This window comes from Natronomonas sp. EA1, assembly GCF_051195035.1.
GTDB lineage: Archaea > Halobacteriota > Halobacteria > Halobacteriales > Haloarculaceae > JBNTJV01.
The window spans coordinates 1-51752 of sequence record NZ_JBNTJV010000004.1; the positions used below are offsets into that span (position 1 = coordinate 1).

At 67.7% G+C, this 51752-nt stretch carries 70 protein-coding genes and 2 tRNA genes (1 of these 72 running past the window's edge); 43 read left to right on the plus strand and 29 right to left on the minus strand.

Annotated features, from left to right (window positions below; translation table 11 throughout):
- Window positions 1-497, plus strand: a 497-nt coding sequence (locus ACQUQR_RS13320) for an RNA-guided endonuclease InsQ/TnpB family protein (protein WP_435196990.1), incomplete at its 5' end; no start/stop codon positions are given.
- Here the strand turns inward: ACQUQR_RS13320 and purQ are convergent.
- Both purQ and purS read right to left on the minus strand, forming a co-directional pair.
- Window positions 480-1169, minus strand: coding sequence for a phosphoribosylformylglycinamidine synthase I (gene purQ / locus ACQUQR_RS13325; RefSeq protein WP_435196991.1), 690 nt, complete (start codon window positions 1167-1169; stop codon window positions 480-482). The two genes, ACQUQR_RS13320 and purQ, sit on opposite strands and share 18 nt — an antisense overlap.
- Complete coding sequence (gene purS, locus ACQUQR_RS13330) at window positions 1166-1414, minus strand: phosphoribosylformylglycinamidine synthase subunit PurS (RefSeq protein ID WP_435196992.1); 249 nt, start codon at window positions 1412-1414, stop codon at window positions 1166-1168. Before purS ends, purQ begins: the two co-directional genes overlap by 4 nt.
- Before the next feature lie 163 nt (window positions 1415-1577).
- Here purS and ACQUQR_RS13335 point away from each other — a divergent pair, with 163 nt between their 5' ends.
- Window positions 1578-2531, plus strand: coding sequence for a formyltetrahydrofolate deformylase (locus ACQUQR_RS13335; protein WP_435196993.1), 954 nt, complete (start codon window positions 1578-1580; stop codon window positions 2529-2531).
- 4 nt (window positions 2532-2535) lie between these two features.
- Here ACQUQR_RS13335 and ACQUQR_RS13340 read toward each other — a convergent pair whose 3' ends face one another.
- Window positions 2536-3555 carry a phosphoribosylaminoimidazolesuccinocarboxamide synthase gene (locus tag ACQUQR_RS13340; protein WP_435196994.1) on the minus strand — a complete coding sequence of 340 codons (1020 nt, stop codon included), beginning with the start codon at window positions 3553-3555 and terminating at the stop codon, window positions 2536-2538.
- Between the two features lie 202 nt (window positions 3556-3757).
- Between ACQUQR_RS13340 and cofH the strand changes: the two genes are divergently transcribed.
- Window positions 3758-5107: a 7,8-didemethyl-8-hydroxy-5-deazariboflavin synthase subunit CofH gene (cofH, locus tag ACQUQR_RS13345; RefSeq protein WP_435196995.1), complete on the plus strand. Its 1350-nt coding sequence runs from the start codon at window positions 3758-3760 to the stop codon at window positions 5105-5107.
- Between the two features lie 38 nt (window positions 5108-5145).
- Window positions 5146-5676 carry a metal-dependent hydrolase gene (locus ACQUQR_RS13350; RefSeq protein WP_435196996.1) on the plus strand — a complete coding sequence of 177 codons (531 nt, stop codon included), beginning with the start codon at window positions 5146-5148 and terminating at the stop codon, window positions 5674-5676.
- On the opposite strand, the gene cofG is transcribed toward ACQUQR_RS13350, so the two are convergent.
- The 5 genes from cofG to ACQUQR_RS13375 all read right to left on the minus strand — a co-directional run bounded on the left by cofG (window position 5673) and on the right by ACQUQR_RS13375 (window position 10616).
- Window positions 5673-6755, minus strand: a complete 1083-nt coding sequence (gene cofG, locus ACQUQR_RS13355; RefSeq protein WP_435196997.1) for a 7,8-didemethyl-8-hydroxy-5-deazariboflavin synthase subunit CofG — start codon at window positions 6753-6755, stop codon at window positions 5673-5675. The genes ACQUQR_RS13350 and cofG overlap by 4 nt on opposite strands.
- A 203-nt stretch (window positions 6756-6958) precedes the next feature.
- Window positions 6959-7567 (minus strand): 2-phospho-L-lactate guanylyltransferase, encoded by a 609-nt coding sequence (gene cofC, locus ACQUQR_RS13360; protein ID WP_435196998.1) that lies wholly within the window; start codon window positions 7565-7567, stop codon window positions 6959-6961.
- Complete coding sequence (locus ACQUQR_RS13365) at window positions 7568-8332, minus strand: hypothetical protein (protein ID WP_435197000.1); 765 nt, start codon at window positions 8330-8332, stop codon at window positions 7568-7570. It lies immediately after the preceding gene.
- Entirely contained in the window at window positions 8310-9485 is a 1176-nt protein-coding gene (locus ACQUQR_RS13370) for a tubulin/FtsZ family protein (RefSeq protein WP_435197001.1), read from the minus strand. The genes ACQUQR_RS13365 and ACQUQR_RS13370 overlap by 23 nt, the downstream gene beginning before the upstream one ends.
- Before the next feature lie 87 nt (window positions 9486-9572).
- Window positions 9573-10616 carry a complex I NDUFA9 subunit family protein gene (locus ACQUQR_RS13375; RefSeq protein ID WP_435197002.1) on the minus strand — a complete coding sequence of 348 codons (1044 nt, stop codon included), beginning with the start codon at window positions 10614-10616 and terminating at the stop codon, window positions 9573-9575.
- Between the two features lie 99 nt (window positions 10617-10715).
- Between ACQUQR_RS13375 and tmk the strand changes: the two genes are divergently transcribed.
- Window positions 10716-11303 carry a dTMP kinase gene (gene tmk / locus ACQUQR_RS13380; protein ID WP_435197003.1) on the plus strand — a complete coding sequence of 196 codons (588 nt, stop codon included), beginning with the start codon at window positions 10716-10718 and terminating at the stop codon, window positions 11301-11303.
- 10 nt (window positions 11304-11313) lie between these two features.
- Here the strand turns inward: tmk and ACQUQR_RS13385 are convergent, their stop codons facing one another.
- A complete protein-coding gene (locus tag ACQUQR_RS13385; RefSeq protein WP_435197004.1) occupies window positions 11314-11634 on the minus strand; it encodes a hypothetical protein in 321 nt (106 codons plus the stop codon).
- A gap of 77 nt (window positions 11635-11711) precedes the next feature.
- Between ACQUQR_RS13385 and ACQUQR_RS13390 the strand changes: the two genes are divergently transcribed.
- Entirely contained in the window at window positions 11712-12755 is a 1044-nt protein-coding gene (locus ACQUQR_RS13390) for a thiamine pyrophosphate-dependent dehydrogenase E1 component subunit alpha (RefSeq protein WP_435197005.1), read from the plus strand.
- A gap of 12 nt (window positions 12756-12767) precedes the next feature.
- On the opposite strand, the gene ACQUQR_RS13395 is transcribed toward ACQUQR_RS13390, so the two are convergent.
- Entirely contained in the window at window positions 12768-12998 is a 231-nt protein-coding gene (locus ACQUQR_RS13395) for an Lrp/AsnC ligand binding domain-containing protein (protein WP_435197006.1), read from the minus strand.
- 80 nt (window positions 12999-13078) lie between these two features.
- Here ACQUQR_RS13395 and ACQUQR_RS13400 point away from each other — a divergent pair, with 80 nt between their 5' ends.
- Together ACQUQR_RS13400 and ACQUQR_RS13405 are read left to right on the plus strand one after the other, a co-directional pair.
- Entirely contained in the window at window positions 13079-13768 is a 690-nt protein-coding gene (locus ACQUQR_RS13400) for a potassium channel family protein (protein WP_435197007.1), read from the plus strand.
- 3 nt (window positions 13769-13771) lie between these two features.
- A complete protein-coding gene (locus ACQUQR_RS13405) occupies window positions 13772-14002 on the plus strand; it encodes an Lrp/AsnC family transcriptional regulator (protein WP_435197008.1) in 231 nt (76 codons plus the stop codon).
- Here ACQUQR_RS13405 and ACQUQR_RS13410 read toward each other — a convergent pair.
- The 5 genes from ACQUQR_RS13410 to ACQUQR_RS13430 all read right to left on the minus strand — a co-directional run bounded on the left by ACQUQR_RS13410 (window position 13999) and on the right by ACQUQR_RS13430 (window position 17714).
- On the minus strand, window positions 13999-14502 hold the full coding sequence (locus tag ACQUQR_RS13410) for a DUF5813 family protein (protein ID WP_435197009.1): 504 nt from the start codon (window positions 14500-14502) through the stop codon (window positions 13999-14001). The genes ACQUQR_RS13405 and ACQUQR_RS13410 overlap by 4 nt on opposite strands.
- Before the next feature lie 263 nt (window positions 14503-14765).
- Window positions 14766-14850 (minus strand) — tRNA-Leu (locus ACQUQR_RS13415).
- 156 nt (window positions 14851-15006) lie between these two features.
- Entirely contained in the window at window positions 15007-15342 is a 336-nt protein-coding gene (locus ACQUQR_RS13420; RefSeq protein ID WP_435197010.1) for a ferredoxin, read from the minus strand.
- A gap of 24 nt (window positions 15343-15366) precedes the next feature.
- On the minus strand, window positions 15367-16512 hold the full coding sequence (locus tag ACQUQR_RS13425) for a potassium transporter TrkA (protein WP_435197011.1): 1146 nt from the start codon (window positions 16510-16512) through the stop codon (window positions 15367-15369).
- Complete coding sequence (locus ACQUQR_RS13430) at window positions 16509-17714, minus strand: TrkA C-terminal domain-containing protein (RefSeq protein WP_435197012.1); 1206 nt, start codon at window positions 17712-17714, stop codon at window positions 16509-16511. Before ACQUQR_RS13430 ends, ACQUQR_RS13425 begins: the two co-directional genes overlap by 4 nt.
- 73 nt (window positions 17715-17787) lie before the next feature.
- Between ACQUQR_RS13430 and ACQUQR_RS13435 the strand changes: the two genes are divergently transcribed.
- A complete protein-coding gene (locus ACQUQR_RS13435) occupies window positions 17788-18969 on the plus strand; it encodes an NAD-binding protein (RefSeq protein ID WP_435197013.1) in 1182 nt (393 codons plus the stop codon).
- Here ACQUQR_RS13435 and phoU read toward each other — a convergent pair.
- The 5 genes from phoU to ACQUQR_RS13460 all read right to left on the minus strand — a co-directional run bounded on the left by phoU (window position 18966) and on the right by ACQUQR_RS13460 (window position 24438).
- On the minus strand, window positions 18966-19646 hold the full coding sequence (phoU, locus tag ACQUQR_RS13440) for a phosphate signaling complex protein PhoU (protein WP_435197014.1): 681 nt from the start codon (window positions 19644-19646) through the stop codon (window positions 18966-18968). The two genes, ACQUQR_RS13435 and phoU, sit on opposite strands and share 4 nt — an antisense overlap.
- A 145-nt stretch (window positions 19647-19791) precedes the next feature.
- The gene (gene pstB, locus ACQUQR_RS13445) at window positions 19792-20667 is read right to left on the minus strand and encodes a phosphate ABC transporter ATP-binding protein PstB (RefSeq protein WP_435197015.1); all 876 of its coding nucleotides are present in this window, start codon (window positions 20665-20667) and stop codon (window positions 19792-19794) included.
- Between the two features lie 9 nt (window positions 20668-20676).
- Entirely contained in the window at window positions 20677-22326 is a 1650-nt protein-coding gene (gene pstA / locus ACQUQR_RS13450; RefSeq protein ID WP_435197016.1) for a phosphate ABC transporter permease PstA, read from the minus strand.
- Window position 22327: 1 nt separating this feature from the next.
- Window positions 22328-23287, minus strand: a complete 960-nt coding sequence (gene pstC / locus ACQUQR_RS13455; RefSeq protein WP_435197017.1) for a phosphate ABC transporter permease subunit PstC — start codon at window positions 23285-23287, stop codon at window positions 22328-22330.
- Window positions 23288-23382: 95 nt separating this feature from the next.
- Window positions 23383-24438 carry a PstS family phosphate ABC transporter substrate-binding protein gene (locus tag ACQUQR_RS13460; protein ID WP_435197018.1) on the minus strand — a complete coding sequence of 352 codons (1056 nt, stop codon included), beginning with the start codon at window positions 24436-24438 and terminating at the stop codon, window positions 23383-23385.
- A 324-nt stretch (window positions 24439-24762) separates the two neighbouring features.
- On the opposite strand from ACQUQR_RS13460, the gene ACQUQR_RS13465 reads away from it, so the two are divergent.
- Window positions 24763-25758 (plus strand): PhoU domain-containing protein, encoded by a 996-nt coding sequence (locus tag ACQUQR_RS13465; RefSeq protein WP_435197019.1) that lies wholly within the window; start codon window positions 24763-24765, stop codon window positions 25756-25758.
- A gap of 38 nt (window positions 25759-25796) precedes the next feature.
- Here ACQUQR_RS13465 and ACQUQR_RS13470 read toward each other — a convergent pair whose 3' ends face one another.
- Complete coding sequence (locus ACQUQR_RS13470) at window positions 25797-26174, minus strand: 30S ribosomal protein S8e (protein WP_435197020.1); 378 nt, start codon at window positions 26172-26174, stop codon at window positions 25797-25799.
- Between the two features lie 89 nt (window positions 26175-26263).
- Between ACQUQR_RS13470 and ACQUQR_RS13475 the strand changes: the two genes are divergently transcribed.
- Both ACQUQR_RS13475 and ACQUQR_RS13480 read left to right on the plus strand, forming a co-directional pair.
- Complete coding sequence (locus tag ACQUQR_RS13475) at window positions 26264-26704, plus strand: DUF2240 family protein (RefSeq protein ID WP_435197021.1); 441 nt, start codon at window positions 26264-26266, stop codon at window positions 26702-26704.
- Entirely contained in the window at window positions 26704-27087 is a 384-nt protein-coding gene (locus ACQUQR_RS13480) for a hypothetical protein (RefSeq protein WP_435197022.1), read from the plus strand. Before ACQUQR_RS13475 ends, ACQUQR_RS13480 begins: the two co-directional genes overlap by 1 nt.
- Here ACQUQR_RS13480 and ACQUQR_RS13485 read toward each other — a convergent pair.
- Complete coding sequence (locus ACQUQR_RS13485) at window positions 27084-27740, minus strand: HAD family hydrolase (RefSeq protein WP_435197023.1); 657 nt, start codon at window positions 27738-27740, stop codon at window positions 27084-27086. The genes ACQUQR_RS13480 and ACQUQR_RS13485 overlap by 4 nt on opposite strands.
- 77 nt (window positions 27741-27817) lie before the next feature.
- On the opposite strand from ACQUQR_RS13485, the gene pyrF reads away from it, so the two are divergent.
- Window positions 27818-28618 carry an orotidine-5'-phosphate decarboxylase gene (gene pyrF, locus ACQUQR_RS13490; protein ID WP_435197024.1) on the plus strand — a complete coding sequence of 267 codons (801 nt, stop codon included), beginning with the start codon at window positions 27818-27820 and terminating at the stop codon, window positions 28616-28618.
- On the opposite strand, the gene ACQUQR_RS13495 is transcribed toward pyrF, so the two are convergent.
- Window positions 28619-28828 carry a hypothetical protein gene (locus ACQUQR_RS13495; protein ID WP_435197025.1) on the minus strand — a complete coding sequence of 70 codons (210 nt, stop codon included), beginning with the start codon at window positions 28826-28828 and terminating at the stop codon, window positions 28619-28621.
- Between the two features lie 40 nt (window positions 28829-28868).
- Window positions 28869-29936 (minus strand): 2,3-butanediol dehydrogenase, encoded by a 1068-nt coding sequence (locus ACQUQR_RS13500; RefSeq protein ID WP_435197026.1) that lies wholly within the window; start codon window positions 29934-29936, stop codon window positions 28869-28871.
- A gap of 88 nt (window positions 29937-30024) precedes the next feature.
- Between ACQUQR_RS13500 and ACQUQR_RS13505 the strand changes: the two genes are divergently transcribed.
- The 5 genes from ACQUQR_RS13505 to ACQUQR_RS13525 all read left to right on the plus strand — a co-directional run bounded on the left by ACQUQR_RS13505 (window position 30025) and on the right by ACQUQR_RS13525 (window position 34813).
- Window positions 30025-30534, plus strand: coding sequence for a J domain-containing protein (locus ACQUQR_RS13505; RefSeq protein WP_435197027.1), 510 nt, complete (start codon window positions 30025-30027; stop codon window positions 30532-30534).
- 37 nt (window positions 30535-30571) lie between these two features.
- Window positions 30572-31261, plus strand: coding sequence for a phosphoglycolate phosphatase (locus tag ACQUQR_RS13510; RefSeq protein WP_435197028.1), 690 nt, complete (start codon window positions 30572-30574; stop codon window positions 31259-31261).
- Between the two features lie 23 nt (window positions 31262-31284).
- Window positions 31285-32160: a DMT family transporter gene (locus ACQUQR_RS13515; protein ID WP_435197029.1), complete on the plus strand. Its 876-nt coding sequence runs from the start codon at window positions 31285-31287 to the stop codon at window positions 32158-32160.
- A gap of 78 nt (window positions 32161-32238) precedes the next feature.
- Entirely contained in the window at window positions 32239-33843 is a 1605-nt protein-coding gene (locus ACQUQR_RS13520; RefSeq protein ID WP_435197030.1) for a GTPBP1 family GTP-binding protein, read from the plus strand.
- 31 nt (window positions 33844-33874) lie between these two features.
- On the plus strand, window positions 33875-34813 hold the full coding sequence (locus tag ACQUQR_RS13525) for a M48 family metallopeptidase (protein ID WP_435197031.1): 939 nt from the start codon (window positions 33875-33877) through the stop codon (window positions 34811-34813).
- Window position 34814: 1 nt separating this feature from the next.
- Here the strand turns inward: ACQUQR_RS13525 and ACQUQR_RS13530 are convergent, their stop codons facing one another.
- The 4 genes from ACQUQR_RS13530 to ACQUQR_RS13545 are packed head-to-tail and all read right to left on the minus strand — an operon-like array spanning window position 34815 to window position 37269.
- Window positions 34815-35474 carry an HAD family hydrolase gene (locus ACQUQR_RS13530; RefSeq protein WP_435197032.1) on the minus strand — a complete coding sequence of 220 codons (660 nt, stop codon included), beginning with the start codon at window positions 35472-35474 and terminating at the stop codon, window positions 34815-34817.
- A 52-nt stretch (window positions 35475-35526) separates the two neighbouring features.
- Window positions 35527-36000, minus strand: coding sequence for a hypothetical protein (locus ACQUQR_RS13535; RefSeq protein WP_435197033.1), 474 nt, complete (start codon window positions 35998-36000; stop codon window positions 35527-35529).
- On the minus strand, window positions 35997-36929 hold the full coding sequence (gene mch, locus ACQUQR_RS13540; protein WP_435197034.1) for a methenyltetrahydromethanopterin cyclohydrolase: 933 nt from the start codon (window positions 36927-36929) through the stop codon (window positions 35997-35999). Before mch ends, ACQUQR_RS13535 begins: the two co-directional genes overlap by 4 nt.
- A gap of 31 nt (window positions 36930-36960) precedes the next feature.
- Window positions 36961-37269 (minus strand): MTH1187 family thiamine-binding protein, encoded by a 309-nt coding sequence (locus tag ACQUQR_RS13545; RefSeq protein ID WP_435197035.1) that lies wholly within the window; start codon window positions 37267-37269, stop codon window positions 36961-36963.
- Window positions 37270-37549: 280 nt separating this feature from the next.
- Between ACQUQR_RS13545 and ACQUQR_RS13550 the strand changes: the two genes are divergently transcribed.
- The gene (locus ACQUQR_RS13550; protein WP_435197036.1) at window positions 37550-39010 is read left to right on the plus strand and encodes an ATP-binding protein; all 1461 of its coding nucleotides are present in this window, start codon (window positions 37550-37552) and stop codon (window positions 39008-39010) included.
- Between the two features lie 252 nt (window positions 39011-39262).
- Here ACQUQR_RS13550 and ACQUQR_RS13555 read toward each other — a convergent pair.
- Window positions 39263-39333, minus strand: a tRNA-Gly gene (locus ACQUQR_RS13555).
- Between the two features lie 211 nt (window positions 39334-39544).
- On the opposite strand from ACQUQR_RS13555, the gene ACQUQR_RS13560 reads away from it, so the two are divergent.
- The 24 genes in view from ACQUQR_RS13560 to ACQUQR_RS13675 are tightly spaced (at most 3 nt apart) and all read left to right on the plus strand, a layout consistent with a single transcriptional unit that may run on beyond the window.
- Window positions 39545-40393 (plus strand): putative RNA uridine N3 methyltransferase, encoded by an 849-nt coding sequence (locus ACQUQR_RS13560; RefSeq protein ID WP_435197037.1) that lies wholly within the window; start codon window positions 39545-39547, stop codon window positions 40391-40393.
- Between the two features lie 3 nt (window positions 40394-40396).
- Entirely contained in the window at window positions 40397-41401 is a 1005-nt protein-coding gene (locus ACQUQR_RS13565) for a 50S ribosomal protein L3 (protein WP_435197038.1), read from the plus strand.
- A 3-nt stretch (window positions 41402-41404) separates the two neighbouring features.
- Entirely contained in the window at window positions 41405-42151 is a 747-nt protein-coding gene (gene rpl4p, locus ACQUQR_RS13570; RefSeq protein WP_435197039.1) for a 50S ribosomal protein L4, read from the plus strand.
- Window positions 42148-42402: a 50S ribosomal protein L23 gene (locus ACQUQR_RS13575; protein WP_435197040.1), complete on the plus strand. Its 255-nt coding sequence runs from the start codon at window positions 42148-42150 to the stop codon at window positions 42400-42402. Before rpl4p ends, ACQUQR_RS13575 begins: the two co-directional genes overlap by 4 nt.
- 2 nt (window positions 42403-42404) lie before the next feature.
- Window positions 42405-43136: a 50S ribosomal protein L2 gene (locus ACQUQR_RS13580; protein ID WP_435197041.1), complete on the plus strand. Its 732-nt coding sequence runs from the start codon at window positions 42405-42407 to the stop codon at window positions 43134-43136.
- Complete coding sequence (locus ACQUQR_RS13585) at window positions 43133-43555, plus strand: 30S ribosomal protein S19 (protein ID WP_435197042.1); 423 nt, start codon at window positions 43133-43135, stop codon at window positions 43553-43555. The genes ACQUQR_RS13580 and ACQUQR_RS13585 overlap by 4 nt, the downstream gene beginning before the upstream one ends.
- Before the next feature lies 1 nt (window position 43556).
- The gene (locus ACQUQR_RS13590; RefSeq protein WP_435197043.1) at window positions 43557-44018 is read left to right on the plus strand and encodes a 50S ribosomal protein L22; all 462 of its coding nucleotides are present in this window, start codon (window positions 43557-43559) and stop codon (window positions 44016-44018) included.
- A complete protein-coding gene (locus ACQUQR_RS13595) occupies window positions 44018-44911 on the plus strand; it encodes a 30S ribosomal protein S3 (RefSeq protein ID WP_435197044.1) in 894 nt (297 codons plus the stop codon). Before ACQUQR_RS13590 ends, ACQUQR_RS13595 begins: the two co-directional genes overlap by 1 nt.
- A complete protein-coding gene (gene rpmC, locus ACQUQR_RS13600) occupies window positions 44911-45126 on the plus strand; it encodes a 50S ribosomal protein L29 (RefSeq protein WP_435197045.1) in 216 nt (71 codons plus the stop codon). Before ACQUQR_RS13595 ends, rpmC begins: the two co-directional genes overlap by 1 nt.
- Window positions 45126-45404: a ribonuclease P protein component 1 gene (locus ACQUQR_RS13605; protein WP_435197046.1), complete on the plus strand. Its 279-nt coding sequence runs from the start codon at window positions 45126-45128 to the stop codon at window positions 45402-45404. The genes rpmC and ACQUQR_RS13605 overlap by 1 nt, the downstream gene beginning before the upstream one ends.
- Window positions 45395-45769: a 30S ribosomal protein S17 gene (locus ACQUQR_RS13610; RefSeq protein WP_435197047.1), complete on the plus strand. Its 375-nt coding sequence runs from the start codon at window positions 45395-45397 to the stop codon at window positions 45767-45769. The genes ACQUQR_RS13605 and ACQUQR_RS13610 overlap by 10 nt, the downstream gene beginning before the upstream one ends.
- Window positions 45769-46167 (plus strand): 50S ribosomal protein L14, encoded by a 399-nt coding sequence (locus ACQUQR_RS13615; protein ID WP_435197048.1) that lies wholly within the window; start codon window positions 45769-45771, stop codon window positions 46165-46167. Before ACQUQR_RS13610 ends, ACQUQR_RS13615 begins: the two co-directional genes overlap by 1 nt.
- 2 nt (window positions 46168-46169) lie before the next feature.
- Window positions 46170-46526 carry a 50S ribosomal protein L24 gene (gene rplX, locus ACQUQR_RS13620; RefSeq protein WP_435197049.1) on the plus strand — a complete coding sequence of 119 codons (357 nt, stop codon included), beginning with the start codon at window positions 46170-46172 and terminating at the stop codon, window positions 46524-46526.
- Window positions 46523-47281 (plus strand): 30S ribosomal protein S4e, encoded by a 759-nt coding sequence (locus ACQUQR_RS13625; RefSeq protein WP_435197050.1) that lies wholly within the window; start codon window positions 46523-46525, stop codon window positions 47279-47281. Before rplX ends, ACQUQR_RS13625 begins: the two co-directional genes overlap by 4 nt.
- Window positions 47274-47798 (plus strand): 50S ribosomal protein L5, encoded by a 525-nt coding sequence (locus ACQUQR_RS13630; protein WP_435197051.1) that lies wholly within the window; start codon window positions 47274-47276, stop codon window positions 47796-47798. Before ACQUQR_RS13625 ends, ACQUQR_RS13630 begins: the two co-directional genes overlap by 8 nt.
- On the plus strand, window positions 47791-47955 hold the full coding sequence (locus ACQUQR_RS13635; protein ID WP_435197052.1) for a 30S ribosomal protein S14: 165 nt from the start codon (window positions 47791-47793) through the stop codon (window positions 47953-47955). Before ACQUQR_RS13630 ends, ACQUQR_RS13635 begins: the two co-directional genes overlap by 8 nt.
- 2 nt (window positions 47956-47957) lie before the next feature.
- Window positions 47958-48350 carry a 30S ribosomal protein S8 gene (locus ACQUQR_RS13640; protein ID WP_435197053.1) on the plus strand — a complete coding sequence of 131 codons (393 nt, stop codon included), beginning with the start codon at window positions 47958-47960 and terminating at the stop codon, window positions 48348-48350.
- Between the two features lie 2 nt (window positions 48351-48352).
- On the plus strand, window positions 48353-48886 hold the full coding sequence (locus ACQUQR_RS13645; RefSeq protein ID WP_435197054.1) for a 50S ribosomal protein L6: 534 nt from the start codon (window positions 48353-48355) through the stop codon (window positions 48884-48886).
- Window positions 48886-49587: a 50S ribosomal protein L32e gene (locus ACQUQR_RS13650; protein WP_435197055.1), complete on the plus strand. Its 702-nt coding sequence runs from the start codon at window positions 48886-48888 to the stop codon at window positions 49585-49587. Before ACQUQR_RS13645 ends, ACQUQR_RS13650 begins: the two co-directional genes overlap by 1 nt.
- Entirely contained in the window at window positions 49580-50020 is a 441-nt protein-coding gene (locus ACQUQR_RS13655; RefSeq protein WP_435197056.1) for a 50S ribosomal protein L19e, read from the plus strand. Before ACQUQR_RS13650 ends, ACQUQR_RS13655 begins: the two co-directional genes overlap by 8 nt.
- A gap of 2 nt (window positions 50021-50022) precedes the next feature.
- Complete coding sequence (locus tag ACQUQR_RS13660; protein WP_435197057.1) at window positions 50023-50580, plus strand: 50S ribosomal protein L18; 558 nt, start codon at window positions 50023-50025, stop codon at window positions 50578-50580.
- A complete protein-coding gene (locus tag ACQUQR_RS13665) occupies window positions 50573-51208 on the plus strand; it encodes a 30S ribosomal protein S5 (protein ID WP_435197058.1) in 636 nt (211 codons plus the stop codon). Before ACQUQR_RS13660 ends, ACQUQR_RS13665 begins: the two co-directional genes overlap by 8 nt.
- The gene (locus ACQUQR_RS13670; RefSeq protein ID WP_435197059.1) at window positions 51208-51672 is read left to right on the plus strand and encodes a 50S ribosomal protein L30; all 465 of its coding nucleotides are present in this window, start codon (window positions 51208-51210) and stop codon (window positions 51670-51672) included. The genes ACQUQR_RS13665 and ACQUQR_RS13670 overlap by 1 nt, the downstream gene beginning before the upstream one ends.
- Window positions 51673-51674: 2 nt before the next feature.
- On the plus strand, window positions 51675-51752 hold the start of the coding sequence (locus tag ACQUQR_RS13675; RefSeq protein WP_435197060.1) for an uL15m family ribosomal protein. It continues 402 nt past the right edge of the window; 78 of the gene's 480 nt are visible here — the first part of the coding sequence; the start codon lies at window positions 51675-51677; the stop codon falls past the right edge of the window.

Consider the following 51752-nt stretch of genomic DNA (forward strand, 5'->3'; position numbering starts at 1 on the left):
GCATCGTGGAGGAAGCCGACGCCCACGACTGCTCGTACATCGCCGTCGAACGCCTGACCCACATCCGCGAGCGGATGGACAATCGGAACGACCGCATCAAACGGCAGATGCACAACTGGGCGTTCCGCGAGTTGCAGGAGATGCTGACGTACAAGGCTGCTGAGTACGGCATCCGTGTCGAACCCATCCCGCCTGCGTTTACGATTCAGACCTGCTCTCGGTGTGGCCACCAGTCCAGCACGAACCGCAATTCGGATGGGTGGTTCGAGTGCAACGACTGTGGGTACTCAGTTGACGGCGACTACAACGCAGCGAAGAACATCGGTCTGAAACTGCTAACTGTACCCGAGGGCAAACGCCCCTCGGGGTTGGGCGACGGTCATCTCGCCCTCAAGTCCGGGACGCTGAATGGGAACGGCGATTATACCGCCTGCGACACTTCGTCGTCAGACCGGGAGTCCACGGACAAGCCCACGACTTCAGTCGTGGGTCGATGACTCGGCGAACCCAGCGAGCACGCCCCGACCGTCTGTGCGACCGATGTCCGGAAGCGTCGCCCGCTCCGGGTGCGGCATCAACACCGCCGTCGTCTCGCGGTCCCCGATGACGCCCGCGACGTTCTCCTTCGACCCGTTCGGGTTCGCTTCTTCAGTTATGTTCCCGTCCGCATCGCAGTAGCGGAACAGCACGCGGTCCTCCTCGTTCAGCGTCGCCAGCTTCTCGTCGGTGATCTCGAAGCGCCCCTCGCCGTGGGCGATGGGCAGCGAGATGACTTCCCCTTCCTCGTACGCCCGGGTGAAGGGAGTGTCGGCGTTCTCCACGCGAAGATGGACGTCCTCACACTGGAAGCGCGCGCTGCGGTTGATGGTGAACACGCCCGGCGTCAGCCCGGACTCGGAGCCGATCTGTGCGCCGTTGCAGACGCCCAGCACGGGCACGCCCTCGTCGGCGAGCTTGCGCACCGACCCCATGATGGGCGAGCGCGCGGCCATCGCGCCGGCCCGGAGGTAGTCGCCGTAGGAGAAGCCGCCGGGGAGGAGCACGCCCGTCGTCTCCTCCGGCAGCGGGTCCTCGTGCCAGACGATCTCGGCGTCGATCCCCAGATGCGCCAGCGCGCGCAGCGCGTCGCGGTCGCAGTTCGAGCCGCCGAAACGGATGATGGAGATCATGCGGAGACGTCGACGTCGAAGTCGTGGATGGTGGGGTTCGCGAGGAGACGCTCCGCCATCTCCGTCGCGCGCGCCTCGGCCTCGTCCTCACTCTCGGCATCGAGGTCGATCTCGAAGCGGTCGGCGCTGCGAAGTTCGTCGAGTTCGAAGCCGAGCCGCTCCAGTGCGCGTTTCGTCGTCTCGGCTTCGGGGTCGAGCACGCCCCGCTTCAGGCGGACGGTGACGGTCGCGGTGTACGCGGTCATCGTGTGGCCAAGCGCGTTCGTGTGCAAAAACGCTTGTGGGTTGGTTTTGGTATCCACGTTCGTGTATTCCGACTCGACCGGTGAACCTTGTGCAAAACGTGCGGCTTTTGGCCGTTCGCCTCTCTCGGACGAGTATGCGTAGCCAGTACGGCCGGTGGTCGCGGTGACGCGCCACCTGACCGAGGTAACGGTGGTCGGTGACGACAAGACCGGTATCATCGCCTCAGTCACGACCCTCCTGTTCGAGCACGGCATCAACATCGAGGACCTCGACCAGGCGGTTCGCGGAGGCGTGTTCCGCATGACCATGCACGTCGACACGAGCGAGATGACGTGTACGGAAGCGGAGCTCCGCGAGGCGCTCTCGGATCTCGGAGCCGAGCTGGGACAGGACATCCGCGTCCGGTTCCCGGCCGACCGGGAGACGCAGACCATCGCCGTCCTGGTGACGAAGGAGAGCCACTGTCTCGAACGGCTGTTCGAGGCGTGGGCCTCCGGGCATCTCGATGCCGACATCTCCGTCGTCATCGGGAACCACGACGACTTAGAGCCGCTCGCGGAGCAGTACGACGTGCCGTTCCACGACATCGGCGACGAGAAGGGCGTCCCGGACGAGGAGGAGCTGCTGGAGCATCTCGACGCGTACGACGCGGACCTCATCGTCCTCGCGCGCTACATGCGTATCCTCTCGCCGAACGTCGTCTTCCGGTACGAAGACAGGATCATCAACATCCATCCGAGCCTCCTGCCCGCGTTCCCCGGTGCCGAGGCGTACCGGCAGGCCCGCGAGGAGGGTGTCCGCATCGCCGGCGTGACGGCCCACTACGTCACCACGGACCTAGACCAGGGCCCCATCATCACCCAGCGCGCCTTCGACGCGCCGCCGGGCGCGAGCACCGAGGAGCTCGAACGCCGCGGCCAGCCACTCGAAGCAGAGGCCCTGCTGGAGGCCGTGAAGCTCCACCTCGACGACGCGGTCTCCGTCTACCACGGCCGGACGGAGGTCCGCGACGACGTGGACCCTGGAAAATACCAGTTCGGGCTCTCGGAGGAAGCACAGGCGCTGAATCCCGACCGGCCCGTCGACGGCCTCGGAGAGATCGTCTCCGACGACTAACCGACTAAAGCGACCGCACCGCGTCCACCGCCTCGAGCAGGTCGGGCGCGTCGAACAGTTCTCGCCCGAGGTAGGCGTTCGCGCCCGCCGTGTACATGTCGCTCGCCGTCTCGATGACCGCGGACGGGAGCGGTTCGGGCTTGACTGCACACAGGGTGCGCCAGTCGGCCACGTCCTCCTCCTTCGCCCGGGCTTTGGCCTCGCTCACGGCCTCGACCCACGCGGGCTGTTCGCGTTTGTGGTACTGCCGGATGACCTCCTTCGAGAGCTGCTGGCCGTCGTAGGAGAAGCGGTTCTCGTCGAAGGTGCCGAGCACGTCGGCCACACGAACCTCGCCGTCGAAGTAGAGACACTCGATCTTCCCGTCCTCGTGGACGAGCCCGGCCTCCGCGGCGTGGTCGGTGATGACGCGGTTCACCTGCCGGGCGACGGCCTCCAACTCTTCGATGTCGGCGACGCCGGCCACCGCCTGCGCCTCCTCCCGGGAGAGATATCTGTCGGATTCCTCGAACTTCGTGGAGAACTCCACGACGGGGTCGGGGAGATCGACGGGGCCCTCGGGCCAGCTGTCGAAGCTGAGGCCGAAGTCCGCCGGGTCGGCGCGCGACCGGAGGCTGGAGCCGACCGGGACGGTGTTGCGGAAGACGATCTCGAGGGGAATCAAGTAGTTCCCGCCGGCCTCGGCGTGGAAGGCGTCGTAGTCGTACTCGCGGCCCTCGTGGGGGAGCTCCGGCACCTGCGTCAGGTCGATGGCCATCTCGCGGGGCGGTTCGCGGGCGTCGGCGAGGGGGACGACCTCCCCGTCCGAGACGACACCGCGGTAGTGGGTGGGGACCCCCTCACCTTCGAGGAGCTCGAAGTTCTTCGCGCCCATCGCACAGAGCGCCGCGCCCTTCTCGGGGATGGGGTCGGGCATCTTCCCCCAGTCGAACACGGAGTAGTCGTCGGTGAACACGAACGCGCCGCGCCCGAGGCGTTCCGGCGTCGCGGCCTCCTCGACACGGAACTCCTTCACGCTGGTCATACCTCGAGTCCCGTTCGGGCGAGTATAGTGGTTTCCCTTCCACAGCGGGCTCGCGACCGATTCTATCCACGTTCGTGTACTATATTCGGGTGTTCAACCCCTTCGTTTCGCATGGAACTGCTTATCTTGGCCCCTCCCGGGAACCACCGGACGGCTCGCCGTAGCCGCCACGGTTTTATCCGCGGCCGAGAGAGTTCGGGGCATGGACACCAGGTCGGCCAACGTCCCCCGGGGGGAGTTCGAGTTCGCTCACCGCCCGGAGACCGACCAGTCGTTCGAGAACGCGCTGGCGAAGGCGCGCGCGGGCGACCGGCTCTCCGTCGCGGACGGCGTCGAACTCCTCACCACCGGCACCGACCGCGCGGGTATCGACCCCGAACGGAAGGAGCAGGTGCTAGAGGCTGCCGACCGCCGTCGCGCCGAGGTCGTCGGCGAGGAGGTCACGTTCGTCGCCAACCTCAACAACAACGTCACCACCGCCTGCAACACGGGCTGTCTGTTCTGCAATTTCAAGAACACCGCCGCGAACTTCGAGCGCGGGTCGGATATCGAGCATCCGGGGTTCACGAAGACCCCCGAGGAGTCCAGACGGATCGTCGAGGCCGCGCTGGATAGAGGAATATTCGAGGTCACCTCCGTCTCGGGGCTCCACCCGGGGTTCGCCCTCGACGCGGAACACCACGAGATCCTCGCTTCGTACGAGAAGCCCGAGACCGAGGTGAACTACAAACCGCCCGAGCGATACGAGGTCGACCCCGGCACGTATCTCGAACAGATGCGCGCGATGAGCGTCGGCGGGGCCCACCTCCACTCGATGACGCCGGAGGAAGCCTATCACGCCCGCCGCGGCACCGACTGGAGCTACGAGGAGGTGTACTCTCGATTGAACGAGGCAGGCCTCGCGAGCGTCCCCGGCACCGCCGCGGAGATCCTCGTCGACGAGGTGCGCGACGTCATCTGCCCCGGGAAGATCCGCTCGGACGACTGGGTCGAGGCGATGGAGGCCGCCGCGTCGGTGGGACTGCCGATGACGGCGACCATCATGTACGGCCACGTCGAAAACGAGATGCACCGGGTGCAGCACCTGGAGGTCATCCGCGACCTGCAGGATAGAACGGGCAACATCACGGAGTTCGTTCCCCTGTCGTTCATCTACCAGAACACGCCCCTCTACCGGCAGGGGGTCGTCGAGTCGGGCGCCACCACGGACGAGGACGAACTCCTGATCGCGGTCTCGCGGCTCTTCTTGGATAACATCGAGCACATCCAGTCGTCGTGGGTGAAGTACGGCGATTCGCAAGGATTGAAGATGCTCTCGTGTGGCGCCGACGACTTCATGGGGACCATCCTCTCGGAGGAGATCACGAAACGGGCGGGCGGCGGCTTCGGGGAGTTCCGGTCGTTCCGCGAGTACGCGGATATGATCTCGGCCATCGGGCGCGTTCCCGTCGAGCGCTCCACCGACTACACCCGGCGCGTCCCCGTGGACCCGGACGCCGAGGTGGTCGGGCCGACGCTCGGCCCGCGCGCGGACGGGACGCCGCTCACATGACGGTGGGCACATGACGGGAAGAACATGAGGGGGGACCTATGATGGGCACCACCCACGCGGCGATGGGGGCGCTGTTGGCGCTCCCGGTCGTGTGGGTCGCCCCGGCGTACGCCCCGTTCGCGGTCTCGGGCGGTATCGTCGGCTCGCTGCTGCCCGACCTCGACCTGTTCGTCGGCACGCACCGCCGGAGCTGTCACTTCCCCGTCCTGCTGTGGCTGCCGGCAGGCGTCGCGGGTGCGTGGGCGCTCGCGGCCCCGAGCGCGCCCGCGGTCACGGTCGCCTTCCTCCTCCTCGGCGCGGCGGTCCATTCGGGCGTGGACGTGCTCGGCGGCCCCGGCGACGAGCGGGCGTGGGAGGGGGACAGCCACGTCGGCGTCTACTCCCACCTTCGGAAGCGGTGGCTCCCGCCGAGACGGTGGATTCGGTACGACGGCGCGCCGGAGGACGTACTCCTCTACTGCGTCCTCGCCGTCCCCGTCGCGGTCGGCTTCCCCCGACTGCGACCGCTGCTGGCGGCGGGGCTGGTCGTCTCCGTCGTGTACGCGCTCCTCAGAAAACGGCTGGGTTAGTCGAGGCGGGCGCGATACCGTGCGCCCGCGTCGTCGTCGGCCTCGATGGCCCCGCGAATCCGGTCGGAGACCCACCCGGCGTCGAGGTGCCGCTGATAGACGGGCAAGCGCTCTCGCAGGGGAACGCCCGCGTACGCGGCGATCTCCTCCAGCTCGCGGAGCGCGGGCCACCGGTAGTCGGGGTTGATGTGGTCGTCGGTGACGGGCGAGACGCCCCCCAGGTCGTCCACGCCGCAGTCGAGGAGGTCCCGGACCGGAGCCAGGTTGGGTGGCACCTGCACCGACACCTCCTCCGGAAGCGCGACCCGGGCCATCGCGGTGACGCGGCGCATGATGTCGAGCGCCGGTCCCGGCTGTTTCCAGCGCTCGTTCGGGGAGACGGGCTGGACGATGACCTCCTGGATGTGGTCGTACTGCTCGTGGAGCTCGCGGATGGCGAGCAGTGCCTCCGCGCGGTCGCGCCAGTCCTCGCCGATGCCGACGAGGATGCCCGTCGTGAACGGCACTCCCAGCTCACCCGCGTTCCGGAGGGTGTTGAGCCGCTGGCCCGGGTTCTTGCCGCGCGGGCCGCCGTGGGCCTGCACCTCGGCGGTGGTCTCCAGCATCACGCCCATCGAGGCGTTCACGTCCGCGACCAGCGCCATCTGTTCGCGGGTCTGGTCGCCCGGATTGGAGTGCGGGAGTAGCCCCGCGTCGAGGGCGACCTCGCAGGCCGCCCGGAGGTAGTCGTGGATGGAGTCGTATCCCCACTCGTCGAGCTGGGCGTGGATCTCCGTGTAGCGGTCGTCGGGGTCGTCGCCGAAGGTGAAAAGCGCCTCCGTACAGCCCGCGTCGGCGCCCTCCTCACAGATCTCGCGGACCTCCTCGAGCGAGAGGAGGCTGGCCTGTCCTGGCGGGTCGTAGTAGGTGCAGTAGGTGCAGGTGTAGCGGCAGGCCGTCGTGAGGGGAACGAAGACGTTGCGGGCGTACGTGAGCGCCGGCGCGGGGTCGGTGTCCGCCGGTCGGGCATCGAGCAGGCGGTCGATGGCCGCGTCGCTCACGTCGATCGCGATGCCGTAGTCGTCGGCCCCCGGTATCACGTCGGGGACTCGTCACTCGGTGGTGATAAGTGCCGCGTTGCGGAGGATGAGTGCACCGTCCTGAGGAAGATGGGACGGACCGTCCCAGTGACAGTCAGGGTGCCCTCGACCGGCAGTTCCGGGACAGTTCGTCCCGCTGCGCGAGCGGGACTCGCGCATCCCGTCGTACACGGGGATACGCAAAAACAGTTGCCCCTTCGTGGCTAGAAGGACTCCCCCTCACGGACGGCGACCGCCCGGCCGTCCCGGACTCCGAGTTCGATTCCGCGTTCTACGAGATAGTCGCGGGCCGCCCCCGTCCCGTGGAGCAACAGGTCCGCGAGGTCCGACGGCTCGTCGATGTCCGACGCGAGACGGAACGAGTCGACCGTCCGGAAGTCGGCGCCGACCGCGCGCGCGGCGCGCCGGTGGTCGCGAAAGGAGACGCCGTGGTAGTCCGTCGCGAATTCGGGATGTCTGACGACGAGGGCGTTCGTCCCGCCCCCGCGTCCGGGCGCGGCGACCACGTCACCCGCCGTCGCGAACAGACGGTCGATGCTCTCCGGCGTCGCGAGCGCCAGATCGGCCATCACCACGGCCGTCTCCCCCGCGAGCCGGGCGTTGACCGCGGCCGAGAGCGGGCGGTCGTCCACCTCGACGGGAACGGGGGCGTCGACCGCCGTGGTGGCGACGAGGGTCACCTCGTGGCCGTCGAGCGCACGGAGTACGTCACGACACATCGCGGTCGCGAAGTCGCGTCGCTCGTCGTCGGTGAGAAGCGGGGAGAGGCGGGTTTTCGGCGCGCGGGCGTCGAACGGAACGAGGACGCGCATTCAGCGGAGCTTGTCGTAGCTGTCCTGCTGGGAGCGCCAGTAGAGGACGCCGCCCACGACGGCGAGCAGGGCGACGACCCCGATGCCGGCGTAGAGGAGCAGCTGGTTCCGGCTGCTGACCTCCTGTTTCTGCGTGGCGCGCTGCTCCGCCTGGTTCGCGAGGTCGATGGCGTTCGCGAAGTTGCCGTTGTTGTACGACGAAATGGCGTTGTTCAGCGTCTGCTGGGCCTGCTGGTCACCGCCGGCTGCGTCGATGGCAGCCTGCGCCGACTCGATGGCGTTTCGGGCCTCCTTCGACTTCTCCGTGAAGTGGTGGACTCGCTCGGTCGCGATGACGTTCGACGCGGAGCCGACCGTCTTGTTGAACCCGGCGAACAGGTAGGTCTCGACGGGGTCGTAGGTGAAGTTCTTCACCTTCGGCACGTCCCCGGTGACGGTCACCGTCACGGTCTCGACGTTCTCGTTCGAGGAGACCGTCGTCTCGAAGGTGCGCCCCTGATACGACTCGGAGACCACGTCGCCGCCGAGCTTCTGTTTCTTCACGGTCCACTGCGCGCCCGTCAGATTCGTCTTCGCCTCGAGCGTCCACTCCTGTGAGCCGTCGGCGTAGAGCTCACTGAAGGTGAACGTCGCGCTGGCTTCCGACTGGGCTTGCGTCTCGGCTGGCAGGTTCTCGGATGTCACTGCGACGGCCGCCACGGGGGTGGCGATGAGCGACAACACGAGGACGGCTGCGAGCGCTTTAGAAAAGCGGCTCAAGTTCATCGTCGCCGTCTTCGACCAAGCCCTGTAAATTCGCTTCGCTCTGGTTCTGGATCTCCTCGATGTTCTCCTGCGCCTCGATGGCGATCTGCTGGAGCTCCTTGATGCGCGGGACGTTCGTCACGCCCGAGAGGAGAACGACGCTCGCGACGTATTTCGAATCGGAGACCGGGTAGTCACCGCCGCGAACCTCCATCGAGCCGGTCTGCTCCTCCAGCCACTTCCGCCCGCGCTCTATCCCCTTCCGGTTCAAGAACTTCGGCGGGCCGGAGAGGACGAGCAGCGCACGCTCCGCCCCCTCGATCTCACAGGGGAGCGTCAGGCGACCGAGCGCGGCCTTCCGCACGAGCGAGGTGATGCGGTTCGTCGTGTTGGCGGCGTCGATGCCGTCCGCGTCGTCGTCGCCCTTGAACCGCGAGAGCAGACCCTTCTTCTCCGTCTGGACCTCCTCGGCCGCGTAGCCGATGGTGGAGACGCCGCCGCCGGAGAGCGTGTTGATGATCTCCGAGGAGTCGACGACGGACTCACCGACCTCGCCGCCGGGGCTGATCTCGCCCGCGCCGAAGAGGATGCCGAAGCGGCGGACGATCTCCTCGTTGATGTCGGCGTAGCCGCCCTCCATCGACTCGCCAGTCTTCCGCCAGGCGTCGTTGTCGAACACCATGAGGTTGTCCACCTCGCGGACGAACGTCTGGAACGAGCGGGCCGCGTTGAGCGTGTAGATGCCCCCCTCGTCCTGACTCGGCAGGACGCCGAGCCCGTAGACCGGCTCGGTGTAGATGCGCTTCAGGTGTTTCGCGAGCACCGGCGCGCCGCCGGAGCCGGTCCCGCCGCCCAGCCCGGAGATGACGAGGAACGCGTCCACCTCGTGGACCGGGATGGAGTCGATGGCACCCTGGACCTCGTCCATGTCCTCCTCGGCGATCTCGGCGCCGAGTTCGTTGTCGGCACCGACGCCGTGGCCCTTCACCCGAGCCTGGCCGATGAGCACCCGGTTCTCCTTCGGGACGCGCTTCAGTCCCATCAGGTCGGCCTTCGCCGTGTTGACGGCGACGGCGGCCCGAACGATGTTGCTCCCCGTTCGTTCGTCGTACTCGAGGAACTTGTCGAGGATTTTCCCGCCGGCTTGCCCGAAGCCGATCATTGCGAGCTTCATCTATTAGTCACTATTCGGGTAACGAACGCGGGGAACTGATAAGCTTTCGGCCCGCGCCCGACGGAGAGAACCGCCAGAACCCCGTATTTACCGGCGCGTTGCCACGTCCGGGTCGACGCCGAGGTAGTCGGCGAGCGTCGTCAACTCGGACTCGTCGTACCCGAACGCCTCGACCGCGTTGTTGCTGGTGGTGTTGTCGAACTTCAGTGACTTGTACTGGTCGGAGCCCATCGGCGCGCCGGGGACCAGATCGAGCATCGACAGTCCGATACCGGCGAGCGGCATCGGGACGGGGACGACGCTCACGGGCTTGTTGTCCGCGGCGTGTGCGAGCCGCGCGACCTGCGCGAGGGTGAGCGTCTCCGGGCCGCCCACCTCGTAGATACGGCCGACGTGGGGGTCCTCACCCTCATTCTCGTCCTCGGCTGCCGCGTCCACGCGGCGAATCGCCTGCGTTGCCCCTCCTGTCTCGACGGGTTCGCCGTCGTCGTCAGCCGTCTCAGTCTCCTCCGCCGCCGTCTCGGCGTCGGCGGTCGACCCCTCGACCGCGTCCGCGATCATCGGCACCAGGTCGCCGACCCAGATGGGCTGGAACCGGGTCTTCCCGCCGCCGGGGAGGGGCGTGAGATACGGCGGCGCGAGCTTCTTCGTGAAGGGGACGAACTCCCCGCCGTCGCCGAAGACGACGGAGGGGCGGAAGATCACCCAGTCGAGCGTCGATTTCTTCACCACGTCCTCCGCCTGCCCCTTCGCCTGGATGTAGGCGGTGTCGCCGTCCGGGTCCGCGCCGAGCGCCGAGAGCTGGACGAGCTTCGAGACGCCGTGTTCCTCCGCCGCCTCGACGACGTGCTCCGTCCCGCCGAGGTGGATCTCGAAGTGTTTCTCGTTGCCGCCCTTCGGCCGGAACAGCGGCGAGAGCGCGACCAGATTGACGACCACGTCCTGCCCCTCGAACGCCCCCTCGAGGGAGTCGCGGTCGGTCACGTCGCCCGCCACGGTGGCTACGTCACCGTCGAAGTCGGCATCCCCGGGGGTGCGCGCCAGCGCGGTCACGTCGTGCCCGCGCCGTGCCAGTTCCTCGCATAGATACGTCCCGATGAACCCGGTCCCGCCGGTGACAAGCACGTTCATGACCTTCTGTTCGCGCTGACAGGTCATGAAGCTAGTGACCGCGGAACCCCGGACCGTCGGAACCGAACGGATTTACCGGGCCGTCCCCGACTCGCGGGTATGCTCGTCACGCTCGAAGGGATCGACGGTTCGGGGAAGACGACGGTGTGGGAGGCGCTGCACGACCGGTTCGGGGATGCGACCTTCACCCGCGAGCCGACGGAGTCGTGGTACGGCGAGGCCGTCTTGCGCTCCATCAACGAGGACACCGCCGACCCGCTCGCCGAGCTGTTCCTCTTCATCGCGGATCACGCGGACCACCTCTCGCGGGTAATCCGCCCGGCACTCGCCGACGACCGCCTCGTCATCGCCGACCGGTACGTCGACTCCCGTATCGCCTATCAGGGGGCGACGCTCGCGGGCGAGATCGACCGCCCGATGGAGTACATCAAGGGCGTCCACCTCCCCTTCACCCGGATGCCCGACGCCACGCTCTACTTCGATCTCGACCCCGAGACCGGGGCCGAGCGCGCGGGCACGACGAACAAACTGGAGGACGCGGCGTATCTCGCGAGCGTGCAGTCGAACTACGAGCGGCTCATGAAAGCCGAACCGGAGCGGTTCGTCCGTATCGACGCCTCCCGCCCCCCGGAGGACGTCATCGAAGCCGCAGAAGAGGCCATCGAGCGGCTCGTCACCGACAACTGATTCCTGGTCGCTACTGGTACTTCGCCGGCAGCTCCACGTCCTCCGGTGCGGGCTGCCAGAAGTAGTCGAACGACATCCCGAGCGCGAGCGGCAGGAGGACGGCGATCCCCATGACGGTCGCGGGGTCGCCGAGGTCGAACCCAAGGCCGACGATGCCCGAGAGGACGAGCGTGAGCATGACGAGTACGACGGGGATGATGAGTACGGCGTAGATGACGGAGCCCCAGCGCGTCTCGAGCCGGACGCGGAAGACGCGCGTGAGGAGGGCGGCGACCAGACTGTTGACTGCGAGGATGACGAGGAGGCCGACGGCCCCGACCAGCGTGACCATACCCTCCCTTCGCGTGCCGCGCTCTTTGCTCCTGCGCTCCGAAACCGCTTTGCCCCGTTGTTGCGACCCCACCGGATATGCACCGGGTTATCGGCGAGCGCGACATCGAGGCGACCCCCTTCAGCGAGGCGACGGCGCGCGAGCTGTTCGTGGATATGATTCGTGCGCGGGCGTTCGACGACCGGGCGCTCGCGCTGCAGCGCCGCGGGTGGATGTCCGGCTACCCACCCTTCCGGGGCGCGGAGGCCTCGCAGGTCGCCGCCGCCCACGCCATGCGCGACGACGACTGGCTGTTCCCCACCTACCGCTCGAACGCGATGCAGATCGCGCGGGGCGTCCCGATGAGCGACATCCTCCTCTTCCGCCGCGGCTTCGCGGAGTTCACCTCCGACCACGACGTCCCGGTCTTCCCGCAGGCGGTCCCCATCGCCACCCAGATCCCCCACGCCGCGGGCGCGGGGATGGCGATGAACTACGAGCCCGCGGACAACGCGGTGGTCTGCTACTTCGGTGACGGCGCCACGAGCGAGGGCGACTTCCACGAGGGGCTCAACTTCGCCGGGGTGTTCGACGCCCCCGTCGTCTTCTTCTGTGAGAACAACGGCTGGGCCATCTCGATGCCCCGCGAGCGCCAGACCGCCTCGGAGTCCATCGCCATCAAGGCCGAGGCCTACGGCTTCGAGGGTGGGCAGGTCGACGGGAACGACCCGCTCGCGGTCCGGGAGTTCGTCGGCAGCGCGCTCGAACGCGCCCGCAAGGGTGAGCCCGTGCTCGTCGAATCGCTCACCTACCGCCAGGGGCCCCACACCACGGCGGACGACCCCTCCGTCTACGAGGACCGCTCACAGTATCCGGAGTGGCGCACCCGCGACCCGCTCGACAGATACGAAGAATACCTCCTCGAGCAGGGCGCGATAGACGAGTCGTTCCGCGAGGAGACGCTCGAGGAGGCGAAAGCCGAGCTCACGGCGGCCGTCGAACGGGCGGAGGCGGAGCCGGAGCCGTCGATGGACGAGGTGTTCGACTACGTCTACGCGGAGCCGACACCGAACCTCGAACGACAGCGGGCGTGGCTCCACGACCACGCCGCGCGACACGACATCGAGGGGGTCGACCGATAACGCGACGCTGGGCTACTCCAGACAGATGTAGGTCTTCGTGTCGGCGACCTGGTCCATCCCGCGGATCCTGGTCGAGACCTCGTGGAGCACCTGGTACACCTCGTCGGCGAGCACCTCCACGATGATATCGTAGTCGCCCGCGACGATGTGGGCGTCGACGACGAGTTCCAATGCCCCGATATCGGCCACCAGCGGCTCCGCATCACCGGATGTCGCCTTGACCATGATAAACGCTCGCACCATAGGATAACTTCTCCGCGTTCGGACAAAAAGGTTTGCTAACGTGGGGCAAACTTATTGTCTCTCATCGACGTATTACTCCCATGCGCTTTGTTATCGTAGGTGCCGGTCGCGTCGGGATGCGAACGGCGCGTGTTCTCCGAGACGAGGGCCACGAGGTGACGCTCGTGGACCCCGACTACACGAAGGTCGAACGCCTCTCCGAGGAGGGGTTCGACGTGGTGCAGGGCGACGGCTCGCAGGAGGCCGTCCTGGAGGGGCTCGACCTCTCGACGGTCGACGGCCTCGCGGCGCTCTCCGGCGACCTCACGGTGAACGTCATCGCCTGTATGATCGCCAAGTCCCACGGCTGTCGGACCGTGCTCCGTGCGGACGACGACTACCGCGAGTACGTCCTCCGGAAGTACGCGAGCGACGTGGACGAGGTCATCTACCCCGAGCGGCTCGGGGCCATCGTCGCCAAGAACGCGCTGCTCGGCGGCTCCATCCGCGCCATCGCGGATATCGCGCACAACATCCAGCTCGTCGAGCTCACCGTCACCGAGGACGCGCCGATGCGCGGCTACACCCTCTCGGAGGTGGAGCTCCCGGCGAACGCGCGCATGCTCGCGTTCTGTAAAGACGGCGGAAGCTACACGCTTCCGGACAGCGATCACTCGCTCGAGGCGGGCGACCGCGTCGTCGTCATCGCCGACTACAACGACCTCTCGGACGTCCGGCGCATCATCGTCGGCGCGTCCAACCCAACCGCCGCAGTCGCAGGAGGTGCCTAAGACATGGTAATCGCATACGTCATGGTGAAAGCCCATACCGGCCGTGCAGACGAACTGAAATCCGAAATCGAGGCCATCGAGGGCGTCCAGAGCGCCCACATCGTCGCGGGCGACGTCGACCTCATCGCCAAGGTCGACGTCGAGTCCCCGAGTCAGGTGAAGGACATCGCCGCCAACGCCATCCAGGGGTTAGCCGGCGTGGAGGACACCCACACCTACATCGCGATGGGCTAAAGCGGCGTCCCGCCCCGCCCACCGCTGTTCTGCTCCGCCGCCGCCAACATCGAAGAGATCGGCTCGACGTAGTCGAACCCCGGGACGACACCCTCCATGTAGGTCCCCTCCGCGTACTCCGCGAGCGCCTTCGCGATGGCGGGCGCGCGGTCCGCGTTCCCCCACTCGAACGTGAAGACGGCGACCGCCTCCCCCGCCTCCGCGCGCACGTCGAGCGCCGCGAGCTCTACGGACTCGCGAACCGCACCCGGGGCGTCCTCCAGCCGCAGCGCGTACGTGTCGAACCACCCCGACTCCAGGGCGTCGCCGACCTCCCCCTCCACGGCGTCCGAGAGCATCGGCGCCCGCACCTCGAGGTCGTACGAGAGCGCCCAGTCGTCCGTTTCACTCGCCTGTACACGGACATCGAACGTCACCGTCGTCAGCTGGAACCACTCGCCCTCGCGCTCGAAGGCATCGTGCGCCTCGAACGCCCGCTCCGCCCGATCTGGCATCGTCATTGGGCACTGTTGGGTGTTCGACCGGAAAAACGTCTCGTGATACGGGTGGTGTTTCTGGGGGTTGTTCCACCGAGCGGCGTTTTGTGGTGTGTTTCACCGGGGGCCGTTTTGTGGTTCGTTCCACCGGGGGCCGTTTTGTGGTGTGTTTCACCGGGCGAACGGGATTTGAACCACGGTCGCTCCGCTCGCGTGCGCTCGCTTCGCTCCCTGCTTCAAATCCCTCCCCTGACTATCGCGGTCGCTCACGGGTGGGAGACACGCGATGCGGGGGGAGGGATTTGAACCCCCGAACCACTACTGGAGCGGATCTTAAGTCCACCGCCGTTGGCCAGGCTGGGCAACCCCCGCGACACCGAATACGACGACTGCGATCACATAAATGACCTGCGGTGTCGGCGAGGGTTCAAATACGAAAACGGAACCAACCCCGCCGTGACGTAAGCGAGGCCCGGAACGGTCGAGGCGGGAGCGCGGCGAGCCGTTTCGGGGAGGAGAGCCGCCTGTTTACCAGTCGACGGAGAGCGTGCCGTCCCCGTGGGGGTCCGGCGACACCTCCTCGTTCGTCCGGCGGTCGACGACGTGGATGACGCCTTTGTCCTTCTTCGCGGGGCACACCTCCGCGGCGCGGACGTTGTGGTCGAGCTCCGACTCGTCGAAGAAGTAGGTCAGCGGCTTGGCGATGTTCGACCGGAGATCCATCTCCCAGTTGGCGGAGACCTCGGCACACTTGCCCGCGGCGATGCACTTGTTCGCCTCGAAGATGATCTTGTAGGGCTTCTCCTCGACGGGCGGGGCGTTCGTCTCCCCGATCTCGCTCGGGTCGATAGGCTCGTCGGCCATTATCGAAGATGAGGAGCGACGGGATTAGTCGTTATCGGTGCTCGCGGCGGCCTCGAGCCGGCGGAGAGCGTCCGGCCGCGCGATGGCGTAGACGGTCTCACCGGCGGTGAGCGCCCGGCCACGCGGCGGGATCGGCTCGATGCCGGTCTCGCCGCGCACGGCCACGACGGCGATGTCGAGCCCGCCGACGGTCGTGGCGACGAGGTCGCTCCCCGCTTCGATCGTGACGGCGCCCATCGTCTCCTCGGCGGCCCGCAGCAGCGACGCGAACTCGCGGTCCGCGCGGGGTGTCACGGGGAGCGTGACGAGCCGGTAGCGTGCGGTCGGGTCGAACGTCTTCGCCTCGTCCTCGTCCACGGCGATAGTGACGATATCGCCGGCCACCCCGCGAACCTCGGCGTTCGCCACGCGGGTCGCGCCGTCGGCCGTCCAGACCTGCACCAGGTCGCCGGCACTCGCGGCGAACGCGGGATCCGCGCGGACCGAGACGGCGGCGCTCCCCGGCGGGAGCGTCGGACCGATACCGGCCTCACGGGACCCGACGGCGAGGTAGTCGACGGTGGCGTCCTCGTTCAGATCGATGTCCACGTAGCCGACGTTGTAGTCGGTCTTGAGCCGCTCGACGAGCCGGGTGCGCAGTTCCTCGACGGTGAGCCGCCGGGGGAAGACGAGCGTCGCGCCCGCGAGCTTCTCCTTTACCGTGGCGTCGACGGGGTCGTGCCCGTCCATGTCGCCGATCTCGTCGGGGAGCTTCACGGTGATGACGCGGCCGACGCTCTCGACGAGCTTCGACACGTCGCCTTCGAGCCGCTTTGCCCCCGTCACGGCCGAGATGCTGTTCCCGAGGCGGTCACCGGCGCGGGCGCCGGCCACCGCGGTCAGCCCGGCGACGAGGAACGTCACGACGTTCGTGAGCACCGTCTCGATGGCGAGCGGGTCCCGTCCGCCGACCGTCCCCTGGAACGTGCTGAGTGCCGTCGTCGTGTTCAACAGCACCGCGATGACGGAGAGGCCGATGAGCACGGGGAGGCCGTCCGGGACGCGCGAGCGGGCGTACCACCGGTGGAGGAAGGCGGTCACGACGCCGGCGACCGCCGAGACGAGGCCGTAGGCGACGACCTTCACCGCGGCCCCGAGGAGGAGGTTCACCTGCGCGACGACGGGGATCACGCGACCACCTCCGCGAACGCGTCGAGTTTCGGGGTCTGCCCGACGGCGAACACCTCGTCACCCGCCTGGATGACGGTGTCACCGCGGGGGGCGAGCACCCAGCCGTTGGGCCGCCGCACTGCGAGCACCCCCACCTCGTAGCGGTCCCGGATGTCCGCCTCCCCGAGCGTGACCCCGTCCAGTTCCCCCTCGCCGACGGTGAGCTTGCGGAACCGCTTGCCTGCGCGCCGGAGCAGCGAGATGAGCTCGTACTCCGTGCGGGTGCCGCGGGCGGTCACGACCACGTGCGGGCTCGTCGCCCCCATGAGCGTGCCCGCGTCCGCCCGCGGGACGGCGACGGTGAGCCGCCCGTCACCACCCGTGGTCGTCTGCCGCGCGGGCGCAGGGGTCTCGGAGGCGGCCTCCTCGCCCCCGTCGGTCTTCGGCTTCTCCGTCCCGCTGCTCTTCGCGGAGACGACGGTGCCGCTGACGGCCTGATCGCCGACGAGCACCGTGACTCGGTCGCCACGGGCGAGCCCCGTGGGGACGAGACAGTCGATAGAGACGGCCCGGTGGCCCTGCGGGACGCGCTTCGAGAGCCCGGACAGCGGCGGGGCGACGACTACCGTCGCGTTCCCCTGTGCGTCGATGTTGACGCTCACGTCGGCGAGGTCGAACTCGGTTCGGAGGCGTTCGGCAAACCGCGTCTCCAGCTCCGAGAGGGGGATGTCCGCGGGGAGGGTCCACTTGCCGTCACGGATGCCCGCGCGGATGTCGTCGGGGACGGGCGGGTACCCCTCCATGTCGATGACCTCGCCGGTGACGGTGATGCGGACCTGGTTCCGGCCGCCGATGAGCTCGACCACGTCGGTCGAGAGCGTCCGGTCGCGCAGGCCCTTCAGGCTGAGCCGCTTGGGGAAGTTCGCCCCCATGGTGTCCCCCTTCGAGTGGGCGTACAGCGAGAGCATCAGGACGACGATGATCGCCGTGACGACGACGGGGGCGGTCGCGGACTCGCGGATGGTCGGGTCGTTGAGCGCGAGCAGCCCGCCGTTGACCCCCGCGACGGCGAGCGCGAGGACGACCACACCGAACCCGGGGATGGTGACGCCGGTGAAGTACTTGAACGCGAAGCCGAGCCCCCAGGCGACGAGCGCGGGGATGATGCCCGTGAGGATACCGATGTAGATTCCCTGGAGGATTTCGACGGGTAAGGGTGCCATGAGATTCGCGTCGGGGCGGAGGCCCATACGCTTACCGGACGGTTTATTCTCCTCGCCGGTGACACTGCTTTGTATGTCGGGGTCGTCGCCGTCACGTTGGCGGTTCTTTCGGGTTCGGGCGGCGTTGCTGTTGCCGACAGTCGTGGCCGTCCTCTCGGTCGCGACGGGGCTCGTGAACATCTCGGACGTGGCCGTCGACGGGCCGTTCGCCCGCCACATCCCGGCCGCGCTCCAGCGGACCGCGGGGTTCACCGGCGCAGTCACCGGATTCCTGATGCTGGCGAGCGTCTACGGCCTGCGCCGACGCCTGCGTATCGCCTGGTACTCCACCGTGGTGCTGCTCCCAGTGACGGCGCTCCAGGGCGTCCTGCAGGGAAGCGCGTTCTCGTTCCCGCTCGTCGTCCTCTCGCTGCTGTCGCTCCCCACCGTCCTCGCCAACCGGGACGTGTTCCCCGAGGAACTGAAGCTCTCGACGACGCAGCTCGCGGCCATCGCGGCCATCGTCGGGGCGCAGCTGTACGGCACCATCGGCACCTACGCCCTCCGCGACCACTTCGGGGGGGTCACCACGCTCGTGGACGCCTTCTGGTACACCATCGTCACCGGTTCGACGGTCGGCTACGGGGACATCTCGCCGACGACGGCCACCGGGAAGGTGTTCGCCACGTCGGTCCTCCTGCTCTCGGTGGCCTCCTTCGCGGTGGCGCTGGGGACCGTCCTCGCGCCGGCCATCGAGGCGCGGCTCGCACAAGCACTCGGAACCATGTCACAGTCACAACTCGATCTGATGGACGACCACGTCATCGTCACCGGCGTCGGTGACCTGACCGCACCGATCATCGACGAACTCGCCGACGGGAACGAGACGTTCCTCGTCATCACCCGCACGCCGGAGAAGGCACAGGTCCTTCGCGACCGGGGTATCGAGGTGCTCGTCGCGGACCCGTCCGACGAGGAGCCGCTGCGCCGAGCGGGTATCGAACGGGCGCGTGCCCTGCTCGCCGCGACGAACGACGACGCGCAGGACGCGATGGCCATCCTCACGGCGCGGGAGCTGAACGGTGACCTCCGGATCGTCGCCGCGGCTACCGAGCGCGAGAACGTGAAGAAACTGAAGCGGGCGGGCGCGGACACCGTGCTCTCGCCGGCGGTCATCGGCGGTCACCTGCTCGTCCAGTCGGCGCTCGGCCAACACGGCGTGGAGAACGTCGCCGACAGAATCCTGGGCGCGGAGACGCCCGAGGAACTGGACTAGTAGATGAGTTCGTCGCTGTTCTCGACCATGTAGAGCGTCCGCGCAGCGATGTTGACGGCGTGGTCGCCCACCCGCTCGAGGTCGCGGATGGTGAGAAGCAGTCGCGAGACGTCCTGCATCAGCTCTTCGACCTCCTTCTCGGTGGTGCCGTCGTCCACCTCGGTCTCGATGAGGTCGCGAACGACGGTGCCGGAGGCGATCTCACACCGCTCGTCGATCTCGTCGTCTGAGTCGGCGATGACGAAACACGCGTCGGCGTCCTCCTGTTCGTACGCCTCCATCGCGCGCTCGACCATCTCGACGACGGCGTCCCCGATCCCCTGGGTGTCCACGTCGGGGTAGAGGTCGCGCTCGGCCTGCAGCGTGTAGTCGCCGAGGTTCGTCGCGAGGTCCGCGATGCGCTCGAGGTCGGTGATGATCTTGAACGACGCGGCGATAAAGCGCAAATCGGAGGCGACCGGCTGCTGGAGCGAGAGCAGGTCGATACACTCCTGTTCGAGCTCGAGATAGAGCTGGTTCACCTCGTCGTCGCCTTCGATGACCTCCCACGCGAGGTCCTCGTCCTTCTGTTCCAGCGCGGACAGCCCCATGCGGAGCCGTTCGAGGACGACCTCGCTCATGTAGAGGACGTCCTCCTCCAGCGCCGTGAGCTTCGTCTGATATCCTTCTCGTGCCATTGGTAGGTCCGTCGCCACCGCCCCGTATGAAGGTTTTGGGTATGTCAATATCTATCACACGATAGATATGGATACCACTATATGGGGCTCCCGCGCTCTCAGTAGTGCGGTCGGTCGTCGACGCGGCCGAGCGGCGTCGCGCCCGTCACCCGAACTTCCCGGTGATGTAGTCCTCGACGCGGTCGGAGTCGGGGTTCTGGAACACCTTCTGGGTGTCGTCGAACTCCACCAGCTCGCCGCCGGTGAGGAACACCGCCGTCTTGTCGGAGATGCGGGCGGCCTGCTGCATGTTGTGGGTGACGATGACGACCGTGTACTCCTCCGCGAGGTCGTCGATGAGGTCCTCGATCTTCGAGGTCGCCACGGGGTCGAGCGCCGACGCGGGCTCGTCCATCAGGATGACCTCCGGGTCGGGGGCGATGGCGCGGGCGATACAGAGCCGCTGCTGCTGGCCGCCGGAGAGCTCCAGCCCGGACTCGTCGAGCTGGTCTTTCACCTCGTCCCACAGCGCCGCGCGCTTCAGCGACTGCTCGACGATCTCGTCGTAATCCCCGTCTTTCCCCTGGATGTCGAGCCCGTACGCGACGTTGTCGTAGATGGACTTGGGAAACGGGTTCGGCTTCTGGAACACCATCCCGACGCGACGGCGGAGCGCGACCGGGTCCACGTCCGGGTCGTAGACGTTCTTCCCGCGGAGCGTGAGCTCTCCCTCGACTCGCGCGGCGTCGATGAGGTCGTTCATGCGGTTGATACACCGCAGGAACGTCGACTTCCCACAGCCGGAGGGGCCGATCATCGCGGTGACGCGCTTCTCGGGGATCTCCATGGAGATGTCCCGGAGCGCCTGCGTCTCGTTGTACCAGACGTTGACGTTCCTCGCCGCGACGATGGTGTCCGCGGCCGCGTTGCTCGTCGCGTCCGTGACGCTCTCGTCGATGTCCGTCTGTATCACCATCTCGTCGTCGGTGGGGTCACCCCCGCTGTACGATTCGACCTGCCGTTCCGTCTCTTCTTTGCTCATGGGTGTTAGTTATTGGTCGCTCTGATACTTGTTTCGCAGGACGATGGCGACGGAGTTCATCGCGAGTAGGACGCTCACCAGCACCACCACGCCAGCGGGCACCGCCTTCGTGTAGAAATCCTCGCTGGCGAACAGGCTCGCCCACGCGTACACCTGCAGCGGCATGGCGCTCACCTTCGCCGACAGCGCCGTCGGCAGCGAGAAGAGGACGCTCGGCGCGCCGATCATGATGAGCGGCGCGGTCTCGCCGATGGCTCGCCCCAGCGCGAGGATGGTCCCGGTGAGGATGCCGGGGAACGCCCGGGGTAAGACCACCTTGCGGACGGTCTGCCACCGGGTCGCCCCCATCCCGTAGGATGCCTGCCGGAGCTCGTCGGGGACGCTGCGGATGGCCTCGCGCGCAGAGATGATGACGATGGGGAGGATGAGCAGCGCGAGCGTCGCACCCCCGATGAGCACCGTCCCCGTCGGCCGGCCGAGATAGGTGACGAACAGCCCGAGCCCGAGCAGGCCGTACACCACCGACGGGACGCCAGCGAGGTTCGAGATGTTCACGTCGATGAAGCGGGTGAACCGGGTGTCCGGTGCGTACTCCTCCAGATACACCGCGGCACCGACGCCCACGGGGAACGAGAGGACCGCGACGGTGACCATCAGCAGGATGGAGCCACCGATCGCCGGGTACAGCCCGGCGTCGACCGCGTTCCGGCTGTGGGCGCTCGTCAGGAACTGCCAGTCGACCCACGACCTGGGCCCCGCGAATCCGAGGCTCGTGACGAGCAGTTCGCCGAGGATCACGCCACCGACGACCACGAGCGGGAGGAGCAGCCCGACCCGCTCGGCCGGTCTGGAGACGGCCGTGCCGCCGACGTAGGCGGCGGTCGGGACGCCGACCATCGTCGCGAGGATGACCGCCGGCACGGGATCGATGCCGACGGACGGCCCCGCGACGGCGGCCGCGCTCACGCCGGCGAGCGCGAGGCCACCGGCGGCCAGCCCCGCCCGGGTATCGGCGAGGTCCGCGGCGTAGCGAGCGACGAGCGCCGCGGCGGGGACGCCGAGCGCCGCGACCAGGAGCATCCAGTCGACCGGAATGACCGGTAGCGAGGTGACCGCGCCGGCGAGACTCGGGACGACCTGTGGCACCCCGAGCACCCAGCCGAGGGGACCAGGCACGCCGAGCAGTGCGAGATAGAAGACGGCGATCGCGGCACCGAGCTTCGCCACGAACGGTGTCCGGTGTGCGAACCGTTGGAGCGCGACGACGGCTCCGACGGGGACCGCGAGCGCGAAGGTGTAGGCGAACCACGTGAGCGGCGTGATGATGTCGATGAAGATCATCGCCGCCCCACCGGCGAACATGAGGCTGACGACGACCAGTCCGATGGTCATCGCCCCCAGCCTGAGCGCGTCGGGGTTCCGTGCGTAGAGCCACCCCCCGACGGCCGTGGTCGGCACCACGAGGGTGAGAAGGAACGTGAGGTGCCAGCCCGGGTCCGCGGTGAGCGGCTGTATCGCGTCGTTGGCGACGAACACGAGCAGGATGAAAAGCGCGACCAGCCCGATGAGCGTCGCCCCCAGAAGCAGGTATCTGAACGCGGCTCCGACGGTCTTGCTGACCTCCCCGAACCCCTCGAAGGTGCCCTGTTCGGTCGCCATCTCAGTACTCCTCCCGGTAGCGCTGGGCGACGACGTCGCTGATGATGTTCATGATGAGCGTGATGACGAACAGCGTGAGCCCGATGGCGAACAGGCTGCGGTAGGCGAGCCCGCCGCCGGTGATGTCGCTGAGGAGCAGCTGGACCATCGCGGCCGTCATCGGGAGGCCGCCGTCGAGGAACGCGGCGGGGTTGATCGGGACGTGGAACTTCGCCTGCGAACCGGCGGCGACGGTGACCGCCATCGTCTCGCCGATGGCCCGCGAGAGCGCGAGGATGAACGACGAGAAGATACCCGAGAGCGCCGCGGGAACGACGATGCCGGTCGACACGTCGAACTTCGTCGCGCCCATCCCGTAGCCGGCCTGCCGGAGGGCGTCCGGTACGGCGGACATCGCGTCCTCGCTGATGGAGGCGACCATCGGGATGATCATGATGCCGACGACGATGCTCGCCGAAAGCAGGTTGAACGTCCCGGTCTGCGGCAGGAACGTCTGGATGACCGGTGTGATGTAGATGAGCGCGAAGAAGCCGTAGACGACGGTCGGAATCCCCGCCAGAATCTCGAGTGCGGGCTTCAAGATGGCGCGCCGCTGCGGGCTCGCGTACTCGCTGAGGTAGATCGCCGTGGCGACCCCGAGCGGGATGGCGATGATCGCCGAACCGAGGGTGATCATCACCGTCGCCGAGACGAGCGCCAGCACGCCGAACTTCCCGTTGTTTATCTCCCAGGTCGTCCCCGTGAGGAAATCGACCAGCGAGGCGGTCGGTCCCTCGACCCCCATAAGCGGGGCGGTGAGGCTGAAGAACTTCGCTGCTTCCGTCACCAGCAGCAGGATGATACTGATCGTGGTGACGACGGAGACCACGGCACACAGAAAGAAAAACGAGCGTGCCAGCAGCTCCGCCGGGGCGTTCTGCGTATTGCGGGTGAGGTCTGTCGTGATATCGTCGGTGCTCATCTACGTGGTTCGTCGTGAGGGCGGTGGTGGAAAAAGCCCTTCGTTCGGGGGGTACGCCGGGGTGTCTGGCGTGCGGGCGCCGTCGGTCTGGGGGGTTACTGTGCGTCCTCGATCGCGTTCTCGAGGGTCTTCATCTGCGCCTGCTTCTGGGATTCATCGAGCGGCACGTAGCCGACGTCCTGGGCGACGACCTCGCGGTTCGTCGTGTTCTCGACCCAGAAGCGGGCGAACGCCGCGACGTGCTCTTCCGCGAGCGAGGACTTCGCGGGATAGGTGAAAAGCGGGCGCGAGAGCGGCTTGTACTCGCCGGATTTGGCCGTCTCCAGCGAGGGCTTCACCGGCCCGTTGCCGTTGTCGATGGCGACGGCGGTCACGCTGTCTTTGTTCTCGCTGTAGTAGGCGAACCCGAGGTAGCCGATCGCGTACTTCGAGCCCTCGACACCCTGGATGATGGTGCGGTCCTGCTCGGTCGCGGAGTAGTCCTGACGGTGGCCGGGGCCGTCCTCACCGATGACCGCCTCGATGAAGTAGTCGTAGGTACCGGACGCGTCGGAGGGGCCGTACAGCTCGATCTCCTCGTCGGGCCAGTCGGCGTTCACGTCGCTCCAGGTCGTCGGCGGGGAGTCGGCCGACCAGATCTCCTTGAGCTGCTCGACGGTGAGCTCCGTCGCCCAGTCGTTCTCGTTGTTGACGACGACCGTCAGCGCGTCGGTCGCCACCTGCAGCTCGACCGGCTCGACGCCGTTGTCGGCACACTGCTTTTTCTCCTCGGGCTTGATCGGCCGAGAGGCGTTGTTGAAGTCGGTCTCGCCGGGGCAGAAGAAGTTGGCGAACCCGCCACCGGAGCCGGTCGACTGGACGTTGATGTTGACCTTCGAGTGGTCCTTCTGGAAGATCTCGGCGAACGCGGTCGCCAGCGGGAACACCGTCGAGGAGCCCGCGATGTCGATCGTGCCCGAGAGGGGCTGGTCGGTCGCCGTGCTGTCGGCACCGCCACTGTTGCCGTCTCCGCCGCCGTTCGTATCGTTTCCGCCGCTGTTCGAACTCTGGTTGTTCTGCGTACAGCCGGCCAGTGCCAGCGTTCCCACCGTCGCACCGGAGACAGTCAGGAACTTGCGCCGCGACACGTTGGACCTCTTGTTTTCCATCACCTGTATGGGGCTGACGAGCGGATAAGTACCCTTCTATGATTTCTCTATCGTATTCTGATTTCTATATAGTGTAACGTTCACATATGCCCGATCCGTCCCCGGCGCATCCACGGTCGGGGGCCCAGTGTGCGCCACTCGTGGCGCTTTCTCCGTGACTCCAGCTGTGGACGACGTCCACCCCGACCCCGGTGAGACCGCCCGGACACCCCCGCACTCTCGGGTGAACCACCGCCCGTACGCGGCCATTCTGTGATGATACGTTCATTCCTACATAAGTATATAGGAATGGATTGTTTTATGGTGTCCGGCCCGGCACGTCCGTACATGGAGACCCGAAAGGTGCAGGTGACAGGCGGCTCGACCTACACGGTGAGCCTCCCCAAGTCGTGGGCGACGGCGAACGGAATCAGCGGCGGGAGCGTCGTGGAGTTCCACCCGGAGGACGGCTCGCTGCTGTTGACGCCGCGCCGCGAGGACGAGAAAGTGGAAGGGACCCTCGAGATCACCGGCCTGCAGGGTGACGAACTCACGCGCGCGGTGATGACGATGTACGTCTCCGGGTTCGACATCATCACGCTCGAGACCGCGCGGGTGACGGCGAAACAGCGCCGCACCATCCGCAACGCCGCTCAGGGGCTCGTCGGCCTCGAGGTCATCTCCGAGACCTCCGAGCGCGTCCAGCTCCAGGACCTGCTCGACTCCTCCGAGCTGTCGATCCACAACGCCATCACCCGGATGCGGCTCGTCGCGACGACGATGCTCGGCGACGCGGTGACGGCGCTCGTCGACAACGACGAGGACCTCTCGGAGGACGTGGTCCAGCGCGACGACGACGTCGACCGACTCTACTCGATGGTCTCTCGCGTCTTCCGCTCGATCCTCCGGGACCCCCGTGCCGCGGCCGAAATCGGGCTCGACCGCGAGACGGCGTTCGACTACCACTCCTCCGCGCGCCAGCTGGAGCGGGTGGCCGACCACGCGACGAAGATCGCCCGCATCTCACAGGAGCTCGACGAGGTCGCGGAGGCGGCCGTCGACGACCTCAACGACCTCCTGGACGCCGCTGTCTCCGTGCTCGAGGGGTCGCTGGACGCCCTCCTCGAGGACGACTCCGACCGGGCCACCCGGATGGCCAACGAGGCGCGCGAGCGCGTCGAGAGCGTGGACGACCTCGTGCGCGAAGTGGACACCCACATCCGCGAGCTGGACCCCCAGCAGGCCCAGCTGCTCGGACTCGTCGTCGACTCGCTCTCACGGAGCGCGGACTACGGGGGGAACATCGCGGAGACGGCGCTCCAGAAGGCCGCGCCGAAGCCGTAGCTACGCGAGCGAAAAAGAACGGAGAATCGAATCGAGTTCTATTCCTCGTCGACGAGGACGGCGTTGACCTGCCCGTCCTGACCGGGACGGGAGGTGACGCGAGCGAGCCCCTCGGAGGTCTCGACGAGCGCCCCCTTCGTGATGATGTTCCGGCGCACGTAGTTCGGGTTGGCGTCGTTCTCGACGACGTTCTCGATGGTGGCCTCGACCGTCTCGGCACCCGTCGCGACGCTCGCGACGTCCGTCTGCAGCGCGCGGACCTTGCTGCCGCCGCCGCGGGCCTTGACCGTCTTCAGCTTGCGGTCGCCGACGCGCGTCTCGGTCGGGGAGGTACCGAGCTCGTGCTTTTTCTTCTTGCGAATCGGGCGTCGTCGCCCACCGGTGCGCTTGCGCGGAGAACGTCCGTGGCTCTTCATACGGGGTACGTCGGCGAGCGCGTACTTCAATCGCTCGTCTTGGCCCCGCGACCGACGGGTCTTTGGCCGGCCCAGTCGCACCCACCCGTATGAGCCTCCGTCTCGCCGTCGCCGCCCCCTTCCAGCGGGCGGGAACGGACACGATGGCCGAAAGCGAGTTCGTCGTCGCCCTCTCGCTCGACCGCGACTGGTTCTCCCCCGACCAGGCGAAACGCCTCGTCGACGTGGCCGCGAGCGAGGGCCTCCTCACCCGGACAGACGACGGTCTCCGCGTGGCGTTCGACGCCGCGAGCACCGACGTTCCCGAGGATTTCCGCCCCGGCGAGGACGTGCTCCGCCAGCGGTCGGTCTTCGAGAAGGTGCTCGACGCCCTCGTCGACGCGGGGGTCGCGAAACAGGAGGCGGTCGCGAACGTGAACAGCCTCCAGTCCGAGTTGGGCGTCACCGTCGAGGCCGCGGCCGTCCTCTACGCCCACCGACAGGGCATCGACGTGCAGGACCACGCCAGCACCGCCCTCGGTGAGCTCTGATGGTCCAGGATAGACTCCGGGACGGGAAACGCATCGCCGAGTTGCTCTCCTCGGAGGTCCACGGCGCCGAGCGCGGCCCCCTCGGCCGGATCGCCGTGACCGACGCGGACCGCGAGGTCGAGCCCACCGAGTTCGGGGCCTACGCCTACGCGCTCTCGCTGGATGGAGAGAAGATAGCCACCGTTCACGTCCACCCGGACCGCGCGCACGTGGCGTTCCGGGTTCAGCCGGACGTGGCCGCACAGGTGGGGAGAGCGCGCGGGCTCCGGACCCGACCGAAGGCCGTCGAGCCGCCGCGGACGCTCGTCTTCGTCGAGGACGGGGCCGAGGTGAAACGCGTCGCCCACGTGCTCCGGGCCGTCGTCGAGGCGGTCGAGGATTAGAACAGGGAGTCGAGCACGTCCGGCAGGTCGCTTCTGATGGCGTCCCGCTGAACCGTCGCCGCGGCGTCGGGGTGTGGTTCCGGCCCCCCCTCGTACAGAACTTGCACGGGCACCAGCCCCGCGGCCGCCGCGCCCTCGATGTCGGCGACGGGGTCGTTGCCGACGTAGGCCGTCTGCCCGGGGGTCGACCCGAGCGCGTCACACAGCGCCTCGAAGGCGTGAGCCGAGGGCTTCGGTGCGGGGAGCCCACCCGTGACGACCGTGACGTCGAAGAGCGCCGTCCACCCGAGCCGTTCGAGCTTGTGCGTCTGGGTCGTCACCGGCCCGTCGGTGAGCAGTCCCACGGGGCGGTCGGCCCGCAGTGCGCGAACGAGCTCGGCCGCTCCCGGGACGGGGGTGAGCGCGGCCTGGATCTCCTCGCGGTAGGCCGTCGCGAGCGACTCGGGCGAGACCTCCGTCTCGTGGTCCGCGAGGAGGGCCTCGAAGACGGGTTCGCGGGTGTCGCTCCCGCTGTGGGCCGCGTGGGCGTCGAGATACTCCTCACGGGAGATGGGGGGTGCCTCGACGCGCTCGCGGGCCGCGGCGAGGATGCTCGCCCGGTCGTCGTCGACGACGGCGAGGGTGGCATCGAGGTCGAACCCGACCGTATACACGCTTCAAGCGAGGGGGCGAACGGGCTTGACTGTGCCGGATGGTAAACTTCTCATTCTCGCGCAGGGAGCCACGGGTAATGGGCTTCTTCGAGGACCTCGCGGCTCGCATCGACTCCGTGGACAGCGTCGTCTCGGTGGGGCTGGACCCCGACCCGGCGCGCATCCCCGCGTTCATCGATTCCGACCTCCCGCGGTGGGCGTTCAACCGCCGGGTCATCGACGCCACGCACGAACACGCGGCCTGCTACAAGCCGAACGCGGCGTTCTACGAGGACGCCGACGGGTGGCGCGCGCTCCGCGAGACGGTCGCCTACGCCCACGGGAAGGGCGTCCCCGTCCTGCTCGACGCGAAGCGGGGGGACATCGGCAATACGGCCAGACAGTATGCGAAGGTCCTCGACGAGGTGGACGCCATCACCGTCAACCCCTATCTGGGCCGCGACTCACTCGAACCCTTCCTCTCGCGGGAGGAGAAGGGGGTCATCGTCCTCGCGCGCACCTCCAACCAGGGGGCGACGGATTTCCAGAACCTCGAAGTCGGAAACGGAAAGACGCTCTACGAGTACGTCGCCCAGCGCGCCGCGGAGTGGAACCACAACGGGAACGTGGGACTCGTCGTCGGCGCGACGGCCCCCGAGGAGCTCGAACGCGTCCGCGAGCTGGTCCCCGACCTCCCGTTCCTCGTCCCCGGCGTGGGGGCGCAGGGTGGTGACGCCGAAGCCGCCGTCGAATACGGGCTCGCAGACGGAGTGGGTCTCGTGAACTCCTCCCGTGGCATCATCTTCGCCGGCGAATCCGCCGACGACGAGCAGGGGTACTTCCGCGCGGTCGGCAACGCGGCGAAGCAGCTCAAAGGCCGGCTGAACCGCTATCGGTAGCTACAGCCGGTGCGTGTCGACGCCGTCGGTGAACCCCTCCTCCTCCTCCCGCTCGACACGGGAACGGGGTTTCCGGGTCTCCCCCGCACACCGCTCACAGAACCCCGTCTCGGGGTCGTAGTGCTCGTCACAGACGAGCCGCCCGCAGCGGTCACAGGAGAACTCGGCGTGGCCCTCGGCACAGAGGTCACAGAGGCCGGTCACGCTCATACTCCTTCTAGACGGGGCTCGCGGAAAAGCCCCCGTGTCGCTACCGGTTCGGCTCGACGAGCAGCTTCACGTCGTCGCTCTCGGGGTCGCGGAGCCGGTCGAACCCCTCCGTGATGCGGTCGAGCGGGAGCCGGCCGGTGACGAGCGGGTCGGGGTCGAGCCGGCCGTCGACGAGCAGCTGGACCACCATCTCGAACTCCCCGTCCACGTCCGGGCCGTGGTAGGCGACGCTCCCCGTCACCGTCTTCTCCGCGAGCACGATGTGGTTCGGGTTCGTCGTCACCGCCTCCTCCCAGAGGCTCACGACGGTGGTCCGGCCCTGGGGAGCCGTCGCCCGAACCGAATCGGTGAACGCCGCCGCCACGCCCGCGGCCTCGAACGCGATGTCGACCCCGCCGTCGGTGGTCGATTTGATGGCCCGAACGGCGTCCGTCTCGGTCGGGTCGATGCACTCGTCGGCCCCGCAGTCGGCCGCCCGCTCGCGCCGTGCCGCGCGGGGTTCGGAGAGGAACACGGTCCCCGCGCCGGCGGCCCGCGCACACTGCACCACCGCGAGCCCGATGGGGCCGCCCCCGAACACGGCGACGGTGTCACCCGCGCGGAGGCCCGACCGGCGGACGGCGTGGAGCGCGACGGCGAAGGGTTCGACCAGCGCGCCGGCTTCGAGGGGGACCTCGCCCAGCGGGACGACGCGCGCCGCGTCGACGACGACCGACTCGGCGAAGCCACCCGGCCCACCCGAGAGGCCGAGGTACCCCGTCGAGGCGCAGAGGTGGTACTGGCCCGCTCGGCACTGCGCGCAGTCGCCGCACGAGAGCAGGGGGTTCACCGCGACGCCGTCGCCGACCTCGGTTCCTGTCACGCCCGCCCCGACCTCGGTGACGGTTCCGGCGAACTCGTGGCCCATGCGGATGGGGAGGGTCTCGTTCGTGATGGGATGGGGGGTCTCGTCGGGGATGAAGAGGGGCCCCGCCGCGTACTCGTGGAGGTCCGAGCCGCAGATGCCGCAGGCCGCGACCGCGATGCGGACCTCCCCTGTTCCGACGGGGTCCGTCTCCAGTTCCTCGACCCGGATATCCTCCCGTCCGTGGTATCGCGCGGCGTTCATGGCTCACGGTGTCACGGTTTCCGCATAAAGACGCGGTGCCGTGTTCCGTCGCCGAGAGGCTTACACCCCCACGGTCCCAATCCCGGATGTGGACCGTTCCCGTCTCGTCGTCGGCCTCGCCGCCGTGTTCGCGGGGATGACCGTCTTCCTGGTCGTCCTCGCGGCCGTCCTCCGCGAGGTGGTCGTCCTCGGTGTCGCCCTCCCCTTCGGTGCCGCCACCTACCTGTTCTGGTACCACGCCTCCGGGCGCATCCGCGAGGGGATCCACGAGCGGGCGCGCCGACAGGCCGCCGCGCGCGAGGCCCGCGAGCGCGAGTCGGGTGGGTTCGGTGCCGGCCCCCGCGAGCAGTGGGAGCGTGCCGGCCGACGGGCGCGAGCGGGGGGCCAGCGCACTCGACAGCGTACCCGAAAGCGCGTCCAGCCGAACCCCGGCCCCTCCCGCGAGCAGGCCTATCGCACCTTGGGTCTCTCCCCCGGCGCGGACGAGGAGGCCGTGAAATCGGCCTACCGGGAGAAGGTGAAGGAGACGCACCCCGACCGGGGCGGCTCGGAAGAGCAGTTCAAGAAGGTGACGCGGGCGTACGACCGGCTCTCGTAGCCGGGGTTTTGATAGCCGCCGCGTTCCACCTTCCGCTATGACACCCCCGCTCGCCGTCGACATCGACGGCACGCTCACCCGCCAGGACAAGTCCATCGACCCACGGGTCTTCGACGTCCTCCGCGCGTGGGCCGACGAGGCACCCGTCATCATCGCGACGGGGAAGGCATTTCCCTACCCCGTCGGCCTCTGTGAGTTCCTCGGCATCCCGCTGCGTGCCATCGCGGAGAACGGCGGCGTCGTCTACGTCGAGGAGGCCGGCGAGGTCGTCTACAACGGGGACCCCGACGCGGCCTGGGCCGTCGCGGAGGCGTTCGAGCAGGAGGGGTACGACCTGGGGTGGGGCCCCGCCGACATGGTGAACCGCTGGCGGGAGACGGAGGTGGCCGTCTCGCTCGACAGACCGGGCGACCGCCTGCGGGAGCTCGCGGCCCGCGAGGGCCAGGAGGTCGTGGACACGGGCTACGCCTACCACGTGAAATCCCCGAGCGTGAACAAGGGGACGGGGCTCGTCTCCGCGGCCGACGGGCTCGGCCTCGACCCGGAAGAGTTCGTCGCCGTCGGCGACTCCGAGAACGACGCGGAGGTGTTCACCGTCGCCGGTGAGTCGTTCGCCGTCGCCAACGCCGACGAGCACGCGCGGGCCGCCGCCGACCACGTCCTCGACGCCTCCTTCGCCGACGGCTTCCTCGCCGTCGCGGAGTCGTTCGGCATCGCAACGCAGTAGTCCCCCCGCCGGACACGTCCGGTGTGCGCCGTGCCGCCCTCGCCCCGTTGCTCGCCGCCGCCATCTGGGGCGGCCTCTACGTCGTCTCGAAGTGGGCGTTCGCCGCGATTCCGCCGCTCACGCTGGCCTTCCTTCGCATCGCGCTCGGGGGCGGGGTGCTCCTCGCCGTCGTCCGCACCACCAAGCCTTCTCGGGAGTTCTCCCGCACGGATTGGAGGGGGTTCGCGATACTCGCCGCGTGGCTCACCCTCTCTATCGCCACGCAGTTCGTCGGCACGGACCTCACGAACGCCTCGCAGGGCTCCGTCGTCACCGTCCTCACGCCCGTGTTCACCCTCGCGCTCGGCGTCGTCTGGTTCGGGGAGTCGCTCTCGCCCCGAAAACTGGGTGGAACGGCCCTCGCGGTGGTGGGAACCGTCGTCCTGCTCTCGGGGCAGTACGACCTCGCCTCGATCGCGGCCGGGAACCTGCTGGGCGTGGGCTTTCTCGTCGTCGCGAGCGGCACCTTCGCCGCGTACACCGTCTTCGGCACCCCCCTCATCCGGCGCTACTCCGCGCTGGAGACCGCGACGTACGCGACCTGTCTCTCGATACCGCCGTTCGCCCTGCTCTCTGCGTGGGAGCTCTCACGGGGCGTGGGCCCGATTCCCCTCACCGTCCCCGTCGTCGCGGCCGTCGGCTATCTCGGCGTCGTCGCCACCGCCGGCGCGTGGTATCTCTGGTATAAGGGGCTCGAAACCGTCTCCGCGGGGACGGTCGCCGTGTTCTTCTTCGCCCAGCCCGCGGTGGGGGTGGCGCTCGGGGCGGCCCTGCTCGCGGAGCCCGTGGGGCCGCGGTTTCTCGCGGGCGCGACCGTGATGGCCGTCGGCGTCTATCTCGTCGCCAGCGTAAACGGGTGAGACCAGGCGAGAGTCGGGTCTACTTGCCGATTTCCGGGCGAAGGCTTTTCTTGGGTGGGTCGTTACCGTCTCACGTATATGAGCGCCGACCGAGCGCTCCTCGACCACGCGTTAGAACGCGGGGAAGAGGAGGGCGGGAGCGTCGAATTCAAGGAGCGCTTGACGAGGATGGTCCACCTTGCGTCCGGCCGGATGGAGTCACTCGCCGCCCAGCTGCGCCACCGGGTGCTGTCGGGCGACGGGGAGGCCACCTACGTCGTGGGCGTGACGGACGACGGCGGCGTCGCCGGCATCGCTCCTGAGGCGTTCTCGGAGTCGATGGACGTGCTCTCGCTGCTCGCAGAGGAGGCCGGTGCCCACATCGACGACGTGCAGACGTGGGGGGTCGACGGCGGCGAGAAGGGTATCGTCGGCGTCGCCACCATCCGCGAAGGCGCGATGCTGGAGACGGACGACGACCACCTCGTCGTCGGCACCGCGGGCCACGTCGACCACGGGAAGAGCACCCTCGTCGGCTCCCTGGTGACGGGCACCCCGGACGACGGGCAGGGCGGCACCCGGTCGTACCTGGACGTCCAGCCCCACGAGATGGAGCGCGGCCTCTCCGCCGACCTCTCCTACGGCGTCTACGGCTTCGACCGCGAGGGGACGCCGATGCACATGACCAATCCCCACCGGAAGTCGGACCGGGCGCGCATCGTCGAGGAGGCGGACCGGGTGGTCTCGTTCGTCGACACCGTGGGCCACGAGCCGTGGCTCCGTACGACGATCCGCGGCCTCGTCGGCCAGAAACTCGACTACGGCCTGCTCGTCGTCGCCGCGGACGACGGCCCGACGAAGACCACCCGTGAGCATCTCGGTATCCTGCTCGCCACCGATTTACCCACTATCGTCGCGCTGACGAAATGCGACGTGGTCTCCGAGGAGCGCGTCCGCGAGGTGGAACGCGAGGTGGAACGTCTCCTCCGGGGGGCCGACCGCGTCCCGCTGCCCATCGGACGCCACGGCGTCGACGCCGCGGTCGAAGAGATATCCGAGACGGTCGTCCCCCTGCTCACGACGAGCGCGGTGACGATGGACGGGCTCGACACCCTCGACGAGCTCTTTTCGAGACTGCCGAAGACGAGCCACGACGCCGGGGAGTTCTGCATGTACGTGGACCGCACGTACAACGTCACCGGGGTCGGTGCGGTCGCTTCGGGCACCGTGAAATCCGGACGCGTCTCCGCGGGCGACGAACTGCTCATCGGCCCGCGCGCGGACGGCTCGTTCGTCGAGGTCGAGGTCAGGAGCATCGAGACGCACTACTACCGCGTGGACGAGGCGCAGGCGGGCCGAATCGTCGGTATCGCGCTGAAGGGCGTCAAGGAGACCGAGATCGAACGCGGGATGGTGCTCGTCCCGCGGGACGCCACCCCGAACCCCGTTCGTTCGTTCGAGGCCGACCTGATGGTGCTCAATCACCCGACTCGCATCGGGGAGGGGTACGAGCCGGTCGTCCACCTCGAAACCGTGAGCGAGGCGGTCACGGTCTCTCCCGACGAGGGGCACCTCCTACCCGGCGACACCGGTACTGCGACGCTTCGATTCAAGTTCCGCCCCTACCACATCGAGGAGGGCCAGCGGTTCGTCTTCCGCGAGGGCTCCTCGAAGGGGGTCGGCACCGTGACGCGGGTCGAGTGAGCCTTTATTTCCCCGGGGCGTAGGTCGGGGTATGCGACGGTTCGCTACCCGCGTCCTCCTGGGGCTCGTCGGTGCGGTCATGCTGCTGTTCTACCTCGGCCTCGGCTATCTCGGCTACCGGGTGTTCGCGACCCTCTGGGCCGGCCGCCCGGATCTCACCACGACGGTCGCCGTCCTCCTGCTCACCACGCTGTTCCTCGGCTATCTGAGCTACCAGTTCGGCACCGCCCGCCTGCTCTCGGAGCTCGGTGCGACGGAGATTCCCCGGGAGCGCGCCCCCGAACTCTACCGGCTCGTCGACTCGCTCGCCGACCGCATGGACACCCCCGCCCCCCGGCTGTTCGTCGCGAGCATGGACGCGCCGAACGCGCTCGCCGTCGGCGGCTCCCGCGAGGGCGACATCGTCCTCGATGGGCGACTCTTTCGGCTGCTCGACGCCGAGGAGATCGAGGTGCTGCTCGCCCACGAACTCGCCCACCTCGAGAGCCACGACGGGTTCATCCAGACGCTCGGCTACTCGCTCGCCCAGACGGTCGGTGGGCTGCTCACCCTCCTTCTCCTCCCCATCGCCGTCGTCGTCGCCGGGGTCGCCCGCGCGCTCGCCTACCTGCGTGGGGACCCGCCCGGCGTCCGGGCGGCCGCCGCGCGGGTCCACGCGCTCGTCGGGAGCGTCGTCGTCCTCCTGATGGTCGCGTTCACGCTCCTCCTGCGGGCCCACTCGCGCCGGAGAGAGTATCTCGCGGACGACCGGGCGGTCGAGGTGACGGGGAACCCCGGTGCGCTCGCCGACGCGCTCCGGAAGATAGAGCGCGCGGCCTCCCCCGACTGGGGGGTGCTCTCGCCGCTGTACATCCACGGGGACGAACAGGGGCTCATGACCCGCCTGCTCGCGACCCACCCGCCGATGGACGAGCGGGTCGCACGGCTCAGAAAGCGCGTGCCACAGCCCCAGAGAATCGAGATTCGCTAGCTCAGTAGAGCGTCCCGAGGTCCGCGAGCGTCCCGAAGGTGTGGTGCGGCCGCGGGTCCGGGTCGTCGATGCGCTCCTCGTCGGTGGGGATCCACGCGCTCGCCACCCCGGCGGCGTGCGCCCCGGCCACGTCCGAGGTCAGGGAGTTCCCGACGTGGACCGTTCGGTCGGGCGCCACTCCGAGCGCCTCGCAGGCCCGGTGGAACCCTTCGGGTGCGGGCTTCGCGGGGGTGTCGTAGCCCGCGTGGACCACCACCTCGAAGCGGTCCGCGAGCCCCAACCCCTCCAGCTTCTGCGCCTGCATATCGGGCGCGCCGTTGGTGACGACGCCGACGGGGACCGACAGCGAGTCGAGCACCCCGATACCCGGGAGCGGAACCACGTCGCGGTGGTCGCGCTCGGCGGCGAAGGCGTCGGCGATGGCCCTCCCTATCCCCGCATCGTGGCCCGCCTCGCTCGCCAGGTCGGCGAAGCAGGCCCGCCGGAGCTCGTTCACGCTGTCCGTCGAGTCAACGTACGCGCCGTAGCGTTCGAAGTAGTCGGCCACCGAGAAGCAGGGCTCGACGCCCACGTCGTCGAACGCGAGTGCGAGCAGTTCGCCCGCGGAGCGCCGATACGCGCAGAGGGTGTCGTCGATATCGAAGAGGACCGCGTCGTACATGCGCGGCTCTCGGCTGCGGAGCGGGAAAAACGTTGGCTGCGGTCAGCGCGGGTCAGGCGCGGACGTACCCCTCGTCCGTCTGCTCGACGAGGCCGAACAGGGCGGCCCAGCCCAGCAGACGGGTCACGCGCTCCGACCAGACGGCGCCGGGGTCGTCGTACCGCGACTGCTCCCACTCGGGAATCGCCTGTTTGAACGACTCGAACGCCGCGGCTTCACTCACTGGTCCCTCTCGCTCGACGATGGCGAGGAGCGTGTCGGCACCGTACACTCCCTCGAGGAACGCCTCGGCCAAATCGGGGTCCGTGCGGGTGCGGTGGTACCCCCGGTCGCCGACGGCGACGAGTCCCAGCCCGCGCATGAACGTCAGCCACTCCTTCGCCGTGTCCTGTGCGGGCACGTCGGCGTCACGCATCAGCCGGGCACAGCAGGACTCCTCGTCGTTCGGGACGAGGGGGACCCCCTTCCGCGCCTCCTCCAGTCGCGAGAGGCTGTCGGGGACGGGCGGGAGGACCTTGACCTTCACAGCCCGAAGGACTCCTCTAAGAGGGCCTCGTTCGGCTCGCCGAAGACGTGGGTGTCCCCGCCCACGACGTCGACGGTGACCTGTGCGGGGGCGAACACCTCCGGCGGCACTTCATAAAAGTCCCAGTCGGCGTCGTCGAAGATCTCGGCGAAGGTGGTGCCGTACTCCTCCGTCGCGATGGAGACGATCTCGTCGAAGCGGTCGAACTCGCTGTCGACGGTCATGTGGACCCGGCCCCCGTAGGCGAGCGCGTCGTTCGTCCGGGCCACGGCGGTCTCGTAGTCGCCGGCGACGGGCGCGACGGGCGCGGTGGCCTGCACCGTGAGCACGTCGAGCGGGTCGTACCCCAGTTCGGAGAGCCGGAACACCGCCAGCTCGCCCGCACGGGCCGCGAGCGCGACGCTCCCCGTGACGGAGTTCGTGGCGAACGAGGGGAGGAAGACGGCCGATTCGTCCACGCCCGTCATCTCCGCGACCTGCTCGGCCACTTTTCCAGTCGGGAGGTGGTCGGACTCCACGGCGAGGACGGCGAAATCGAAGTCGTCAGAGAAGCCGGTGCGGTGGAACTCCTCCTCCTCGGCGACGAGCGCGCGGGCCGGCCCCGACCCGAGCCCCTCGTAGTTCCCGGCGGAGACCTCCCAGCCGGCCTTCTGCGAGCAGAGTAGCGCCAGCGCGGGGTGGTCGGTGTGCAAGTCGACGGAGGGGATGGGTGCGCCTGCCACCTCGTCCGAGCGGGTGGAGACGGTCGAGAGCCCGCCCGTCTGGATCTCCGTGAGCAGCAGGCCGGCCTCGATGCCGCCGATGGCCTCGATGCCGAAGTCGAGGACTGTCGCCCCGTTGTCGAGTTCGTAGACATCGATCGCGAGTTCGTCGGCGAAGTCGATGGCCTCGTCGGCGAGTTCGATGGCCATCCGATTGAGACTCTCCATACGAGCGCTTGTGCGGTCTGGCTGAAAGGGTTTACCGACTGCGCGCCTCGCGGCCGAGTTCGCGCTCCACCGCCTCCACTTTCTCCGCGGCACGCTGGTCGCGGGTGCGCTTGTCGTCGATCTTCAGGAACGTCGAGACGCGGTCGCCGTCGACGGCCTTGTGCGCCGCCGAGACGGCCGCGAGCAGGGTGTCGATGTCGTCCGCCTCGATGACGGTCCCCATCGGGTTCGTCTCGTAATCCACGGGGTGGTCGTCGAGTGCGGCGACCGCTTTCGCCACTTCCGATGCCATCGACCCCTCGATGACCGGGGCCACCGAGAGGAGTGCGATCACTGCCATACGCGGTGTTCACGACCCAGCATCATAACGCTACAGTCACCCCCGTCGCGCCCGCCTCCGTACCCGCCCCGCACGCGTGACCACGCGGGCGAAGAACTAGTCTACTACTCAGCACGAACACCGTCGCCCGCAGTCCCTCCCGCGTGACGGCTCCCACCCCGGCCGACGCCCCTCAGCGCTACCTCTCTCCCGCGAGCCGGCGGGTGTGCGCCGACCGTGCCACGGGTGCCGGGGTTTATATCCGTACGCCGTCCCCTAATACAGATAATCACTGATAGCAATGTCTGAACGTCCGCTCCTCGATCTCCTCGACGAGCCGTTCTTCCTCCTGGACGAAAGCGACACGCTCAGCGAGTGGAACGAGGCGCTGCCCACCGTAACCGGGTACACCGCGGAGGCGCTCGCCGGCTCCCCCCCGTCGTCGGTCCTCGACGCCGAAGACTCGACGCTCTCCGCCGCGATCGCGACGGCACTCGACACCGGTGAGTCCCGCCTGGAGACCGGGCTCCGCACGGCCACCGGGGCGTCGCTCCCCTACGAGGTCACCTTCCGCCGCGTCGAGGGGGCGGCGGGTGCGGTCGCGGGCATCTGTCGCGACCGGAGCGAGCAACTCCAGTACCGACGACAGCTCGCGAACCGCGAGCGGGTCCTCTCGGAGATGTACGACATCATCGCGGACCGGAACATGGGGTTCGACGAGCAGGTCGAAGCCCTGTTGCGGCTCGGCCGCGAGGAACTCGATGTTGCCTACGGGACGCTCTCGCGTATCGAGGGCGAGAACTACCACTTCGAGGTGGTGGATGCCGTCGACGACACCATCCAGGCCGGCGATACCGCGCCCGTGTCGGCGACGAACTGCGAAATCGCGGCGAGCACCGAACGGACGCTCGTCCTCGGCGACATCGAACGCGACGCCCCCGACCAGACCCACCGGGCGGGCTACACGGAGTGGGGTATCGCCTGTTACATCGGCGCACCCGTCTTCGTCCGCGGCGAGGTGTACGGCACCTTCTGTTTCTACGATACGACCCCCCGAAACGGCCAGTTCTCCGCGTGGGAGGTCACCCTCGTCGACCTGATGAGTCGCTGGGTCGGCTCCGAACTCGACCGCCAGCAGGACACCGAACAGCTCCGCCGGCAGAACGACCGGCTCGAGGGGTTCGCCAGCATCGTGAGCCACGACCTCCGGAACCCCCTCAACGCACTGGAGGGCTGGCTGGAGCTGGCCGAAGAGACGGGCGACCCCGAGCACTTCGAGCGGGCCGAGCGCGCCATCGACCGCATGCGCGTACTCATCGACGATCTCCTCACGCTCGCCCGGGCCGGCGAGGCCATCGACGACCTTGCCCCGGTGGCCCTGGCCGCGGTCGCGGAGGCCGCCTGGGCGACCGTCCCGACCGAGGACGCCACCATCCGCCTCGAGACGACCCGGACCGTCGAGGCCGACGACCCCCGGCTCCAGCAGCTCTTCGAGAACCTGTTTCGGAACTCGACGGACCACGGCGGCGACACCGTGACCGTCACCGTCGGCGATCTCGAAGACGGGTTCTTCGTCGCGGACGACGGCCCCGGCATCCCCGAGGACGCGAGAGAACAGGTGTTCGAGGACGGCTACACCACGGCGGCTGACGGGACCGGTATCGGCCTCGCTATCGTGCGGAGCATCGCCGAGGCTCACGGCTGGGATGTGCGACTCACGGCGAGCGAGGCGGGCGGCGCCCGGTTCGAGTTCACGTGGTAGTCGGGCTGGACGGGACGTACACGAGCTAACGAACGAGAATTCGTCGCGCCAGCGACGGGGATGATCGTGAGTGAACACCGTGAACGAACGAGCGTACGTGAGAGCGAAGCTCTCACGGGGATTTGAACCGATGTGAGACTCGCATACGCTCGTCTCACAGGCTTCAAATCCCAGCGTATCGCATGCACTGAAATCCGGGAACGAGCAAGCGACACGCTAAAGCGGTCGCTTGCGGTGTGGATTTCAGAGAAGTGCGCTGGCTGGGATTTGAACCCAGATTGTGACCATGGCAAGGTCACGTGATACCATTACACTACCAGCGCGCGTCTGCATTCGTTCCGACGACGGGGATAATTAAAAGGGTTGCGAATCGCCCGCAGTCTGTGGGTTGTCGGCGTGTCGGACCCCGCATTCCGGACGGAATCCCGTATGCGTGTGAATCCGCCACAGAGACGCGTCTAAAGCGCTATCCTTTTAGGATGGGGTCCGGTACAATCGGCACAGTCTAGTGAGCGGACGTGGAAGCGTCACGGCATGACCCGTAGCGTACTCGTTCCGTCATCGCTCACTCGGGAGGCCGAGGACAAACGCGAGGCAACTCGCAAACTCGGCTACGTCGCCCGTGCGGCGACGATCTTCCGGGTGGACCGACTCATCGTCTACCCCGACGACGCGGGTGACGATGGCCGGTACGGTGACGGGTTCGTTGATACGGTGTTGTCGTATGCCGCCACCCCTCCCCAGCTCCGAAAGGAGTTGTGGGACAGGCGCCCCGAACTGGAGTACGTCGGTGTATTGCCGCCGCTCCGTGTGCGCTCGCAGACCGGCTCCGAATCGGACGGTTCGGGGTCGTTAAGACAGGGAATCGTGACCGAGGTCGGATCTGACGGACGCGTTCGGGTCAATTGCGGACTGCAACACCCGGTCTCGCTCGTGGTGCCTCCCGGAATGGAGGTCCACGAGGGGGAACGCGTACCCATCAGGGTCTCTTCGCGCAGACCGCTCCGCGCCCGCATCACCGACGACCCCCTTCCGGGGTATCAGGTGGAGCGTGCGGAGCTTACCACCGCGCTCGCCCGTGACGACGCCGGCGTTCGAATCGCCGCGTCCCGTCACGGGGAGCCACTCTCGGTGTCGCGGCTCGACCAGCTGGTCGAGCGTTTCGCCGACACCGGCGGCATGACCGTCGTCTTCGGGGCCCCCGAACGGGGACTCCCGGAGATACTCGACGTCGAGCCGGGCGAGGAGACGCTCCGTGACGACTCTGAACCGGATGGGGCCCGGTTCGACCTCTGGCTGAATACGGTTCCGAACCAAGGCAGCGAGGTGGTGCGAACGGAAGAAGCGCTGTTCGCCACCCTCGCGAGCCTCACCCTGGAGTAAACAATGCCACAACCAAGCAGACCACGCAAAGGCTCGATGGGCTTCGGCCCGCGCGGTCGTGCAGCGAGCGAGGTACCCCGGTTCGGGTCCTGGCCCGCTGACGACGGCCAGCCGCGCCTACAGGGTTTCGCCGGCTACAAAGCCGGTATGTCCCACGTCGTTCTCATCAACGACGAACCCAACTCCCCCCGTGAAGGGATGGAGGAGACGGTGCCGGTGACGGTCGTCGAGACCCCCCCGATGCGCGCCGCCGCCCTGCGAGTCTACGAAGATACGCCGTACGGCAAGCGACCGCTGACCGAAGTCTGGAGCGAGGACCTCCACGAGGACCTCGGCCGGACCCTGTCGCTGCCCGAGGAGCACAGCACGGATGCAAGCGAGATCCACGAGGCACTGGAGGCCGGCGACATCGCCGACGTCCGCGTCATCACGCACACGGTGCCCAGCGGTCTCAAGAGCATCCCGAAGAAGAAGCCCGACGTCATGGAGACGCGCGTCGGCGGTGGCTCCGTCGAGGACCGCGTCGAGTTCGGTCTCGACCTCCTCGAGGAGCCCGACCACTCGGCCTCGGACGTGTTCCGAGCCGGTGAGTACGCCGACGTCGCAGGCGTCACCACGGGTAAAGGTACCCAGGGCCCCGTCAAGCGATGGGGCGTCCAGAAGCGGAAAGGCAAGCACGCCCGTCAGGGCTGGCGCCGCCGCATCGGGAACCTCGGTCCGTGGAACCCCTCGCGTGTGCGGTCGACGGTCCCCCAGCAGGGGCAGACCGGCTACCACCAGCGCACCGAGCTGAACAAGCGCGTCATCGCGCTGGGTGACGAGGCGGTCACCCCCGACGGTGGCTTCGTCAACTACGGCGAGGTCTCCGGCGACTACGTCCTGTTCAAGGGGTCGCTTCCGGGGCCGGACAAGCGCCTGCTGCGCTTCCGTCCGGCCATCCGGCCGAAGGACCAGCCGCGCCTCGACCCCGAGGTGCGCTACGTCTCCACCGCATCGAATCAGGGATAATCCATGAAGGCAACAGTACGTGACCTGAACGGCGACGACGCAGGCGAGGTCGAGCTGCCGGCGGTCTTCGAGACCGCGTTCCGGCCCGACCTCATCCAGCGTGCAGTGCGCGCCGCGCAGGCCAACCGACGTCAGGATTACGGTACCGACGAGTACGCGGGCCTTCGGACCCCGGCGGAGTCGTTCGGCAGCGGTCGTGGGATGGCCCACGTCCCGCGGCAGAACGGTGTCGGCGCACGCGTCCCCCAGACCGTTGGGGGCCGCGTCGCCCACCCGCCGAAGGCCGAGAAGGACCGCGGGCTCGAGATCAACAAGAAGGAGCGCAAGCTCGCCGTCCGCTCGGCCATCGCGGCCACGACGGACGTCGACCTCGTGCGCGAGCGCGGCCACCGCTTCGGTGAGGACGTCGAACTCCCGCTCGTCGTGAGCGACGAGTTCGAGGACCTCGTGAAGACGAAGGAGGTCGTCGCGCTGCTCGAGGCCCTCGATCTGTACGGGGATATCGAGCGCGCCGAGGAGGGCAAGAAAGTGCGTGCCGGACGCGGGACGACCCGTGGCCGCAAGTACAAGCAGCCCACGTCCATCCTCTTCGTGACGAGCGAGGAGCCGTCGAAGGCCGCCCGCAACCTCGCGGGCGTCACCGTCGCGACGGCCGGCTCGGTCGGCGCGGAGGACCTCGCGCCCGGTGCCCACGGTGGTCGTCTGACCATCTGGACCGAGAGCGCCCTCGAGGAGGTGGCCGACCGATGACCGGTCTCATCCACCACCCCCTCGTCACTGAGAAGGCCATGAACAAGATGGACTTCGACAACAAACTCGAGTTCATCGTCGACCTCGACGCGTCGAAGCCCGAGGTCAAGGAGGCCATCCAGACCCAGTTCGACGTAACCGTGACCAAAGTGAACACGCAGGTGACCCCACAGGGCAAGAAGAAGGCGACAGTGACCCTGTCCGCCGACGACGAGGCCCAGGAGGTCGCCTCCCGGATCGGGGTGTTCTGAAGATGGGACGCCGCATCCAGGGCCAGCGACGTGGCCGCGGTGGCTCCACCTTCCGCGCCCCCTCGCACCGCTACAAGGCCAACCTCTCGCACCGCAAGGTCGAGGACGCCGATGTCGTCACCGGTACGGTCGTCGACATCGAGCACGACCCCGCCCGCTCGGCGCCGCTCGCCGCCATCGAGTTCGACGACGGCGACCAGCGGCTCGTGCTCGCTCCCGAGGGTATCACCGTCGGGGACGAGATTCAGGTCGGTGTCTCCGCGGAGATCGCGCCGGGCAACACGCTCCCGCTCGCGGAGATCCCGGAAGGGGTTCCGGTCTGCAACGTCGAACGCCAGCCCGGTGACGGTGGCAAGTTCGCCCGCTCGACGGGTGTCAACGCCACCATCCTCACCCACGACCGCAAGGCGGCTGTCGTCCAGCTGCCGAGCGGTGAGATCCGCCGCCTCTCGCCCGACTGCCGCGCCACTATCGGCGTGGTCGCGGGCGGTGGCCGGACGGAGAAGCCGTTCGTCAAGGCCGGCAACAAGCACCACAAGATGAAAGCGCGCGGCACCAAGTGGCCGAACGTTCGTGGCGTGGCGATGAACGCCGTCGACCACCCGTTCGGCGGTGGTGGCCGCCAGCACCCCGGGAAGCCGAAGTCGGTCTCCCGGAACGCCCCGCCGGGCCGGAAGGTCGGTGACATCGCGTCGAAGCGAACCGGTCGCGGTGGCAAAGGAGGTCGCAAATGAGCATGGATTACCAGACTGGCCGTGAGGGTGAGTTCACCTACCGCGGTCACACGCTCGACGAGCTGCAGGACATGGAGCTTGACGAGGTCGCGGAACTGCTCCCCGCACGACAGCGGCGAAGTATCACGCGTGGCCTCTCGGTCGAGAAGCAGAAACTGCTCGAGAAGGCCGAGGGCAAGACGCCCGAGGAGACGGCCAACAACCCGATCCGGACGCACCTGCGCGACATGCCGGTGCTCCCGTCGTTCGTTGGTCTCACCTTCGCGGTCTACAACGGGCAGAGCTTCGAGCGCACCGAGATCGAACCCGAGATGATCGGGCACTATCTCGGCGAGTTCCAGCTCACCCGGAAATCGGTCGAACACGGACAGGCCGGTATCGGGGCGACGCGCTCCTCGAAGTTCGTGCCGCTCAAGTAACATGGGAATCAGCTACAGCGTTGACGCGGACCCGGACACGACGGCGAAAGCCATGCTTCGGGAGCGTCACATGAGTCACAAGCACAGCAAGGAGATCGCTCGTGCCATCAAGGGCATGACGGCTGGCGACGCCATCGAGTACCTCGAGGCCGTCGTCAACGAGGAGCGGTCGGTCCCGTTCAAGTCGCACAACTCCGGTGTCGGTCACCGGAACGACATCGACGGCTGGGACGCGGGTCGCTACCCCAACAAGGCCTCGAAGGCGTTCATCGAGCTCATCGAGAACGCCGTCTCCAACGCCGACCACCAGGGCTTCGACGGCGAGCGTATGTCCATCATGCACGTCGCCGCCCACAAGGTCGGTGAGTCGCCGGGTCGCAAGCCCCGAGCGTTCGGTCGCGCCACCGCGTGGAACACCCCGCAGGTGGACGTCGAACTCATCTTAGAGGAGGTGGCCGAATAATGGCGGACGAACACGAGTTCATCGAGAACGGTCTGCAGCGGACGCAGATCGACGAGTTCTTCGCCACGGAGCTGTCCCGTGCGGGCTACGGCGGCATGGACGTCGCCAAGACCCCGATGGGCACGCAGATCGTCCTCAAGGCCGAGAAGCCGGGGATGGTCATCGGGAAAGGCGGGAAGAACATCCGGAAGATCACCCGCCAGCTCGAGGAGAAGTTCAACCTCGAGGACCCGCAGATCGACGTGCAGGAGGTCGACGAACCCGACCTCAACGCACAGATCGTCGCTGACCGACTGGCCAACGCCCTCGAACGGGGTTGGTACTTCCGCAAGGCGGGCCACACGACCATCGACCGGATCATGGACTCCGGCGCGCTGGGTGCCGAGATCGTCCTCTCCGGGAAGGTGACGGGCGCCCGCTCGCGCGTGGAGAAGTTCAACCGCGGCTACATCAAGCACAACGGTGAGCCCGCGGAGACCATCGTCGACTCCGGCGTTGGCACCGCGGTCATGAAGCTCGGCACCATCGGCGTGCAGGTGAAGATCATCCCGCCGAACGCGGAGCTTCCGGACGACTTCCGTATCGAGGAGGACGCCGACATCTCCGACCTCATTGTCGAGGAGCCGGAGGACGAGGTCGAGGACCTGCTCGAAGCGGAGCCCGAGGACGCCGAGGCGGACGCCGAGGCCGAGGAGGTCTCCGAGGAGTCGCTCGCGGCCGAAGCCGACGACGAGGAGTTCGTCGTCGAGGGTGACGTCGACGCCGAGGAGGAGCTCGACGAGCTCGAAGAGGAGCTCGACGAGGAGTTCGAGGAGCTCGACGAGGAGACGGCCGACGAGGCCGAGGAACTCCTCGACGAGATGGACGCTGACGACGAGGAGGTGGAGGAATAATGGCCATTCTTCACGTCGAGGAGATCCGCGACATGACCCCCGCCGAGCGGGCGTCCGAGCTCGAGGAACTCGAAACGGAACTGCTGAACACCCGCGCCGTGCAGGCGGCGGGTGGTGCCCCGGACAACCCCGGGCGAACCAAGGAGCTTCGCCGGACCATCGCGCGGATCAAGACGATCCAGAGCGTGGAAGGCGACTTCGACAACGAGGAATAATGAATCCGGAAACCCTGCCGCGCGCGGAACTCGCTGGCCTCCACGTGGAGGTCGTCGAGTCGCCGAACGCCGACCTCGTCGGTGTAGCTGGGCGTGTCGTCGACGAGACGACCAACACCCTGCTCGTCGCGGCCGGGTCCGGAACGACAATGGTGCCGAAGTCGGCAGCGACGTTCCGCTTCCACGTCGACGACACTCGCGTCGTCGTCGAGGGCTGGCGGCTCGTCGCGCGACCGGCTCGACGCACCGAACAGACAGGAGATACCATATGGCGCTAGGACTGAACGTCTCGGAACCGGAGGAGACCTGCTCCGACCCCAACTGCCCGTTCCACGGCACGCTGAGTGTCCGCGGGCAGACGGTCGAGGGCCGCGTCGCCTCCACCGACATGGACAAAACCGTCGTCGTCGAGCGCGAATACGACGTCAAGGTGCCCAAATACGACCGGTACATGAAACGCCGCTCTCGTATTCCGGCACACCACCCCGAGTGCATCGCACTCGAGGTCGGCGACACGGTACGCATCGCAGAGACACGACCGCTCTCGAAAACGAAGAGCCACGTCGTTGTCGAAAGAATTTCGACAGCCCGTCAGACGCAGTCTGACGACGTCGTCGAGGAAACCGCAGGAGGTGACGAGTGATGGAGGCGATCAACGCCGATGTCACTCAGGGCCTCGAGAAGGGCTCGCTCATCCGGTGTGCGGACAACACCGGTGCCCGCGAGCTGAAGGTCATCTCCGTGTCCGGCTACTCGGGCACGAAGAACCGCCACCCCAAGGCGGGGCTCGGTGACAAGGTCACCGTCTCCGTCACGAAGGGGACCCCCGAGATGCGCCGCCAGGTGCTCGAAGCCGTCATCATCCGGCAGCGGAAGCCGATCCGCCGCCCGGACGGGACGCGCGTCAAATTCGAGGACAACGCGGCCGTCATCGTGGACGAGAACGAGGACCCGCGCGGGACGGAGCTGAAAGGCCCCATCGCGCGTGAGGTCGCCGAGCGGTTCGGCAGCATCGCCAGCACGGCGACCATCATCGTCTAACCATGACACGACAGCCACGCAAACAACGCAACCGACAGAACCGGGCTGCCCTGCACGAGAAGCAGAAGCAGGTCCGTGCCCACCTCTCGGAGGACCTCCGTGAGGAGTACGGCCAGCGCAGCGTCCGCGTGAACGAAGGTGACACCGTCGAGGTACAGCGCGGTGACTACGCCGGCGAGACCGGCGAGGTCGCCAAGGTGGACCTCCGGAAGGCCGTCGTTCACGTCGAGGGTGTGACGCTCGAGAAGGCCGACGGGGAGGAGGTTCCCCGCCCGCTCGACGCGTCGAACCTGCTCGTGACGAAGCTGGACCTCTCTGACGACGTTCGGCAGGCACGCCTGGAGGAGGATAACGAATGACGCGACACCAGAAGCGACTCTCAGTACCGAAGTCGTGGCCGGTCGAGCGCAAGGAGGAGACCTTCACGGTCAAAGCAGGTGCGGGCCCCCACGGTGAAGCCGGGGTTCCCCTGCTCGTCCTCCTGCGCGACGTACTCGGCTACGTCGACTCGAAGAAGGAAGCCCGCTACGCGCTCGGACAGGACTCCGTGCTCGTGAACGGGAAGCCCGTCTCCGACGAGCGGGTTCCCATCGGGATGTTCGACATCCTGGCGTTCACCGAGCGTGAGGAGTACTACCGGGTGTTCCCCGACGAGGGCGGTCGCCTCGCGATCTCGCCCATCGACGCCGACGCCGCCGACTCCAAGCTCGGCAAGGTCGTCGGCAAGACGCAGGTCTCCGGCGGCCAGACGCAGCTCACGCTGCACGACGGCCACACCCTGCTCGTCGAGGACGCGGCCCAGTACAGCCCCAACGACTCCATCGTCGTCGACAACGACGACCAGTCCATCGTCGCCCACTTCCCGTACGAGGAGGGCGCACTCGTGACGGCCGTCGCCGGTGCGCACGCCGGTGTCATCGGCACGATCGACGAGATCGTCGTCACGCCGGGCTCCTCGAAGAACAACGTCATCGTCTCACAGGAGGACGGCGAGGGCTTCGAGACCGTCGAGGACTACGTCGTCGTCATCGACGAGAACTTCACGGGTGAGGACTCCGGTACGGAGTCCGATTCCACGTCGGACGTGTCCGACGGTGGTGATGCGGATGAGTGAAGCGGCCGAGTTCCACGAGATGCGTGAGCCGGTCGTCGAGAAGGTCGTCGTCCACATGGGCGTCGGCGAAGGCGGTCGCGAGCTCGCGAACGCCGAGGAGATCTTAGAGGAGGTCACGGGCCAGACGTCCGTCCGCACGGTCGCGGAGCGGACCGTCCCCGAGTTCAACATCCGCGAGGGTGACCCGATCGGCGCGAAGGTCACGCTCCGCGGCGAGGCCGCCGAGGAGTTCCTCGGGACGGCCCTCCCGCTCACGACGCTCAACGAGAAGCAGTTCGACCAGACCGGTAACTTCAGCTTCGGCGTCGCCGAGCACACGGAGTTCCCGAGTCAGGAGTACGACCCGAACGTCGGCATCTACGGGCTTGACGTCACCGTCAACCTCGTCCGCCCGGGCTACCGTGTCCGCAAGCGCGACAAGGCGTCCCGTCAGATCCCGTCGAACCACCGTCTCACGCCCGAGGACGCCATCGCGTACCTCGTGGCGAACTACGATGTGGAGGTAAACGATGAGTGACGAAACCGGTGAGCAGGTCGCGAAACGAACCGGCCAGCTCCACGACTGCCAGCGCTGCGGGCGCGAACAGGGTCTCGTGAGCAAGTACGACATCTGGCTGTGCCGCCAGTGCTTCCGCGAGATCGCCCGCAGCATGGGCTTCAAAAAGTACAGCTAACCATGGTGGACAACGACCCATTGGCCAGCGCACTCTCCGGCGTCGACAACGCCGAGGGCGTCGGCCATCTCACGCAGACGATAGAGCCCGCCTCGAACATCATCGGCTCCGTCCTCGAGGTCTTCTACGACCGCGGGTACATCGACGGCTTCCAGTTCGTCGACGACGGGAAAGCCGGCCGCTTCGAGGTCGAACTGAAAGGAGCGATCAACCGCTGTGGTGCCGTGAAGCCCCGCTACTCAGTCGGGGCCGACGAGTACGAGAAGTGGGAGAAACGATTCCTCCCCGCCCGTGACTACGGGACGCTCGTCGTGACGACCAGTCAGGGCATCATGAGCCACTACGAGGCCCGCGAGGCGGGCATCGGTGGCCAGGTGATCGCGTACGTCTACTGACCATGCGAGAAGAAATCCACATTCCGGACGAGGTCACGGCGTCGATGGACCACCTCGATGTCACCATCGAGGGGGACAACGGCAGCGTGACCCGGAAGCTCTGGTACCCTGACGTCTCGGTGTCCGTCGAGGACGACGTCGTCGTCGTGGAATCCGACGAGGAGGACGCGAAGACGAACTCCACCGTCGGCACGTTCGCGAGCCATATCGAGAACATGGTTCACGGCGTCACGACCGGTTGGGAGTACCAGATGAAGGTGGTCTACTCTCACTTCCCGATGCAGGTGAAAGTCGAGGGCGACGAAGTCGTCATCTCGAACTTCCTCGGGGAGCGACACCCGCGTCGCGCGGAGATCCGCGGCGACACCGAGGTGCAGGTGGACGGTGAGGAGCTGACCCTCTCCGGCCCCAGCATCGAGGACGTCGGGCAGACCGCCGCTTCCATCGAACAGCTCACACGCGTGAAGGACAAGGACACCCGCGTCTTCCAGGACGGGGTGTACATCACCCAGAAGCCGAGCCGAGGTGAGGCCTGATGAGTGACGAACCCACAGAACTCGAAGAGATCGGCGGTGTCGGCCCGGCGAAGGCCGATGCGCTCCGCGAGGCGGGGTTCGAGACGGTCGAGGACGTGAAAGCGGCCTCGCAGTCCGAACTCGCCGACGTGGAGGGCATCGGGAACGCCCTGGCCGCTCGCATCAAGGCGGACGTCGGTGGCCTCGAGGTCGCCGAAGAGACCGAGGCCGAGGTCGAAGACGAGGGCGAGGCGCCCGAGGAGGAGACCGAGGACGTCGAGACGGAACTGCGCCCCCGCGGGCACGCGGACAAGAAGCCGGAGCTCTCCGACGAGGAGGCGCGCCTGCTCAAGCGCCGTGCTGCCGAGGGGAAACCGCAGTTCAACCGCCAGGACTACCACAAGAAGAAGCGGACGCCCACCTCGTGGCGGCGTCCCCGTGGCGGCCTGTCGAAACAGCGCCGCGGCATCAAGGGCAAGGGGCCGAAGGTCCACTCCGGCTACCGGACCCCGAAGGCCATCCGCGGCCGTCACCCGTCCGGCTTCGAGGAGGTCCGCGTGGAGAACGTGGACGACCTCGAGGGCGTCGACGGTGACACCCAGGCGGTCCGCATCGGCTCCACCGTCGGTGCTCGCAAGCGCGAGCGCATCGAGGAGGAGGCCGAGGACCGCGACATCCGTGTGCTGAACCCCACGTACGTGGAGGTGGAAGTCAATGAGTGACCTCAAGAACCAGAAACAGCTCGCTGCGAAGGTTCTCGACGTCGGGAAGAACCGCGTCTGGCTCGACCCCGAGCGCTCGGGCGACATCGCCGACGCCATCACCCGCGAGGACGTTCGCGAACTCATCGACGAGGGTGCGATCCGAGCGAAGGGCACGCAGGGCAACTCGCGTGGCCGCGCTCGCGAACGCGCCAAGAAGCGCTCGTACGGCCACCAGAAGGGACAGGGGTCCCGGAAGGGGAAGGCCGGCGGACGGCAGAATCGTAAGGCCGACTGGCAGAGTCGGATTCGTGCGCAGCGGCGCACGCTGAAGGAACACCGCGACGAGGGGGACCTCGACCGCAGTCAGTATCGCGAACTGTACGCGATGGCTTCGGGCGGAGAGTTCGACTCCGTCGCAGACCTCGAACGATACATCGACAACAACTACTAATCATGGCAACCGGACCACGCTACAAAGTGCCAATGCGGCGTCGCCGCGAGGCCCGGACCAATTACCACCAGAGGTTGCGCCTGCTGAAATCCGGGAAGCCCCGGCTGGTCGCTCGCAAGAGCAACCAGCACACCAGGGCGCAGCTGATCGTCACCAGTCCGAACGGTGACGAGACGGTGGCGAGTGCAAGCTCCGCGGATCTCGCGGAGTTCGGCTGGGAAGCGCCCACCGGGAATCTCCCGGCGGCGTATCTCACCGGCCTGCTCGCTGGCAAGCGCGCCATCGAGGCTGGCCTCGACGAGGCCGTCCTCGACATCGGGCTGAACAAGGCAACCCCTGGGAGTAAAGTGTTCGCAGTACAGGAAGGCGCGATCGACGCTGGGCTCGACGTCCCGCACAACGACGACGTCTTCGCGGAGTGGGACCGCACGCGCGGTGGCCACATCGCGGAGTACGCGGAGTCGCTGGACGACGACCTCTACAGCGGCGAGTTCGACGCCACGGAACTTCCCGCGCACTTCGATGACGTGCGTGAGAATCTGATGGAGAACAATGAGTAACAACGGATGGGAGCCGCGTACGCGGCTCGGACGCAAGGTCGCCGAGGGTGAGATCACTGACATGCGTCAGGCGCTCAACTCGGGTCTCCCGCTGAAGGAGACGGAGATCGTCGACCAGCTGCTGCCGAACCTCGACGACGAGGTGCTGGACATCAACATGGTCCAGCGCATGACGGACTCCGGCCGCCGGGTGAAGTTCCGGTGTGTCGTCGCGGTGGGTAACCGTGACGGCTTCGTCGGCTACGCCGAGGGTCGCGACGACCAGGTCGGTGGCGCGATCCAGAAGGCGATCGGCATCGCGAAGCTGAACATCATCGACGTCTCGCGCGGCTGCGGGTCGTGGGAGTGTGGCTGTGGGCGTCCCCACACCGTCGCGCTCCGGACGACCGGCAAGGCCGGCTCCGTCGAGGTCGAACTCCAGCCCGCCCCGCGTGGGCTCGGGCTCGCGGGCGGGGAGACCGTCCGCAACGTGCTCGACCTCGCCGGTATCGAAGACATCTGGACGCGTTCCTCCGGGAACACGCGCACGACGGTCAACTTCGCGAAGGCGACGTTCAACGCCCTTCGTGCGACCGCCGAGGCCCGTGTCCCGCAGCGCACCCGCGAGAAGCGCGAGGTGATCGAGTGATGGAAGCGCTCGTTCAGCTCCGCGGTGAGGTCGACCAGTCGCAGGGCGTGCGTGACACGCTCGCCATGCTCAACCTCCACAAGGTGAACCACTGCGTGTTCGTCCCCGAGGAGGACACCTACCGTGGCATGATCACGAAGGTGAACGACTGGGTCGCCCACGGTGAGCCGTCCGTCGAGACGGTCGAGCTGCTCCTCTCGAAGCGTGCCGAGCCCGCCGAGGGCTCCGCGGACGTGGACGACGAGTGGGTCGCCGAGCACACGGACTACGACGACATCGCGTCGCTCGCACAGGCGCTCGTGGACGAGGAGACGACCCTGCGCGCACAGGGCCTCTCGCCGACGCTCCGTCTCCACCCGCCGCGCAGCGGGCACGACGGCATCAAGCACCCCCAGAAGGAGGGTGGCTCGCTCGGTAAGCAGGACACCGAGTCCATCGACAAGCTCCTGCGGAAGATGCGATAACAATGACGAGCAAGAAACGACGGCAGCGTGGCTCTCGCACGCACGGCGGCGGTTCCCACAAGAAGCGCCGCGGCGCCGGC

Coding starts and splice junctions, on each gene's coding strand:
- purS (WP_435196992.1), bottom strand. CDS start 1,414: ATGACCGCGTACACCGCGACCGTCACCGTCCGCCTGAAGCGGGGCGTG.
- ACQUQR_RS13365 (WP_435197000.1), bottom strand. CDS start 8,332: ATGAACTTGAGCCGCTTTTCTAAAGCGCTCGCAGCCGTCCTCGTGTTG.
- ACQUQR_RS13660 (WP_435197057.1), top strand. CDS start 50,023: ATGGCAACCGGACCACGCTACAAAGTGCCAATGCGGCGTCGCCGCGAG.
- ACQUQR_RS13395 (WP_435197006.1), bottom strand. CDS start 12,998: ATGGTGCGAGCGTTTATCATGGTCAAGGCGACATCCGGTGATGCGGAG.
- ACQUQR_RS13630 (WP_435197051.1), top strand. CDS start 47,274: ATGAGTGAAGCGGCCGAGTTCCACGAGATGCGTGAGCCGGTCGTCGAG.
- ACQUQR_RS13585 (WP_435197042.1), top strand. CDS start 43,133: ATGAGCATGGATTACCAGACTGGCCGTGAGGGTGAGTTCACCTACCGC.
- ACQUQR_RS13545 (WP_435197035.1), bottom strand. CDS start 37,269: ATGGCAGTGATCGCACTCCTCTCGGTGGCCCCGGTCATCGAGGGGTCG.
- ACQUQR_RS13665 (WP_435197058.1), top strand. CDS start 50,573: ATGAGTAACAACGGATGGGAGCCGCGTACGCGGCTCGGACGCAAGGTC.
- ACQUQR_RS13435 (WP_435197013.1), top strand. CDS start 17,788: ATGTCGGGGTCGTCGCCGTCACGTTGGCGGTTCTTTCGGGTTCGGGCG.
- ACQUQR_RS13385 (WP_435197004.1), bottom strand. CDS start 11,634: ATGGTCACGCTGGTCGGGGCCGTCGGCCTCCTCGTCATCCTCGCAGTC.
- ACQUQR_RS13350 (WP_435196996.1), top strand. CDS start 5,146: ATGATGGGCACCACCCACGCGGCGATGGGGGCGCTGTTGGCGCTCCCG.
- ACQUQR_RS13580 (WP_435197041.1), top strand. CDS start 42,405: ATGGGACGCCGCATCCAGGGCCAGCGACGTGGCCGCGGTGGCTCCACC.
- ACQUQR_RS13520 (WP_435197030.1), top strand. CDS start 32,239: ATGAGCGCCGACCGAGCGCTCCTCGACCACGCGTTAGAACGCGGGGAA.
- ACQUQR_RS13470 (WP_435197020.1), bottom strand. CDS start 26,174: ATGAAGAGCCACGGACGTTCTCCGCGCAAGCGCACCGGTGGGCGACGA.
- ACQUQR_RS13510 (WP_435197028.1), top strand. CDS start 30,572: ATGACACCCCCGCTCGCCGTCGACATCGACGGCACGCTCACCCGCCAG.
- phoU (WP_435197014.1), bottom strand. CDS start 19,646: ATGGCACGAGAAGGATATCAGACGAAGCTCACGGCGCTGGAGGAGGAC.
- ACQUQR_RS13340 (WP_435196994.1), bottom strand. CDS start 3,555: ATGACCAGCGTGAAGGAGTTCCGTGTCGAGGAGGCCGCGACGCCGGAA.
- ACQUQR_RS13525 (WP_435197031.1), top strand. CDS start 33,875: ATGCGACGGTTCGCTACCCGCGTCCTCCTGGGGCTCGTCGGTGCGGTC.
- mch (WP_435197034.1), bottom strand. CDS start 36,929: ATGGAGAGTCTCAATCGGATGGCCATCGAACTCGCCGACGAGGCCATC.
- ACQUQR_RS13420 (WP_435197010.1), bottom strand. CDS start 15,342: ATGGCCGACGAGCCTATCGACCCGAGCGAGATCGGGGAGACGAACGCC.
- ACQUQR_RS13480 (WP_435197022.1), top strand. CDS start 26,704: ATGGTCCAGGATAGACTCCGGGACGGGAAACGCATCGCCGAGTTGCTC.
- ACQUQR_RS13595 (WP_435197044.1), top strand. CDS start 44,018: ATGGCGGACGAACACGAGTTCATCGAGAACGGTCTGCAGCGGACGCAG.
- ACQUQR_RS13405 (WP_435197008.1), top strand. CDS start 13,772: ATGGTAATCGCATACGTCATGGTGAAAGCCCATACCGGCCGTGCAGAC.
- ACQUQR_RS13635 (WP_435197052.1), top strand. CDS start 47,791: ATGAGTGACGAAACCGGTGAGCAGGTCGCGAAACGAACCGGCCAGCTC.
- purQ (WP_435196991.1), bottom strand. CDS start 1,169: ATGATCTCCATCATCCGTTTCGGCGGCTCGAACTGCGACCGCGACGCG.
- ACQUQR_RS13530 (WP_435197032.1), bottom strand. CDS start 35,474: ATGTACGACGCGGTCCTCTTCGATATCGACGACACCCTCTGCGCGTAT.
- cofH (WP_435196995.1), top strand. CDS start 3,758: ATGGACACCAGGTCGGCCAACGTCCCCCGGGGGGAGTTCGAGTTCGCT.
- ACQUQR_RS13575 (WP_435197040.1), top strand. CDS start 42,148: ATGACCGGTCTCATCCACCACCCCCTCGTCACTGAGAAGGCCATGAAC.
- ACQUQR_RS13430 (WP_435197012.1), bottom strand. CDS start 17,714: ATGGCACCCTTACCCGTCGAAATCCTCCAGGGAATCTACATCGGTATC.
- ACQUQR_RS13670 (WP_435197059.1), top strand. CDS start 51,208: ATGGAAGCGCTCGTTCAGCTCCGCGGTGAGGTCGACCAGTCGCAGGGC.
- rpl4p (WP_435197039.1), top strand. CDS start 41,405: ATGAAGGCAACAGTACGTGACCTGAACGGCGACGACGCAGGCGAGGTC.
- ACQUQR_RS13495 (WP_435197025.1), bottom strand. CDS start 28,828: ATGAGCGTGACCGGCCTCTGTGACCTCTGTGCCGAGGGCCACGCCGAG.
- ACQUQR_RS13610 (WP_435197047.1), top strand. CDS start 45,395: ATGGCGCTAGGACTGAACGTCTCGGAACCGGAGGAGACCTGCTCCGAC.
- ACQUQR_RS13565 (WP_435197038.1), top strand. CDS start 40,397: ATGCCACAACCAAGCAGACCACGCAAAGGCTCGATGGGCTTCGGCCCG.
- ACQUQR_RS13640 (WP_435197053.1), top strand. CDS start 47,958: ATGGTGGACAACGACCCATTGGCCAGCGCACTCTCCGGCGTCGACAAC.
- pstA (WP_435197016.1), bottom strand. CDS start 22,326: ATGGCGACCGAACAGGGCACCTTCGAGGGGTTCGGGGAGGTCAGCAAG.
- ACQUQR_RS13560 (WP_435197037.1), top strand. CDS start 39,545: ATGACCCGTAGCGTACTCGTTCCGTCATCGCTCACTCGGGAGGCCGAG.
- pyrF (WP_435197024.1), top strand. CDS start 27,818: ATGGGCTTCTTCGAGGACCTCGCGGCTCGCATCGACTCCGTGGACAGC.
- tmk (WP_435197003.1), top strand. CDS start 10,716: ATGCTCGTCACGCTCGAAGGGATCGACGGTTCGGGGAAGACGACGGTG.
- ACQUQR_RS13615 (WP_435197048.1), top strand. CDS start 45,769: ATGGAGGCGATCAACGCCGATGTCACTCAGGGCCTCGAGAAGGGCTCG.
- ACQUQR_RS13645 (WP_435197054.1), top strand. CDS start 48,353: ATGCGAGAAGAAATCCACATTCCGGACGAGGTCACGGCGTCGATGGAC.
- ACQUQR_RS13400 (WP_435197007.1), top strand. CDS start 13,079: ATGCGCTTTGTTATCGTAGGTGCCGGTCGCGTCGGGATGCGAACGGCG.
- rpmC (WP_435197045.1), top strand. CDS start 44,911: ATGGCCATTCTTCACGTCGAGGAGATCCGCGACATGACCCCCGCCGAG.
- ACQUQR_RS13375 (WP_435197002.1), bottom strand. CDS start 10,616: ATGAACGTGCTTGTCACCGGCGGGACCGGGTTCATCGGGACGTATCTA.
- ACQUQR_RS13500 (WP_435197026.1), bottom strand. CDS start 29,936: ATGAACGCCGCGCGATACCACGGACGGGAGGATATCCGGGTCGAGGAA.
- ACQUQR_RS13605 (WP_435197046.1), top strand. CDS start 45,126: ATGAATCCGGAAACCCTGCCGCGCGCGGAACTCGCTGGCCTCCACGTG.
- ACQUQR_RS13475 (WP_435197021.1), top strand. CDS start 26,264: ATGAGCCTCCGTCTCGCCGTCGCCGCCCCCTTCCAGCGGGCGGGAACG.
- pstB (WP_435197015.1), bottom strand. CDS start 20,667: ATGAGCAAAGAAGAGACGGAACGGCAGGTCGAATCGTACAGCGGGGGT.
- ACQUQR_RS13655 (WP_435197056.1), top strand. CDS start 49,580: ATGAGTGACCTCAAGAACCAGAAACAGCTCGCTGCGAAGGTTCTCGAC.
- ACQUQR_RS13625 (WP_435197050.1), top strand. CDS start 46,523: ATGACGCGACACCAGAAGCGACTCTCAGTACCGAAGTCGTGGCCGGTC.
- ACQUQR_RS13390 (WP_435197005.1), top strand. CDS start 11,712: ATGCACCGGGTTATCGGCGAGCGCGACATCGAGGCGACCCCCTTCAGC.
- ACQUQR_RS13465 (WP_435197019.1), top strand. CDS start 24,763: ATGGAGACCCGAAAGGTGCAGGTGACAGGCGGCTCGACCTACACGGTG.
- ACQUQR_RS13550 (WP_435197036.1), top strand. CDS start 37,550: ATGTCTGAACGTCCGCTCCTCGATCTCCTCGACGAGCCGTTCTTCCTC.
- rplX (WP_435197049.1), top strand. CDS start 46,170: ATGACACGACAGCCACGCAAACAACGCAACCGACAGAACCGGGCTGCC.
- ACQUQR_RS13410 (WP_435197009.1), bottom strand. CDS start 14,502: ATGACGATGCCAGATCGGGCGGAGCGGGCGTTCGAGGCGCACGATGCC.
- pstC (WP_435197017.1), bottom strand. CDS start 23,287: ATGAGCACCGACGATATCACGACAGACCTCACCCGCAATACGCAGAAC.
- ACQUQR_RS13370 (WP_435197001.1), bottom strand. CDS start 9,485: ATGAAGCTCGCAATGATCGGCTTCGGGCAAGCCGGCGGGAAAATCCTC.
- ACQUQR_RS13590 (WP_435197043.1), top strand. CDS start 43,557: ATGGGAATCAGCTACAGCGTTGACGCGGACCCGGACACGACGGCGAAA.
- cofC (WP_435196998.1), bottom strand. CDS start 7,567: ATGCGCGTCCTCGTTCCGTTCGACGCCCGCGCGCCGAAAACCCGCCTC.
- ACQUQR_RS13650 (WP_435197055.1), top strand. CDS start 48,886: ATGAGTGACGAACCCACAGAACTCGAAGAGATCGGCGGTGTCGGCCCG.